Below are 57,266 nucleotides of genomic sequence, written 5' to 3' on the forward strand. Positions count from 1 at the left end.
CACCCTGTCCCTGTGCGGCGCGAGCTCGTGGGACGACGTCGACGGCTCGCTCCTGGCCTGACCAGACACGACGCGACCCCCGGACGGCAGGTGCCGACCGGGGGTCGTGGTCTCGCGTGCGCTCAGCCCGCGTGGGCGGCCGTCAGATGATCGGCACGCCCTCGCGTTTGGCCTCGGCGGCCTCCTTGACGAAGCCCCGCACGATGACGGCCAGCGTGCCCGCCACGATCACGGGCCAGATGAGCACATAGATCGTCAGCAAGATCGGTGACATGAGTAGTCGCCCTCCTTCTCAGACCCGAACGAGGTCGTCGTCGTCGTTGTCGTCGTCATCACGCCGCGTGGCGCGACCCGCGGTGACCACCGCGTCGTCGCCCGCCTCCGCCTCGGCTTCCGCCTCGAGGATCTCGGCGACCTCCTCGGTGTCGTAGTCGGCGGTGCGGCGGGCGATCTTGGCGAAGTCGAACTCCATATCGCTCCGCACCGACATGCCCCAACACACCAGCGTGCTCACCGCGTACGCCACCAGCGAGGCGGTCAGCGTGTCGTAGTCGCGCAGGAAGCCGAACACGAACGGCGCACTGGCCACGGCGGCGACGGCGCCCACCACCAACGCCGGCCGCAGGCCGATGAACCCGAAGACCATCAGGCCCAGCACCACGCCGATACCGATCACGGCCAGCGCCTCGGTGAGAATCGGCAGGACGCCGGTGTCCGGGACCAGGCCGAAGCGCGTCGGCAGGAACGCCGCCAGCGCCACGATCACCGACACCGTGAACGCCGAGTTGGTGACCTTCTTCCAGTAGAAGCTCGCGATCACCGGGAACACCAGCGCGCCCCACAGGGCACCCACGAACACCAGCAGGTCGAGGATGTTGAACTTCATGTTGGCGAAGAACAGCGCGGCGACCGTCGCCAGGATCATCGTCACCCGGCCGATCGTCAGCATCATCCGCGGATTGGGGATCTGGCCCCGGCTGCGCATGCTCTGGCCGTACATGTCCGTCATCGCGATCGAGGACATGGCCGCCAGGTCCGAGTCCGCCGTCGAGGACAGCGACCCGATGATCATGATGAAGAACACCGCGACCAGCACGCCCGGCAGGTACTCGGCCGCGACCTGCGGCAGCAGGTTGTTGGGATCGCCCTCCACCGGCTGGATGCCCGCGTAAAGACCGAGCACACCGATCATGCCGATGCCGATGATCGTGGCGCCGTAACCGATCGTCGCCGTGATGAACGTCGGCTTGATGAGATCCTCACGCACCGCGAACAGCCGCTGCGCGATGGTCTGGTTACCGATCGCGTACGCCAGCACCGCCGCGATGTACGGCGCGCCCTGGTTGAGGAACGCGTCCGACGAGAAGAACGACTGCTGCTGCTGGGTGAGGTTCTGGGCGCCGGTCTCGAAGAGCTCCGTGCCGCCGAGGAAGAAGAACATCGCCGGCACGATCACGACCACGGCACCGAGCATGGCCAGCACCTGCGCGAAGTCCGTGAGCACCGAGGCGCGGAAACCCGACCACAGCGTGTACAGCAGCACACCGGCGGCGATGACGATCACGCCCTGGATGAAGCTGAACGGGCTCAGCATGGAGATCAGTGCGCCACCGGCGATGAAGTTCGACGTCAGCGAGATGACGGAACCGAGGATGTTGGATCCGGCCAGCATGAGCTGGGAGGACCGGCCGTGGCGAGCGAACATGACCTCCGCGAGCGTGTGCGCCTGCGGGGCGACCTTCCGGATACGGCGGCCGAAGGGGTAGATGAACAGGATCATCAGGGCACCCCAGAGCCCGTAGTGGATCGGGCCCGACACGCCGTAGAGGTAACCCGAGTTCACCGAGGCGTACATGGACGACGCCCAGATCCATGTGGCGGTCATCGACGCCGCCGAGATTCCGAAACCGATCTTGTGACCGGCTGTCATGTAACTGTCCGCGTTCTCGTCCTTGCGCGCGATGCGCATGGACATGACCATCGTTCCGCCATAAAACAGCAGCAGAAGTAACACGACAGCGGTCGCGCTCAATGCAGTAGTGCTGAGCAAACCCATCTGCCCCTTTCCCTCTTCTTTTGTTCAAGCAACGATCCGAGCATAGTGATGTGGCGCGGAATCTGAGAATCCACGTGACCGGATGCGTTGTCCGACCGTCCAAAACGACGCCCGATCGGTGCGGTTCGGCGACCCGAAATCGGGCTCCGGAATGGAGGATTCCCCTAACAGGATCCCGCCGCTTCCCGGGCGGAGGGAGGGGCGTTCTCAGATTCGTCGGCGGCGCGCTGACCAGTGCGAAGGCCGCCCGGGCGGGCGTGGCCGGCGCCGCCCGCTCCGACCCGCCCGGCGGTGTGCGCACAGCGCACACCGGGATGAGGGCGGGAGGCGCGGACGTGGAATGGGAGAAATCCCTTAGGCGGTGTCCTCCGGCCGGGGGTGCGGGCATCGGGCGGGCCCCACGCGCGTGCGCGCTCACACGTCGATCGAGTGGTCACTTTCGCGCGCCGCGGCGGAGAGCCAACTGGGGAAACGTGAACGAAATCGACCACACGGCGGCTAGGCAGGGCGGGGCGGGGGCGGAGCAGGCGGTGCGGCGAAGCGCGGGGGCGGGGCGGGGCGGCGCGGCAGCGCGGCGGGGTGGCGTCAGGCGGGCCAGGCCGCGCGCCAGTCGTCCGCGGTGGCGCCGGCGACCGGGCCCGGCAGCCGGGCCTCGGCGACGCGAACGAGGTCGGCGAAACGCCGGACGACCTGGCGGTATGCGACCTCGGCCGAACCGGACTCGTGGAACGCGCCGACCGGGTCCACCCGGACGGTGCGCATCTCGTCGGGCACCAGATCGTCGGGGATCCCGGCGGACCGGGCGCGGCCGAGGACCTTCTGCCCCAGGGCGAGCGCGGGCTGATCCCACGAGATCCCGTCGACCACCCCGCGGGGCGGTCGGCCGGCCCGTTCGGCGGCCTTGGCCTCCTGCCACACGCGGTCCTGCTCGGCGGCCTCGAGGTCCGCGGACTCGCCGGTGAACCAATACGGCGCCCGGCGTCGCAACTTGTCGAGCAGCGCGCCCGCGACATCCTGGACGTCGAACGGCCGCTCGGGGTGCTCGGCGGCGATCGCGGCGTGGAAGAGCACCTGGAGGAGCAGGTCGCCGAGCTCGGAGACGAGCTCGTCGCGGTCGTCGTCGGCCACGGCGTCGACGAGCTCCCACGACTCCTCGATGAGGTACGGCAGGAGCGAGGCGTGCGTCTGCTCGGACTCCCAGCGGCCGTCGCGGCGGATCCGGGCCATCACGGCGACGGCCTCGGCCAGCCGGTCGCCCCCCGCCCCGGCGCCGGCGGCGCCGTCGCCAGCGCCGACGCTGACCCCGTCGCCGTCGCCCGAGCTCATCGCGCCGGCGTGGTCTCGGGCTGGATCACCGGGTTCGAGCCCTCCGGGTGCCCGGCCATCGCGGTGAGGAAGTCGGCGGCGTACTGCAGCATCTCGTCGTCGCGGGCCTTCTCCCCACCCGCGCCGGCCCGCGCGCCGGCGGCCTTGGGCAGCGGCAGCAGCACCGTCTTCTGCGTGGCCCGGTACTGCGCGGCCGGGTACATGCGCTTGAGCCGCATCTGCTGCGAGTCCAGCAGCTCGAGCGGGCCCACGCGCAGGCGGGAACCGGCCAGGACGATCTCGCGCACCCGGTACTTCTGCGCCACGAGCCGCAGCCGCGCCACCGACACCACGCGCCGCGCCTCGGCGGGCAGCGGGCCGTAGCGGTCGAGCAGCTCCTCGACCACGGCGTCGATGTCCGCGGGCTCGCGCGCCTGCGAGAGCTTGCGGTACGCCTCCAGCCGCAGCCGGTCGCCGTCGACGTACTCCACGGGGATGTAGGCGTCGACGGGCAGCTCGATGCGGATCTCGCCCAGTTCCTCCTGGGTCTCGACCGTCTCGCCGTCGGCGATCGCACGGTACGCCTCGACCGCCTCGCCCACCAGACGGATGTAGAGGTCGAACCCGACGCCGGCGATGTGACCGGACTGCTCGGCGCCCAGCACGTTGCCCGCGCCGCGCAGCTCGAGGTCCTTCATCGCCACGGCCATACCGGCGCCGAGGTCGTTGTTCTGCGCGATCGTCGCGAGCCGGTCGTAGGCGGTCTCGGTGAGCGGCTTCTCCGGGTCGTAGAGGAAGTAGGCGTAACCGCGCTCGCGGGAGCGGCCCACGCGCCCGCGCAGCTGGTGCATCTGCGACAGGCCCAGCTGGTCGGAGCGGTCCACGATGAGGGTATTGGCGTTGGAGATGTCCAGGCCGGTCTCGACGATGGTCGTGCACACCAGAACGTCGTACTCGCGGTTCCAGAAGCCGCCGACGGTCTGCTCGAGCTGCTCCTCCCCCATCTGCCCGTGCGCCACCACCACGCGCGCCTCGGGGACCAGGTCGCGGATCTTGGCCGCGGTGGAGTCGATGGTCCGCACGCGGTTGTGGACGTAGAAGATCTGCCCCTCGCGCAGCAGCTCGCGCCGGATGGCGGCCGCGACGTGCTTGTCCGAATACGCGCCCACGTAGGTCAGGACGGGCAGCCGCTCCTCGGGCGGGGTCTGGATCTGGCTCATCTCGCGGATGCCGGCCAGCGACATCTCGAGCGTGCGCGGGATCGGGGTGGCGGACATGGTGAGCACGTCCACGTGGGTGCGCAGGGAGGTGATGTGCTCCTTGTGCTCCACGCCGAAGCGCTGCTCCTCGTCCACGATCACCAGACCGAGCTGCTTCCACCGCACACCGGTCGCGAGCAGGCGGTGGGTACCGATCACGATGTCCACGGTCCCGTCGGCCAAGCCCTTGAGGATCTCCTTGGCCTCGGCGTCCGAGGTGAAGCGGCTCAGTCCCTTGACGGTGACGGGGAAGCCGGTCATGCGCTCGGTGAAGGTGGCCAGGTGCTGCTGCGCGAGCAGCGTGGTGGGCACGAGCACCGCGACCTGCGTGCCGTCCTGCACGGCCTTGAACGCGGCGCGCACGGCGACCTCGGTCTTGCCGTAGCCGACGTCGCCCACCACCACGCGGTCCATGGGGGCGGACTTCTCCATGTCCCCCTTGACCTCCTCGATCGCGGTGAGCTGGTCGACGGTCTCGGTGAACGGGAACGCGTCCTCCATCTCCCGCTGCCAGGGGGTGTCCGGGCCGAAGGCGCGACCGGGCGCGGACTGCCGCTTGGCGTAGAGCTGCACGAGCTCGGTGGCGATCTCGCGGACCGCCTTGCGGGCCTTTCGCTTGGTGTTCTGCCAGTCGGCGCCGCCCATCTTGCTCAGCGTGGGGGCCTCGCCGCCCACGTAGCGGCTGAGCTGGCCGAGCGACTCCATCGGCACGTACAGCCGGTCCCCGGCGGCACCGCGCTTGCCGGGCGCGTACTCGATGACCAGGTACTCGCGCCGCGAGGAGCCGTCACCGCCGCGCACCTGCCGCTCGACCATCTCGACGAAGCGGCCGATGCCGTGCTGGTCGTGGACCACCAGGTCGCCGGCCTTGAGGGCCAGCGGGTCGACCTGGTTGCGCCGCTTGGAGTGGCGGGCCTTGGGGCGCGCCGTGGAACCGAGTCGGTTGCCGGTGAGGTCGGTCTCGGAGACGACGACGAGGTCGCCGGACGCCCCGTCGGCGCCGCCGGTGAGCGTGAACCCGGCGTGCAGGATCGCCTCGTAGACCGACACCAGGCCGGGGGCGGGCTCGGCGCCCGGTTGCGCGGCGGTGGAGGGGACCCCGGCCTCGGAGAGCCGTTCCAGGATGCGGGTGACGGTGCCGTGGCCGGGCACGACCATCGCGGCCCGGCCGCCGGAGCCGACGAGGGCGCGCAGGCGGACGAACATGGCCTCCATCTCGGAGTCCTTGCCGCGCGGGGCGGGCGGGTCGCCGGCCTCCACGGCCAGCAGCAGTCCGTCCTCGGGGTCGGTGAGGAATCCGGGCGGGACGAGTTGCCACCACGCGCGGCCGGCGGCGGTGGCCTCCTCGCGCACGGCGGAGAAGGTGCGGTAGCCCGACCCGGACAGGTCGAGGGTCTCACTGTCCACGGGGGCGTCGCCGCCCATGGTGGCGGCGGTCCACGAGGCCTCGAGGAACTCCCGGCCCGCGGAGGCGAGGTCGGCGGCGCGGCGGCGGACCTTGTCCGGGTCGCACACCACCACGCGGGTCGAGGAGGGCATGAGCATCGGCAGCGTGGTCATCTCGCCGGGGACGAGCACGGAGGTCAGGGCCTCCATGCCGTCCCGCGGGATGCCCTCGGCCAGCGAGTCCAGCAGCTCGGCGAGGGTGGGGTTGGCGCGGTGCTCGGCGGCCAGCTCGCCCGCGCGGGCGCGGACGTCGTCGTCGAGCAGCAGCTCGCGGCACGGGTACAGCACGACCTGCTCGACCTCGCCGTCGGGCAGCGAGCGCTGGTCGGCCACGGAGAACTCGCGGATCTCGGCGATCTCGTCGCCGTCGAACTCGATGCGCAGGGGGTGGTCGGCGGTGGTCGGGAAGACGTCCACGATGCCGCCGCGCACGGCCACGTCGCCGCGGCGGGCGACCATGTCCTCGCGGGTGTAGGCGAACTCGGCCAGGCGGGCCATCAGCTCGGAGGGGTCGACCTCGGCGCCGCGGGTCAGGCGCACCGGCTCGCGGCGGGCGGCCGCCGGGGAGATGGGCTGCACCACCGACCGCGCCGCCGCGACGATGATCCTCGGCGCCCGTCCCGCCATCACCGCGGACAGCACCTGCAGGCGTCGACCGATCGTGTCGGCCGCCGGCGAGAGCCGCTCGTGCGGCAACGTCTCCCAGCTCGGGAACTGCGCCACCTCGCCGTCGTACATCCCCGTCAGCTCGTCGGCGAGCTCCTCACACTCCCGCTCGGTCGCGGTGACCACGAGCAACGGTGCCTGCTGCGCGAGGGTCGCCACGAGGAACGGCCGCAGCGCCTCGGGCGCGCGGACCACCGCCGTGTCGCGGTCCAGGCCCTCGCGCAGGTCGGCCAGGGCCGGGGAGGCCAGGACCGCTCCGGCCAGACCGGACAGGGCGGCGGTCGTGGAGGTGGGTGCGGTGGCGGTGGTGGTCACGCGGTGGGGGTCCTTCAGGATCGGGGCGGGGTCGGGCGGGAGGGGTCACGGGTGGTCGAAAGCACACCTCACGGCCGCCGGTCCACCACTCTAACCGCGCCCCCGCCCCGGTAGCCTGTGCGTATGCGCGAGACCACAGACGCCGCCCCCGGCGAGCCCGCCGCCCCGGTGACCATCGCCCCCGGACGCCCGGACGACGCCACCGACGGCGGCGCGACCCTCATCGGCTCGCGCGTCTTCACCGACCGGTGGATCGGCGTGCTGCTGACGATCGGCTCGGCCATCGCGCTGGTCGCCTCGTTCCAGCTCAGCCTGGACAAGATCCGCCTGCTGGAGAACCCGGACTACACGCCGGCGTGCAACTTCTCCATCCTCATGAGCTGCAAGAGCGTCATCAATTCCGAGCAGGGGGCGGCGTTCGGCTTCCCCAACCCGTTCATCGGGCTCATCGGGTTCGGCATCGTGCTCGCGATCGGGGTGGCCGCCGCCTCGGGCGTGAAGTTCCCCCGCTGGTACTGGGTCGGCGCGCTGCTCGGCCTCACCTTCGCCGCCGGGTTCGTGCACTGGCTGGCCTACCAGTCCATCTTCTCCATCCAGGTCCTGTGCCCGTGGTGCCTGGTCGTGTGGGCCATGACCATCCCCCTGTTCTGGTACACGCTGCTGCACGTACTGGCCAAGCTCACCGCCGCCCGCTGGGTGCGCGGCCTGCAGCAGTGGCATCTGGTGCCCGTGGTCGTGTGGTTCCTCGCCGTCGCCGGTGTCATCCTGTGGGCGTTCTGGGACTTCTACTGGGCCGACTTCTTCGCCAACCTCTGACCCCGCCCCGGTGCGCCCCCCTCTGACGCCCCTGCGTCGCGTCACCGCCGTGGACGTGGTGGTCCCCGTCCACGACGAGCAGGACCTGCTGCCGGCCTGCCTCGACGCGCTCGACGAGTGCATCGCCGCCACGCCCGTGCCGGTGACCCTCACCGTGGTGCTGGACGCCTGCAGCGACGGCTCCGAGGCGGTCGCCGCGGGCCGTGCCCGGCTCGTGCGCAGCCACGCCCGCAGCGTCGGCATCGCCCGCGCGTGCGGGTTCGCGGCGGTGTCGCGCGCCTCGTCGTCGTCGCCCCGTCCCGCCGGTCCGGACCGCCGCGCCGCACCCGGCGCGCCCACGCCCGCCACCCTCCCCGGTCGGCGGTGGTACGCGACCACCGACGCCGACTCCCGTGTCCCCCGGACGTGGCTCACCGACCAGCTCGCCCTCGCGCACGCCGGCGCCGAGGTCGTGGCCGGCCTGGTTGAGGTCGCCGACTGGGCGGAGTGGTCCCCCGCCACCCGCCTCCGTTACCTCGAGGGCTACCACCCCGGGCCCGGTCACCGGCACATCCACGGCGCCAACCTCGGACTGTCCGCCGACACCTACGACCGACTAGGCGGCTTCGACTTCGTCCCCCGCGACGAGGACGTCCTGCTCATCCGTCGCGCGCAGTACGCCGGCCTGGCGGTGGCGTGGTCCACCGACGCCCCGGTCGTCACCTCGGCGCGGCGCACCGCCCGCGCGCCCGGTGGTTTCGCGTCCCACCTGGCCGAGCTGGAAGGCGACGCCCGTGACCCCGCCTGACGCCGGCTCCCACGGCGCCCCTCGCGCGCGCCTCGGCTCCGACACCGCCACGGCCCCCGACACCGCGTCCGCCGACCTGGCCCGCCGGTGGATCCGATCGGGCCGCGCCGAGCTGCCCCTGCCCGCCGGCGGCGACACCCGCGCCCGCTGGGCCGAACTCACCGCGATGTGCGCGACCGACGTCTCCGCCGGGCGCCTGGTGGAGGCGCACGCCGACGCCGACGCGATCCTCGCCGAGATCGAGGGCGGCCGCGTCCACCGCGACGAGATGTGGGGCGTGTGGGCCGCCGAACCCCCCACCCCCGTCCTCACCGCGCGGCGCACCGGTGGCGCCGACGACGACAACTGGGTGCTCGACGGGGTCAAGGCGTGGTGCTCCGGCGCCGACGTCTGCACGCACGCCCTGGTCACGGCGGTCGACGACGACGAGCCGCGCCTGTTCGCCGTGGACCTGCGGCACCCGGGTGTGGCCGCTCGGGCGGACGGCTGGGCGAACCCGGGGATGGCGGGCAGCCGCACCACCGCCGTGGAGTTCTCCGACGTGCCGGCCCGCGCCGTCGGCGACCACCGCTCCTACCTCGACCGGCCCGGGTTCTGGCACGGCGGGATCGGCGTCGCGGCGTGCTGGCTGGGCGCCGGCGTCGCGGTGGCCCGGCCCCTCGTCGCGCGCGGCACCCGTCCCGACGCCGACCCCCACACGATGGCGCACCTCGGGGCCGTCGACGTGGCGCTGGGCGGCGCGACCTGGGCGCTCGACGCGTCCGCCGCCGAGATCGACCGCGACGGCCCCGGCGCCGACCTCACCGCCGCGCGGCACCGGGCCGTGCGCGTGCGCGCGATCGTCGAGGCCGCCGCGGACGAGACGATCCGACGCGTCGGCCGCGCGCTCGGACCCGGGCCGCTCGCGATGGACCCGCGGCACGCCCGCGCCGTGGCCGACGCGCAGGTGTACATCCGGCAGTTCCACGCCGAGCGCGACCTCGCCGGCCTCGGCTCCACCGCCGGTGCCCACGGCGGGTGGGCGCGGTGAGCGGAGGGGTGGGCGACGGCTCGGGCCGCGTTGCGGCCGGGGGCGCGGCGGGCGGCCCGGCCGGCGGCGCGGCCGGCGGCGCGTCGGCCAACTGGTCCGGTATCGGTCTGGGCGACCGCGGGACCCCGCGCGCGCGGTGGGACGCCTGGTTCGCCGCTCGCCGTCCCGACCCGGTTCTCGGCGTCCCCGGGGGCGTCCGGCGGCTGGTCGTGGTGGCCCCGCACCCCGACGACGAGATCCTCGGCGTGGGCGTCACCGCCGCGCGGTTCGCCGCGGCGGGCGTGGACGTGGTGGTCGTGGCCGTCACCGACGGCGACGCCTCCCACCCCGACTCCCCCACCCTCACCCCGGAGCGACTGGCCGCCCTGCGGGTCGAGGAGAGCCGCCGGGCGTGCGCGGTGCTGGGCCTCCCCGAGCCCGTGCGCGTGGGCCTGCCCGACGGCGGCGTCCACGCCCACGAAGAACGGCTGACCGAGGCGATCGTGAGCGCGGTTCGTGGCGGCGGCTCCGGTGGGCGGGGACCCGGTGACGGCGCCGGTGAGCGGGGCCCCGGCCACGGCGCCGCGGACTGCCTGGTGCTGTGCACCTGGCGCGGGGACGGCCACCCCGATCACGAGGCCGCCGGCCGCGCGGCCGCCGCCGCGTGCGCGGCCACCGGCGCCCGGTTCGCGGAATATCCCGTGTGGACGTGGCACTGGGCCGAGCCCGGCGATCCCCGCGTCCCGTGGCACCGCCGGCGCCGTGTGGTCCTCACCGACACCGAGCTCGCGGCGAAGCGGGCGGCCATCGACGAGTTCGTCACCCAGGTGGCGCCCCTGTCCGACAGGCCCGGCGACGAGGCGATCCTGCCGGACTGGATTCTCGACCGGCTCGTCACGCCCGAGGAGACGGTGTTCTGGTGAGCACGCCGGGCGAGTACTTCGAGGCCATGTACGCCCACGACGCCGATCCGTGGGATTTCGCGGGCTCCTGGTACGAGTTGCGACGCTACGGGCTGCTCGTGGCCGCGCTGCCCGAACCGCGGTACCGGGTGGGCTTCGAGCCGGCCTGCTCGGTGGGCGTGCTCACCGAGATGCTCGCCGCGCGCTGCGACGAGCTGCACGCCGTGGACGTCGTCGACGCCGCCGCCGAGCAGGCGCGCCGGCGGATCGCCCGCGCCGGTCTCGAGCACGTCCACGTCCGGACCGCCGACGCGCTCGGCCCGTGGCCCCGCCCGACCTGCAACCTGCTGGTGCTCTCGGAGTTCCTCTACTACACGCCCGTCGAGGGGCTGGACGGTCTCATCTCGGACCTGTTGTCGCTGGTGGAGCCCGGCGGCGACGTCGTCGCCTGCCACTGGCTGGGGCACTCCGACGACCACGCCTGCCACGGCGAGGATGTCCACACCGCCCTCGCCCGCCGTACCGACCTCACCCGGTTGGCCCACCACCGCGAGGAGGGTTTCCTCCTGGAGGTGTATCGCCGGGCCTGACGGCAGGAGGCCCGGGCGGCCCTAGGGCTGACCCGGCCCCGGACGCATGTCACGGCCGGCCGAGTTCCCGCGCGGGTGGCTCGCCTCCGAGTACTTGGTCAGCACCTCGGGCTCCAGCGTCGGCGTGGGGTCGAGGTGCGAGAGCCCGTTGAAGCACAGGTTGACGATGTGGGCCGCCACCTCCTCCTTGGGCGGGGTGCGCACGTCCAGCCACCACTGCGCGGTGCCGGAGACCATGCCGACCAGCGCCTGGGCGTAGACGATCGTGGTGACGGGGTCGAACCCGCGGGCCGCGAACTCCTCCTCGAGGATGTACGTCACGCTGGACGTCGCGTCGTTGAGCAGCGTCGAGTAGGAACTGCCGCCGGCCGGGGACGACTCCCGCACCAGGATGCGGAATCCGTCCGTGCGCTCCTCGACGTACCGCAGCAGGGCCATGGCCGCCCGCTCGATCCGGCGACGCGAGCCCTCCCCCTGCAGGGCCTCCGTGATCTCGGCACCGAGGTAGGCCAGCTCGCGGTCGCAGACCACCGCGTACAACCCCTCCTTGCCGCCGAAGTGCTCGTACACCACCGGCTTGGACACGCCCGCCGCCGCGGCGATGTCCTCGACCGTCGCCGCGTCGTACCCGTTCTCGGCGAAGATCCTCCGCCCGACCTCGATCAGCTGCTGCCGCCGCTTGGCGGCCGACATCCTCGTCCGCGGTGCCGGCACCGGCACGGTGTCGCCCGTCATCGCCCACCTCTCCCTTTTGCTTACGAGCCTAAACGCTCCGGTCGAGGACCCCCGTTCGTGGCTCTCCCGGGGGCGGTCCGGCTCGAACGCGCGTACACTTGTTGATGCATCACGCAAACATGAAAGGGGCACACCATGGCTTCACGACAGCCCGGACACCAGGGGACGATCGGCACCATCGCCGAGCACGGCCTACCCGCCACCACCGACGTGGTGGTAATCGGCTCGGGCGGGGCCGGACTCACCGCCGCGCTCACCGCCGCCAGGGACGGCGCGCGGGTACTGGTCGTCGAGTCGCTCGAGATCGTCGGCGGCGCCACGGGCGTCTCGGCAGGAGCGGGCTGGTTCCCCGCCCACGGGTACTCGACCAGGGAACTCGGCGTGGAGGACTCCCTCGACGACGCCCGGACCTACATCTACGGCGACGGCCGTGACCAGACGCTCGACCACGACGTGATCGAGACCTTCCTGCAGGAGGGGCCGAAGGTCGCCCGCTACATCGAGGCCCACACCAAGTTCGGCTGGATCCCCGTGATCTGGCCCGACTACCACTCGGAGATCCCCGGCGCCTCCGTCGGCCGCGCCCTGTTCCCCGGGCCGTACAACGCCGACGGTCTCGGCGAGGCCGCACAGTACGTCCGCCCGGCCCTGACCTCGGGCATGGCCAAGAACCCCATGCCGTTCTGGGCGCTGGCCGGACTCAAGACCGACGCCTCGTGGATGGCCGGCCCCGCCCTCGTCGGCGCGCTGCTCGAGGCCGCCCTCGTCGCCGGCGTCGAGGTCCGCGTCCAGGCCCCGGCCGAGCGACTGGTCATCGAGGACGGCGCCGTGACCGGCCTGGTCGTCCGCGACGCCACCGCCGTCGACGTCACCGCGGAACACACGGTGCGCGCCACCAACGGCGTCATCATCGCCTCCGGTGGCTTCGAGACCTCCGACGAGCTGGCCACCGAATACCTCGACGGGCCGCTCGGCGTGCACGTCTCCCCCAAGGGGCACCACGGCATCGCCGTCCAGCTGGCCGAGGAGGTCGGCGCCGAACTGACCACCATGGACGCCGCCTGGTGGATGCCCGGCGTCCAGATCCCCGGCGAAACCCTAGACGGCGTCCCGTTCGCGCGGCTCCTGCTGGGCGAACGCTCGCTGCCCCACTCGATCATCGTCAACAAGGCGGGCAGGCGCTTCGCCAACGAGGCCCTGTCCTACGACCAGTTCGGCCGCGCCATGCGGGCGGCCGACGAGGAGGCCGGCGGCTCCAACGACCCGGCCTACTTCGTGTTCGACCAGAACTTCTGGGACAAGTACGGCCTGTTCGGCGCGGTCCCCGGCGGCGAGGTCCCCGAGTACATCCACCAGGCCGGCTCCCTGTCCGCGCTGGCGAGGAAGATCGGCGTGGACGAGGTCGGCCTGCTCAAGACCGTCGACGAGTTCAACCCGGAGGCCGCCGCCGGCCGCGATCCGTGGTTCGGCCGCGGCGTGGCCCTCTTCGACCGCTACTTCGGCGACTACAAGCCCTTCCTCGGGCGTTTCTCCTCCGGTTCGCTCTTCCCCGCGGCCACCATGAAGGCCCAGCTCTCACTCGCGTCGGCGATCGCCCCGATCGTCAACCGCGCCGCGAAGAAGGTCGCCCAGCGCAACGACGCCGAGGCGGTCCGCAAGGCACTGGTCGGACCGCTTGCCAGGTTCATGCGGCCGGTGCTGAAGTCGCCACGCTCGTCCACCCTCGGGCCGATCGAGAAGGGGCCGTTCTACGCGGTCGAGGTCCACGCCTCCGCGCTGGGCACGGTCGGCGGTCCCGTCACCGACGCCAGGGGCCGCGTGATCTCCACCTCCGGCCAGGTCGTCCCGGGCCTGTACTCGGCGGGCAACGCCGGCGGCGCCCCCACCAAGGGCTTCTACGCCGGGGCGGGCGGCACCATCTCGCTCGGCCTGGTCTTCGGTCACCTCGCCGGCCGGGAGGCCGCGGCGACGCCGCTGGCCCGCGGGACGGCCGCCGAGCCCGCCTCGGAGTGAGCGCGAGCGGCTCCAGACGCCGCACGTGATGACGGGCCGGGCCCGCCGGTGCGCAGGTACGCATCGGCGGGCCCGCGCTCATATGCCAGACTGGTAGCGGCCCTCAGGGGCCGTTCCCCCGTGGTGTAATTGGCAACACTCCTGATTTTGGTTCAGGCATTTCAGGTTCGAGTCCTGGCGGGGGAGCCCACATCGCCGCGCCGGCCGGTCAGAAGATCCCGCCGAAGATCCCCACCGCCAGCACCAGCAGCAGGATCGCCACGATCGCCAGCACCGTCAGTGCGGGCTGCCGGGAGCGGCGGGGAGTGCCCTCCACCTCCGCGTCGGGCCGGAAGTCCGGGTCGTCGCCGGGCCGGCCGGGGCCGTTCGTCCCCGTCATGTGAACCGCTCCTCCTCCATCCGCGCGTACGTCTCCAGCAGTGACAGTGCGTGCTCGCCGGCCGCGCCCTCGGCCCGCAGGCCCGTGCGCATCGACTCGAGCATCTCGCGGCCGTGCGGGAACGGCGGCAGCAGCGGGACGTCCGGGTCGGTGATCGCGTCGATCACCGTGGGTCGGTCCGCCGAGAACGCCTCCTCCAGCGCGGGCACCAGCTGGTCGGGGTCCTCCACCCGGATCCCGCGCAGGCCGAGCAGTTCGGCGTAGGCGGCCATGTCGAACTCCGGCACCTCCTGCGAGCGGGCGAACCGCGGCTGCGACTCGCTCTCCCGCTGCTCCCAGCTCACCTCCGCGAGGTCGCGGTTGCTGAGCACCACGATCACCATTGTCGGGTCCTCCCAGGCGGGCCACGCCTCGGCGACGGTGATCAGCTCGTTGATCCCCAGCATCTGTATGGCGCCGTCACCGGCGAGCACGGCGACGGGCTTGTTGGGCGCGGTGGCCTTGGCGGCGATCGCGTACGGGATGCCGCAGCCCATCGACGCCAGGGTCGACGACAGGTGCGCGGGGACGGACGTGGGCAGGTCCATCTGCCGCACGTAGTGGTAGACCGAACTGCCCACGTCAACGGCGAGGCGCGCGTCGTGGGGCATGTGATCGGCCAGACGCCGCGCGACCAGCTCCGGGTTCAGCCCCCGGGCGGGCACCTCGGAACGCATCCGCGCGATCTCGCGCCACTGCCGCACCCACTCCTCGACGCTGGCGCGCCATGCGGACCGGTCCTTCTCCGCCACCCGCGCGATGAGCTCACGGAGCGCGTGGGTGGCGTCCCCGACCATGCCCACCTCGATCGGATACCGGTTCGCCAGGTGCACCGGGTCCAGGTCGATCTGCACGGCCCGCGCCTGCCCGGGCTCCGGGTAGAACTCCGTCCACGGATCGTTGGAGCCGATGATCACGAGGGTGTCGCAGTTCTGGAGGATGCGCGCGCTCGCCGTCGTCCCCAGATGCCCCATGGTCCCACCCACCAACGGCGACGACTCGTCGACGTACGGCTTGCCCAACAGGCTCATCGTCACGCCCGCCCCCAGGCGCTCGGCCAGCTCCATGACCTCGGCCCGCGCCCCGGCCGCGCCGCGCCCCACGAGGAACGCGATGCGCTCCCCCGCGTCGAGGACGTCCACGGCCCGCGCCACGTCGTCGTCACGCGGGACGGTCACCCCGTGCGTCCACTCGGGCGCGGTGACCACCACCCCGTGCTCCTGGTCCAGCTCCTCACCCAACTCCGGGGCGGGCGCGTTCTGCACGTCGTGGGGAAGGATCACCACCACGGGCGTGCGATGCGTGAGCGCGGACCGGAACGCCCGGTCCAGCACCAACGGCACCTGCTCGGCCGCGGCGACCGTCTGCAGGTACGGCCCGGCCACGTCGGAGAACACCTCGCCCAGGTTGATCTCCTGCTGGTAGCCGGAGCCGAGCACGCTGGTGTGCTGCTGCGCGACCAGCGCCACCACCGGGACGCTGTCCAGCTTGGCGTCGTACAGCCCGTTGATGAGGTGCATCGCGCCGGGGCCCTGCGTGGACGTCACCACGCCGACCGCGCCCGAGTACTTGGCGTCGGCCACGGCCATGAACGCCGCCGACTCCTCGTGCCGCGCCCGCCCGAAGACCGGCGCGATCTCGGAGCGGCGCAACGCGCCGAGCAGGGGGTTGTTACCGTCCCCGGCGTATCCGTAGATCCGCTCCACGTCCCAGGCCACCAGGCGTTCGACGACGAGGTCCGCCACCGTCCTGTCCGTGGTCATACGCGTACCTCCCCGCTCGTCGGATCCCTGATTCGCCCCCACCGTAGGACCCGCCTCCGACACGCTCCACCGGTCGTCGCGACGATCCCGCGGACCGGTTGTCCGGCGGGTCGGGCGGGCCTAGGGTCCGCGCCATGGACACCGACCTCACCGCCCTCGCCCTGGTGTGCTCGCTCAAGGCCTCCCCCGCCGAGTCGAGCAGTGAGCTCATCGCCCGGCAGGTCCTCGACGAGCTGGCCGGTCACGGCGTGACCGGCGAAACGGTGCGCGTCGCAGACTACGACGTGCGTCCGGGGGTCGACGACGACATGGGCGGCGGGGATGAATGGCCCGCCATCCTCGAGAAGATCCGAGGTGTCGACATCCTCGTCCTCTCCACGCCGACGTGGCTCGGCAACCCGTCCAGCATCGCGCAGCGGGTGCTCGAGCGTCTCGACGCGCAACTGTCGGCCACCGATGACGAGGGGCGGCCGGCGATGTTCGGCAAGGTCGCCGTGGTCGCGGTGGTGGGCAACGAGGACGGCGCGCACAAGATCGTCGCCGACATGTTCCAGGGACTCAACGACATCGGGTTCACGATCCCGGCCCAGGGCTGCACCTACTGGAACAACGAGGCCATGAACCCGGTGGACTACAAGGACCTCGACTCCACCCCCGAGGCCGTGGCGTCGACCATCAAGGTCCTCTCCGCCAACGCCGTCCACCTGGCGCGGTTCCTCACCGGCTCGCAGTACCCGCCGGTCGGCTAGCGAGCGCGTCCGGGCGACGCACTCAGCCCTTCGCGCCCCGCTCCACCGCGCTGCGGACGGTGTAGCGCAGGAACGCCGGGAACGCGACCGCGCAGATCACCACGCCGATCACCACCAGCACGCCGCCGCCGGCCGCCGCGACCGCGGTGCCAACCGATGCGGCGGCGACGCCGTGGGCGACATCGCCGATGCGCGGACCACCGGCCACCACGACGATGAACACACCCTGCAGCCGCCCACGCATCTCGTCGGTGGCCGAGTCGAGGAGGATCGCCTGGCGGAAGGCCGCCGACACCATGTCCACCGCCCCGCCGAACGCCAGCGCGGCCAGTGCGAGCCACAGCCAGATCGCCGACCCGCCCGGCGACGCGGCGGCCACGACCAGACCGAACGCGACCATCGCCAGACCCCACAGCGCCACGCACACCAACACCGCCAGCCCCTGGCGGCGCACGCGCGGGATCCAGCCGGAGAACACCCCGCCCACCACGGCGCCGACGCTCATCGCGGCGAACAACAGGCCCAGCGCGGTTCCGCCGGAGACCGGGTCGCCGAACGTCTCGGTGGCGATCTGCGGGAACAGGGCCCGCGGCATGCCGAAGACCATGGCGATGATGTCCACCAGGAACGAGGCCAACAGGATGCGGCGGGTGGCCAGGTAGACGAACCCGTCGAGGACCGACCGCAGCCCCACCGACCGCCGCTCACCCGACACGGGTTGCGGTGCCAACCGGTACACCGCCCAAAGGGTGGCCAGCAGCGCGATCGAGTCCAGCAGGTACAGGGTCTCCAGCCCGAGCACCGGGATGAGGATGCCCGCCGAGACGGGCCCGACGATCGCGCCGAACTGCATCACCGTCATGTTCAGCGCGGAGGCGGACGCGAGCTGGTCGGACGGCACGAGCCTGGGGATGATCGCCGACCGGGTGGGCTGGTTGACCGCGAAGAACGCCTGCTGCACGGCCAGCAGCCCCATGACGAGCCACACGTTCTGGTTGCCGGCCGCGGCCTGGAGCCAGAACAGTACGGCGGTGACGATGAGCCCGGTGGTGGTCACCATGAGCAACCTGCGCCGGTCCAGCGCGTCGGCCAGCGCCCCGCCCCACAGGCCGAACACGATCAGCGGGACGAGGGCGAACACGCCCGTCAGGCCGACATACGCTGAGCTGCGGGTGATCTCGAAGACCTGCTGCGGGACGGCGACGATGGACAGCTGCGCGCCGATGACCGTGACGATGTTGGCGAGCCACAGTCGGCGGAAATCCGGCGCGCGCAGTGGCCGGGTATCCGCCAGTTGGCGCCTGAGGACTGACACGCCGGGCACGGTACTCGGCCCCGAGGCGGTCCGGATCGTCGGAGTCACCCTCTATCCTCGGACGCGAACGTCCACAACACCGACGGCAATTGCGCAGATGTTGCGCAGCCACCTATCCCCCACACGGCGCTGCCACGCCCGAGGAGACTTGATGACGACACCGCACACCGATCGCGCGCAGACCGCGGTCATCATCCTGGCCGCCGGCTCCGGCACCAGGATGAAGAGCGCCACCCCCAAGATGCTGCACCGCGTGTGCGGGCGGACCATGCTCGGCCACGCGTTGCACGCGGCGGCGGGCCTGGAGCCCGACGCGATCGTCGTGGTGGTGGGCCACCAGCGCGAGCAGGTCTCGGCCGCGGTGTCCGAACTCTCGGCCGACCTCGGGGTGCCGGTGTCGACGGCGGTCCAGGAGGAACAGAAGGGCACCGGCGACGCCGTCGCGGCGGGGATGTCCGGACTGCCCGCCGATTTCTCCGGCACCGTCCTGGTGACCACGTCCGACATCCCGCTGCTCGACGCCGAGACGCTGCGAGAGGTGGTGAGCCGTCACGACATGCGCCCACGGGCGGCGGTCACCGTCCTCACGTCGACGGCACCGGACCCCACGGGGTACGGCCGCATCGTGAGGAACGACGACGGCGAGGTGCTCAGGATCGTCGAGCACAAGGACGCCTCGGAGGACGAGCGGGCGATCGACGAGGTGAACTCGGGCATCTACGCGTTCGACGCGCAGGTCCTGCGGGACAAGCTCGGGCAGCTGAGCACGGACAACTCCCAGGGCGAGCTGTACCTCACCGATGTCATCCAGCTGGCCCGGCGGGCCAACGGACTCATCCGCGGGCACCGCGTCGAGGACACGGATCTCGTGGCGGGCGTCAACGACCGCGTGCAGCTGGCCGCGCTGGCCGGCGAGATGAACCGCCGCCTGTGCGAGTCCGCCATGCGTGCCGGTGCGACGATCGTCGACCCCTCGAGCACCTGGCTCGACGTGGGCGTGGAGATCGGCCGGGACGTGACGATCCTGCCCGGCACGCACCTGCAGGGCGCGACGGTCGTCGCCGACGGCGCGACCATCGGCCCGGACACCACGCTGCAGGACACGGTCGTGGGCGAGGGCGCGACGGTCGTGCGTTCACATGCGGTGAGCGCCACAGTCGGGGCTGGCGCGGAGGTGGGCCCGTTCGCGTACCTGCGGCCCGAGGCCGACCTGGGCGCCAACACCAAGATCGGCACGTTCGTCGAGGTCAAGAAGTCGACGATCGGTGCTCACACCAAGGTCCCGCACCTCACCTATGTCGGCGACGCTCAGATCGGCGAGCACACCAACATCGGGGCGTCGAGCGTGTTCGTCAATTACGACGGCGTGAACAAGAACCGTACAGTGATCGGCGATCACTGCCGTACCGGTTCGGACACCATGTTCGTGGCCCCCGTGACCGTCGGGGACGGGGCCTATTCCGGCGCGGGTACGGTGATCAAGGACGACGTCCCGCCCGGTGCCCTCGCGGTGTCGGGAGGGCGGCAGAGGAACATCGACGACTGGGTGATCAGGAACCGGCCGGATTCCGGCTCGGCAGAGGCCGCCCGTCGTGCCCGGAACGACTCCCAGAAGGACGGACTCACGCAGTGAGCGAGTGGATCGACAACCAGAAGAACCTGATGTTTTTCGCGGGTCGCGCGCACCCCGAACTCTCCGATCAGGTCGCCGCGGAGCTGGGGGTCGAGGTCACCCCGCAGACTGCCCGGGACTTCGCCAACGGCGAGATCTTCGTCCGCTTCGAACAGTCGGTCCGCGGCTGCGACGCGTTCGTGCTCCAGAGCGCCCCGGCTCCGCTGAACAAGTGGATCATGGAGCAGCTCATCATGATCGACGCGCTCAAGCGGGGTTCCGCCAAGCGGATCACGGCGGTTCTGCCGTTCTACCCGTACGCGCGTCAGGACAAGAAGCACCGCGGCCGAGAGCCGATCTCGGCCCGCCTCATCGCCGACCTGCTCAAGGCCGCCGGCGCCGACCGCATCATCACGGTCGACCTGCACACCGACCAGATCCAGGGCTTCTTCGACGGCCCCGTGGACCACATGCACGCCCAGGGGCAGCTGTCGGACTACGTGCGCCAGCACTACGGCACCGACAACATCGTGGTGGTCTCCCCCGACGCCGGTCGCGTCAAGGTGGGCGAGAAGTGGGCCGACGCGCTCGACGGCGCCCCGCTGGCGTTCGTGCACAAGACCCGCGACCCGAACGTCCCCAACCAGGTGAAGTCCAACCGCGTCGTCGGTGACGTCGAGGGCAAGACCTGCGTCCTCATGGACGACATGATCGACACCGGCGGCACCATCGCCGGCGCCGTGAAGGTGCTCAAGGACGCCGGTGCCGGCGACGTCATCATCGCCACCACGCACGGCATCTTCTCCGATCCCGCCGCCGAGCGTCTCGCGTCGTGCGGGGCCAAGGAGGTCATCACCACCGACACGCTGCCGATCCCGCCGGAGAAGCGGTTCGAGAACCTCACCGTGCTGTCCATCGCGCCGCTGCTGGCGCGGACCATCCACGAGGTCTTCGAGAACGGCTCGGTCACCAGCCTGTTCAACGGGTCGGCGTAGGTCCTCCCCATGGACGCGACGATCTACCACAACCCCCGCTGCTCCAAGTCGCGGCAGGCCCTCGAGCTGCTGCGCGAGCGGGGTGTGGAGCCGACGATCATCAAGTATCTCGACACCCCGCCCACGGTGGAGGAGCTGCGCACGCTCATCTCCGACGCCGGGATCACGGTGCGGCAGGCCGTCCGCGTCAAGGAGGCGGAGTTCACCGAGCTCGGTCTCATCGACGCCTCCGATGACGAACTGCTCGCCGCGATGGTCGCCCACCCGCGGCTGATCGAGCGCCCCTTCGTCGTCACCGGCAAGGGCACGCGCCTCGCGCGTCCCACCGCGGAGGTCGAGGACATCCTCTGAGACCGTCTGTCGGCGTCGCGCCGACACCCGCGCACACCCGGACCCGCTGTCCCTTCCTCGAGGGCGGCGGGTCCCGTGCGTTCGGGCCCGCGGGTTCGCGCCGGCGTGGCGTGGCCCGCACGCCCGCGCCCGCGTGGCGTGGCCCGCGCCCGATTTGAGGCCGCGCACCGGGCGCCGCTAGGCTTGTCGCGTCATCTCGGCGAGGGAGGATCCCCAGGGGTCGCTCCGTTATCGACGCGATCACCTCTGGTCTCGGCCTCGGGTGCGCTTCGCGCCGGGCCCGAAATACCCACACAGAGGTCATCGCATGTCTGAGAACAAGATCGCCGCCGCCGTCCGGACCGAGTTCGGCAAGGGCGCCTCCCGTCGCGCCCGCCGCGAGGGCCAGGTCCCCGCGGTGCTGTACGGCCACCACACCGAGCCCCGCCACCTGCTGCTGGGTGCGCTCGAGTTCGCCGCCATCCTGCGCCACAACGGCACCAACGCCCTGCTGACCCTCGACATCGAGGGCGAGGAGCAGCTCGCACTGCCCAAGCAGATCGACATCCACCCGCTGACCCGCGTCATCGAGCACACCGACCTGCTCGTCGTGAAGAAGGGCGAGAAGGTCGTCGTGGAGATCGCCGTGCTCGTCACCGGCGAGGCCGCCCCCGGCACCCTGGTCACCACCGACGCCGACGTCATCGAGGTCGAGGTCGAGGCCACCAACATCCCCGAGGACCTCGAGGTCTCCGTCGAGGGCGTCGAGGCCGGCACCCAGATCACCGCCGCCGACGTGCAGCTGCCCTCCGGCGCGACCCTGATCTCTGACCCCGAGACGCTGCTCGTCAATGTCATCGAGGCCCCGTCGAGCGCCGACCTCGAGGCCGACGAGGAGTCCGCTCCCCAGGGCGAGGCCGCCGAGGACGCCGCGAAGGCCGCCGAGGAGGGCTGATCCCCCACCGCCGTGCAGTAACGGCGAACAGGTCACGGGCCCGGGACGACCACTGTGTCGTCCCGGGCCCGTTCCCTATTTCCTGCTCGCGCAGCCGCTCCCCCCCGATGGCGTCTCGCTCCCGCCGATGGCGTCTCGCTTCCACGCCCGCACGCCACATCCCATCCTCGCTCCCCGGCATGGCGTCCCGCCTGCCCGCCGGTGCGCGCGAGACGCCATCGACGCACGCGGCTGTAAAGGGGCCAGCCGCGGAGGGCTCTGCTAGCGGCCGAATGGCCGGCGGGCGGGCCGCGGGGGCGACTGCGAGGGGCGGGCCGCGGGGCAGCTGCGAGAGGCCGGGCGCGGCTGCGAGGGGCCGCGGAGGCTGGCTGAGCGCGGCTGCGGGGGGGGCCGGCGGGCTCGCGGACTAGCCGCGGAGGAGCCCCACCGCCAGGACGAACATCATCACCGCGATCGCCCCGTCGAGCACCCGCCACGCCCCGGGCCTGGAGAACAGCCCGCGCAGAGCCTTACCGCCGAAGCCGATGAGCGAGAACCACACCGCGCCGGCGAGGAACGCCCCCGCGGCGAAAACCCATCGCAGCTCCGCCCCGTGCTGGTTGGCGAGCGTGCCGAGGAACACCACGCAGTCCAGGTAGGCGTGCGGGTTGAGCCAGGTGAACGCCGCGCACGCCGCGACCGCCCCCATCGTCGACGGGACCCGTCCGCCACCGGCGGCCTGCAGCCCCTCCCCCGGACGGAGGGCCCGGGCGGCGGCGAACGTGCCGTAGGTGACCAGGAACGCCACGCCGACCCACTTCAACACCGTGATCGCGGCCGGTGCGGTCTCGATGAGTGCGCCGACCCCCGCCACCCCGAGCAGGATGAGCGCGGCCTCAGAGAGCACGCAGAACACGACGATCGGCACCATCGACACGTCGCCCCGGATTGATCGTTGCAGGACGTACGCGTTCTGCGCGCCGATGGCGGCGATGAGTCCGAGGCCGATGCCGGCGCCCGCGAAGAGAGTGGATGTCGTGGTCACACCACCAATCTAGGCAGACGTCCATCAGTAGTGCGACTACAGATTCTGCTCTAGCATCAGTAATACTTATGAACGCTCTGCAGCTGGACCAGCTCCGCACCCTCGTCGCCGTGGTGGACCTCGGCTCGTTCGAGGCCGCCGCCGCGCACCTGCACATCACGCAGTCCGCGGTGTCCCAGCGGATCCGCGCGCTCGAGGAGTCCGCGGGCCGGATCCTCGTCCGCCGCGAACGCCCCATCACCGCCACCGAGTCCGGCGAGACCGTCCTGCGCACCGCCCGGCAGATGCTCCACCTGGAACAGTCGCTCGCCGGGGAGCTCGACGACCTCGGGTCCGGGCAGGGCCCGGTCGTGCTGGCGGTGGCGTGCAACTCGGACTCACTGTCGACCTGGTTCCTCGACGCCATGACCGACGTCCACGACGGCGGCCGGGTCGTCTTTGACATCCGCCGCGAGGACGAGTCCCTGTCCAGTGAGCTGCTGCGTCGCGGCGAGGTGATGGCGGCGGTGACCAGCCAGTCGCGGCCGGTGCAGGGATGCCGCGCGCTCGCGCTGGGCTCTATGCGTTACCTGGCCTGCGCCAGCCCGGGGTTCGTCTCCCGGCACCTGCGCGAGGGCACGACCACCGCCGCGCTCGGCCGGGCGCCCATCGTGGACTTCGACCGCAGCGACGGCCATCAGAACCACCACTACCGCAGGCTGGCCCGCCGCGAGCCGACCGGGCCACGGCACTTCATCCCCAGTTCGCACGACCACGTCCGCGCGATCGTCGCCGGGCTGGGCTGGGGGCTCATCCCCGAACAACTGGCCACGCCGTGGCTGGTCTCCGGGGAGATCGTGGAGGTCTCGCCGGACCGCCCGCTGGACGTTCCGCTGTACTGGCAGCACTGGAAGCTCCAGTCCCCCGATCTCGACGCGCTCACCGGGGCCGTGCTCGCCACCGCCCGCACCGAGCTGCGGATATGAGCCCACCCCCGGCGTCTGGGATCATGGGCCCGTGACTACCGCCGACCAGCCGACCGGCCCCACGCTCGTGGTGGGCCTGGCCAACCCCGGACCCGACTACGAGGGCACCCGCCACAACATCGGCTGGGACGTCCTGCAGGAACTCGCCTCGCGGGCTCTGCCCATGCCGGCGAGTTTCTCCACCCACAAGAAGACCAACTGCGAGATCGCCCAGACCCGCCTGGCCGACCGGCCCGTGGTGCTCGCGCGCCCCCGCAGCTACATGAACCTGTCCGGCGGACCGGTCGCGGCAGTGGCCAAGTACTTCTCCGTCAAGCCCACCGACGTGATCGTGGTCCACGACGAGATCGACATCGACTTCGGCCAGGTCCGCCTCAAGCGCGGGGGCGGCGAGGGCGGCCACAACGGCCTGCGCTCGGTGTCCGGCTCGCTCGGCACGCGGGATTACATCCGGGTCCGTGCCGGGGTCGGCCGCCCGCCGGGCCGGATGGCGGTCGCCGACTTCGTCCTCAAGCGCTTCTCCAAGCTCGAGCAGCCGGACGTGCCGTTCCTCGTCCAGGACGCCGCGGACGCCGTCGAACTCCTCCTCAAGCACGGGTTGGAGACGGCCCAGAACCAGGTCCACTCGGCGTGAGCCGGACCCGGCGGTTCGAGCGTCGGGCCCTGCTCGGCACGGGGGCCGACCTCTTCGAGCGCGCGAGCCGCGGACTCCTCGACTGGGAGATGCACCGTCGGGCCGGCCTCGTCGTCGTCGCCGACGGCCCCGCCACCCCGGGCCGGACGGTGACCCTCCGGCCCCGGACGGGCCCCGCGGCGTGGCTGCGGCTCACCGCACCGTGCGAGGTCACCGACGTCACCGACCTCCCCGACGCGCGGGGCTTCACCTACCGCGCACTGCCGGGCCATCCCGAACGCGGGTGGGAACGGTTCCTCGTGTGGCGCGACCCGGGCACCGACGCCGTGGGGCTCACCATCGCCGCGGAATCCGCGCACGCAACGCTGCTGGCCAGGCTCGGCGCGCCCGTCGCCCGCGCCGAGCAGGACCGACTCACGCGCCGCTACCTGGCCGCACTCCGGCCACCCGCGGCGAGCTGACGCACCCGGGATCGCCGGCCACCCCACGAGCGCGGGCCCTCAGAGGTCGTAGAGCTCGCGCAGCCGGTCGAGCAACGTCACGAGCGTGCCCTCCCGCAGCGCCTCGGCGACCACCCCGCCCTCGAACCTCTCGGACCGCACGACCCACGTGATGAGCGCCCGCGTCAGCTCCTCGTCCGCGGTCTCCGCCAGCCCGGCGAGGTCGGTCAGGCCCCCGTGCGACAGGCCCCGCCGCGCGAGCTCTTCGAGGTGGTCGCGCCTCGTGAGCACTCCCCCGTCGAACGCCGCCATCACCGCGCGGGCGTCATCCTCGACCCCGGGATAGCGCAGCAGCGTGCGATGGCTCGCCCACGCGCCCCGGACCTGTCCGTCCTCCCGCAGCCCGCGCAACCGCTCGACCGCGGGGAGCAGCTGGCGGAGCGCCCCCCTGCGCTCCTCCGCCGCCCCCCGACCGCTCGCGGTGTCCGGTTGTCGACCGTCCCCCGCTCCCCCTGCATCCATCTCGTCCCCCCCTGATCGTCCCGCGACGTCGACCCCGCCGCCCCCGCGCACCGTAGGGACGGACTCCGACACCGGCGCGGGCGCCGCACCCGGTCCGCATTAACGTCCCCTTATAGACCGGGTATCGCCATAGTGGGCCCCCGCGTGAGCACCGTCAACCCCGCCTCGCAGAAGCGGTGCCCGACACCGCAGGTCACCGCGGCCGACGCCGCGCCGGCCGCGCAGGGCCTGACCTCGGCATTCGCGCGCCACCCCGGGTGCGGGGCGATGTCGCCGGATTCGGTGCCGGGGAAGTGGCGGACGTACCCTGGGTGACGACGACGAGGGCCGTCGACTGCCAGGAGGAGTGCGCGTGACCGAGACCGCCGAGGACACCGGAACGGGCGGGCACGCCCCGGGTTCGGACAGCACCCTGGACGTCGCCTCCGAGGTCGCGCGCCGCAGGACGTTCGCCGTGATCGCCCATCCGGACGCCGGCAAGTCCACACTGACCGAGGCCCTCGCCCTCCATGCGCGCGTCATCAACGAGGCCGGGGCGGTCCACGGCAAGTCGGGGCGCCGCTCCACCGTCTCGGACTGGATGGAGATGGAGAAGGCCCGCGGTATCTCCGTCAGCTCCACGGCCCTGCAGTTCACGTACGCGCCCGAGGACTCGGACCCCGACGACGAGCCGTACGTCATCAACCTCGTCGACACCCCGGGCCACGCCGACTTCTCCGAGGACACCTACCGCGTCCTCACGGCCGTCGACGCGGCGGTCATGCTCATCGACGCCGCCAAGGGGCTCGAGCCGCAGACCCTCAAGCTGTTCCGGGTGTGCAAGCACAACGGCCTGCCGATCATCACGGTGATCAACAAGTGGGACCGGCCCGGCCGGGCTCCGCTCGAGCTGCTGGACGAGATCACCGAACAGATCGGCCTCGTCCCCACCCCGCTGTACATGCCGGTCGGTATCGCGGGCGACTACCGGGGCCTGCTGCGACGCGGCGAGGGCGGCGCGCCGGAGGAGTACGTCCACTTCACCCGCACCGCCGGCGGGTCGACGATCGCGCCCGAGGAGCACTACGACCCCGAGACCGCCGCCGCCCGCGAGGGGGACGTGTGGGAGACCGCGGTCGAGGAGTCCGAACTGCTCTCGGCGATGGGTCAGGACCACGACCAGGAGCTGTACCTCGCCGGCGAGACCAGCCCCGTGATCTTCGCCTCCGCCATGCTCAACTTCGGTGTGCACCAGATCCTCGACGCGCTCGTCGAGCTCGCCCCGCCGCCGCCGGCGTGGCCGACCGTCTCGGGTGAGCCGCGCGAGACCTCCGACCCGTTCTCGGCGATGATCTTCAAGGTCCAGGCCGGAATGGACGCCGCGCACCGGGATCGCCTGGCGTTCATGCGGGTGGTCTCGGGCGAGTTCGAGCGCGGCATGGTGGTCCAGCACGCCCAGACCGGCAAGCCGTTCACCACCAAGTACGCACTCACCGTGTTCGGGCGTGACCGCTCGACCGTGGAGACCGCCTACCCGGGCGACGTGGTGGGCCTGGTCAACGCCACCGGGCTCGCCCCCGGCGACACCCTCTACACCGGTAAGAAGGTCGAGTTCCCGCCGATCCCGCAGTTCGCCCCCGAGTTCTTCGCGGTGGTGCGCGCGCAGTCGCTGGGCAAGTACAAGCAGTTCCGCAAGGCCATCGATCAGCTGGCCGCCGAGGGGGTCGTGCAGATCCTGCGCAACGACGCCCGCGGCGACGCCAACCCGGTCATGGCCGCGGTCGGCCCCATGCAGTTCGAGGTGGTCACAGCCCGCATGAAGGCCGAGTTCAACGTCGAGGTGATGGTCGACAACCTCCCGTACTCGATCGCGCGTCGCACCGACGCCGAGTCCGCCGCCGAACTCGGCCGCCAGCGCGGCGTGGAGGTGTTCACCCGCACCGACGGCGAGCTCCTGGCGCTCTTCGGCGACAAGTGGCGCCTGCAGTACATCACCAAGGAGATGGACCACCTCACCATCGAGCCGCTGGTCGCCGACACCGACTGACCCGCCGACCGGGCGGTTGGCGGCGACGGGCGGTCCGCGGGCAAGCTGGACACCATGACCAGTGACTCCCGTGTCTCCCTCCGCGTCTTCGTCGAACCCCAGCAGGGCGCGACGTACGCCGACCAGCTCGCGGTCGCCCGCGCCGCCGAGGACCTCGGCTACGAGGCCTTCTTCCGCTCCGACCACTACCTCAAGATGGGCGACGTCAGCGGGCTGCCCGGCCCCACCGACGCCTGGCTCACCCTCGCCGGTCTGGCCCGCGAGACCTCGACCATCCGGCTCGGCACCCTGCTGACCTCGGTGACGTTCCGCCACCTCGGCCCCCTGGCCATCTCCCTCGCGCAGGTCGACGTGATGTCCGGCGGACGCCTCGACGTGGGCCTCGGCGCCGGGTGGTACGAGGACGAACACACCGCGTACGGCATCCCGTTCCCACCGCTCGGCGAGCGGTTCGATTTGCTCGAGGACACCCTCGGCGCGCTCGAGCAGCTGTGGTCCGCACCCGCCGGCGAGTCGCTGACCGTGCGGGGCAAGCGGGTCGATCTCGTCGACTCCCCCGGCCTGCCCAAGCCCGTGCAGTCGCCGCCGCCCGTGATCGTCGGCGGCCACGGCAAGAAGCGCACCCCCGCCCTCGCCGCCCGGTTCGCCGACGAGTTCAACGTCCCCTTCGCCGACGTCGACACCGTCGCCACCCAGTACCGCCGCGTCGACGAGGCGTGTGCCGCCCGCGGTCGCGCGCCCCAGGAGATCATCCGCTCGGCCGCCCTCGTGCTGTGCTGCGGACGCGACGAGGCCGAGATCTCCCGCCGCGCGGATGCCATTGGGCGCGAGGTCGACGAGCTGCGGACCAACGGCGCGGCCGGCACCCCGGCCGAGGTCGTCGAAAAGATCGGCCGGTACTCCGAGATCGGGGCCCGCCGCATCTACCTGCAGGTGCTCGACATGTCCGACCTCGACCACCTCGAGCTCGTCGCCTCCGAGGTCGCCCGCCAGCTCTGACGCGGCCCCGCCCCGCCGCCCGGGAACTCCCCCACCCGCCCGGGCGGCGGGGCTAGGGTCGGGCCATGACGGCGCAGACGCTCGGTCCCGCACGTTCCGCCCATCCCGGCATCGCCTCACGGTGGGCGCCGGCGGGGCTCGTCGTCGCCCTCGTCGTCGTCCTCGTCGCCGCCGTCACCACCGCTCACGGCGCGGGGACCAGCAGGGCGCAGGCCCCCACCACGGTCACGACCGGCGGGCCCGCCCCGGGCGGCGCCGCGCCGATCAGCGGGATGGTCGACGCGCACGCGCACATCACCGCCTCCCAGGCCTTCGGCGGCGCCCTCCGGTGCGGCGAGCCGTTCGCCCCCGGCGGCCTCGCCGAGGCCCTGGCCGACTGCCCCACGCACTCCGGCACCGGACACTTCGCGCTCCTCGAGGCCGTCCTCGGCGGCACCGACCTGCCCGGCGGCCCCCAGGGGTTCCCGACCCTCGCCCAGTGGCCGTCGCACGATTCGCAACTGCACGAGCAGGCCCACTACACCGGTATAGAGCGGGCGTGGCGGGGCGGGCTGCGCGTGCTCAACAACCACCTCGTCGCCAACCGCGTGCTGTGCGAGGCGCTCGTCGGACTCGGCGTGCCCGCGCGGACCTCGTGCGACGAGATGGAACAACTACGCCACCAGGTCGACTACCTGGGCCGCATGGAGGCGCACATCGACGCCGAACACGGCGGGCCCGGGCGGGGCTGGTTCCGGATCGCCCGCTCCCCCGAGGAGGTCCGGAACATCGCCGCGCAGGGCAAGCTCGCCGTCACCCTCGGCGTCGAGGCGTCGGAACCGTTCGGGTGCCGGATCGTCGACGACGCGCCCCTGTGCACCACCGCCGACATCGACCGCGGCCTCGACGAGTTCGCCTCCTGGGGCGTGTCGACCGTGTTCCCGGTGCACAAGTTCGACAACGCCCTCGGCGGTGCGCGCATGGACGAGGAGCTCGCCGGGCTCGCGGTGAACATCGGCAACAAGCTCGGCACCCAGCGCTTCTGGGAGGCCGAACCCTGCGCCGGGCCCGACGCCGACCACGCCCAACCGCTCGCCAGCACCCCCGTCGCCGACGGTCTCGCGGCCGCCTCCTCCGGGGCCCCGGCCGGCGCGGCCCTGCCCGTCTACCCCGAGCGACCACTGTGCAACGTGCGCGGCCTGACCGCCCTCGGCGAGCACGCCATCCGCGGGATGATGGCACGTGGCATGGTCATCAACATCGACCACATGGGCGTCAAGACCGCGCACCGCGCTCTCGACATGGCCGCCGAGGCCGGCTACACCGGGCTGGTCGTGGACCACGCCTGGGCCACCCAGGGCAACACCCGGCGGGTCCACGAGCAGGGCGGATTCGTCGCCGCGTTCGCCTGGCCCGCCGACGCCACCGAGAACTTCGACGTGGGATTCCTCGAACAGTGGCGCACCAACACCGCCGGCGCCACCCGACCGTTCGACGGCTACGGGTTCGGCTCCGACGTCAACGGGCTCGCGCCCCTGGCCGAACCCCGGCCCAGCGCCGCGGACGACCCGCTGGTCTACCCCTTCACCGCGCCCAGCGGCGAGGTCATGGACCGCTGGCGCGTCGCCGATCGCGTCTACGACCTCAACGTCGACGGCGTCGCGCAGTACGGCCTCTACGCCGACTGGGCCGCGGACGTCCTGCACCGCGCCGGCCCCGACCGCGCCGAGCTCGAACGCCAGCTCATGGGCGGCGCCGAGGCGTGGACGGCCAACTGGGAACGGGCACGCGACCGCGCCTGAGACCCGCCACGCGACCCCGGCTGCGTTGTTCCCGCGATCCCGCCCTCCGGACGACTAACCTGGGGCAATGACCCCGAACCCGGCCCCGCGACGCCAGACCCGACCGCGCCTCGCCGCCGCAGCGGCGATCGGAGCGGCGGTGGCCGTGGCCGTCTCCGCGTGCGGCGTCCCGCTACCGGATCCGGAGCCCGGGCAGAGCCCCGCCGCGTACTCCGGGCTCGAGGTCTCGGAGGACCGCGTCGAGTACGCGATCGGGAAGGTCACCGACATCGTCGAGGAGGAACTCGAGGCCTCGGGCGTGCCGGGCGCGGCGGTGGCGGTGGTCCGGGGCGGCGAGGTCGCGCTGGCCGAGGGCTTCGGGGTCCGCAGCACCGAGACCGGTGAATCGGTCGACGCGCGGACGGTCTTCCCGCTGGCCTCGATCTCCAAGCCGGTCAGCGCGACGGTCGTGGCCGCCGAGAGCGCCGGCGGCCGCGTCGGCTGGGACACCCCGGTCCGCGAGTTCCTGCCGTGGTTCGCGCTCTCCGACCCCCGCATCTCGGACGTCGTGACGGTGGGCGACATGTTCGCCCACCGCTCGGGGCTGCCCGAGCACGCCGGCGACGACCTCGAGGACCTGGGCTACGAGCGGCCCGCGATCCTGCACGGGCTCCGTCACCTCCCGCTCGAGCCGTTCCGCGCCTCGTACGCGTACACCAACTTCGGGCTCACCGCCGGGGCGGAGGCCGTGGCCGCCTCGGCCCGCACCCCGTGGGCGGAACTGGCCCGCGCCCGCGTCTTCGACCCCCTCGGCATGTCGGACACCTCGTTCAGCCACGAGGAGCTGCTCGACCGCGGCAACCGGGCGGTCGGCCACGTGCGGGCCCCCGCCGCCGAGTCCGGGGAGTCGTCCGGCGCGTGGATCCCCGCCGACCCCGCGCGCGACCCGGACGCCCAGGCCCCCGCGGGTGGCCTGAGCTCGTCGGTGACCGACATGGCGCGGTGGATGTCGATGGTGCTCGACGACGGCAAGGGGCCCGGTGGTGCCCAGGTGGTCCCCTCCGACGCCCTCCGACAGGCGTTGACCCCGCAGTCCGTGTCCGCGCCCCCGCAGTCCGCCGCCGACCGCACCGGGTCCTACGGCTACGGGTTCAACATCGGCACGAGTTCCTCGGGCCGCGTCCAGTGGAGCCACTCGGGAGCGTTCGCCCTCGGCGCGGGTACGGCGATGTTGATGATGCCGTCGCTGGACCTGGGCATCATCACCCTCACCAACGCCGCGCCCGAGGGAGTCGCCGAGACGATCAACGCGCGGTTCGCGGACTACGCCCAGTACGGGGACCCGGCGCTCGAGTGGCGTCAGTTGTACACGGAGGCGTTCGGCCCGCTGCTCGACCCGGTGGGCGACCTCGTCTCCACGCGCCAGCCCTCCGCGCCGACGCCCCCGCGGCCCGCCGAGGAGCTGCTCGGCGTGTACCGCAACGACTACTTCGGCGAGATCGAGGTGCGGCGCGCCGCGGGCGACGACGCCTCGGACGCCGACGCCTCGGACAGCGACCTCGCGCTGGCCGTGGGCCCGGGGCCGCTGGTGTGGCCGCTCGAGCCCTGGGACGGGGACACCTTCGCCGTGAGCCCGGTGGGTGAGAACTGGCCGCGCGGCTCGCGCGGGAGCGTGACCTTCGAGGGCGACGCCGTCACCGTCGAGCTGCTCGACGCCAACGGACTCGGCACGTTCACCCGCGTCGACCCGGGCGACGGGGACGACTGACCCGCGTCGGCCGGCCCGCGCGGCCGGGCGGGGAGCCGTCAGCAGCCCGTGCCGCCGGGCGGCGAGCCGTCAGCGGCCCGTGCCGCCAGGCGGGGAGCCGTCAGCGGCCCGAGCCGCCAGGCGGGGAGCCGTCCGCGGCCCGTGCCGCCAGGCGGGGAGCCGTCAGCGGCCCGCCGCGTCCAGCTTCTCCGCGCGCCGACGGCCCCGGCGGGAGTCCGCCTCCGGTGTGGTGAGGAAGGTCGCGAACCACGCCATCCGCGGATCGGCGTCCACGAGGAACGCCTTGGCCATGAGGGTGAGCGGGACCGCGAGGATCGCGCCCAGGGGCCCGGCGACCGCCGCCCAGAACACCAACGACAAGAAGGTGACGGTGGGCGTGAGCCCGACCGCGTCGCCGGTGAACTTGGGCTGGACGAAGCTCTGCATGACGAGGTTGATGACGCAGTAGATCACCACGACCCAGATCGCGTCGCCCGGCCCGCCGGTGAGCAGCGCGAACAGGGCCGGCGGGACGAGACCCAACACGAAGCCGATGTTGGGGATGTAGTTGGTGACGAACGCCAGCACGCCCCACACCAGGGCGAGCGGCACGCCGAGGATCCACAGGGCCACCGCGTCCATCACCGCGACGATGAGACCGAAGACGGTCGAGACGATCCAGTACGACTTCACCCCGTCGGTGAAGGATCCCAACGCATCCGCGAGCCGTGGACGCTGGCGGGCGATCGCCGGACGGCGGCGGAAGACGCCGGGGATGTCGAACACGAGGAAGGTCAGCGCGATGATCAGCACCGTGAGCTGCCCGCCGGCCGCGGAGAGCTGACCGGCGACGTTCTGCACCGTGCCGATGATGGTCCCGGGATCCAGGACGCCCTGCAGACTCGAGGCGACCTGGTCCTGGCTCACGCCGAGACCGCCGAGGAGCTCGAGACTCTGATCGTAGAGCTCCACGAACTTGTCCTGGTACTGCGGGATCTCCTCGGCGGCCACCCACAGCGCCCACACCAACGACCCGATCAGGGCGAGGAGCACGACGTACAGCACGAGCAGGACGACGATCGTCCCCGCCCAGCGCGGCAGTCCCGACCGGTCGAGGAGACGCTGCAGGGGCTGCGCCGCGATCACCAGGTTCAACGCGAGGAACGCCGGCATGAGGATGTGCGCGTGCTCCGAGATCCCCCACAGGACCACGAGCGCGGCGGCGAGGGACACCACGGTGACGCCCGCGATGCCCCACCCCTTGGGCTCCTCGTGTGGTGCTGACGTCGCGGGGCCGTCACCGGTGCTGGCCATGGTCCTCCTCGTGGGCGGCGCCCTGCGCGCCGGACGCCGCCCAGAGTAGTCCCGTCAGTTGCCGGTCAGCGCCGCCCGGATGCCGTCGACGTCCACCGCGTCGAGGTCGGCGGGATCCCAGCTGGGGTTGCGGTCCTTGTCGATCACCACGGCGCGCACGCCCTCGACGAAATCCGGGCGGGCGGTGATCCACCCACCCAGTGCCAGCTCGTTGTCGAGGCACTCGCGCAGGTCCTGTGCCTCGGCTCCCGCGCGCAGCAGCTCGATGGTCGCCACGATCGAGGTCGGGCAGTGGGAGCGCAGCATCCCGAGCGTCTCGGTGGCCCAGTCGTCCTGCTCCCCGGCCTCCAGGGCCGCGATCATCTCCTGCGCGGTCCCGCGGGAGAAGACGTCCTCGATGCGGTCGATCCTCGCCTCGACGGCGGACTCCCCCGCCGCCTCGCGCTCGAGACCGAACCTCCGGAGCGCCTCCGACAACCCGTTCGCGCCGATCGCGTCGACGAAGGCGTTGCGCTCGTCGTCGTCGATCAGGTGCGTCGCCAGGCCCGTGTACAGGGCGTCGGCGGAGTTCATCCGCACCCCCGTCGTACCCAGGTAGATCGCCACGGCCAGCCCCCGGGTCCCGCCGCCGCACAGGCGGGGCAGGAAGTGGCTCGCGCCGACGTCGGGGATGAACCCGATCGCGGTCTCCGGCATGGCCATCATGACCTTCTTGGTCACCACGCGGTGCGAACCGTTGATCGAGACACCGAGGCCGCCGCCCATCGCGACACCGTGGATGACGGCGACCGTCGGCACGCGATGGGTGTGGTACGCCAGGTCCATCGCGTACTCCTCCGAGAAGAACTCCCGGTTGGCCGCGTGGTCGCCGGACGCCGCCGCGTCGCGCAGGGCGCGGATGTCGCCGCCCGCGCAGAACGCCTTCTCCGACGAGCTCGTGGTGACCACGGCCTCGACACCCTCGTCCTTCGCGGCGTCGTCGAGCGCCGCGTGCAGTGCCCTGCACATGGGCAGATCCAGCGAGTTCAGGGCCTTGGGGCGGTCCAGGACGATGTGCTGCATCCGGCCTTCACGCCGGGTGATGACGAATTCACTCATGCCCCCAGTGTGTCAGGCCCCGCGCGGAGCGGAGCACAGATACTAGGAACTCCTACCTCGATGCCCCCGCCCGCACCACCGGCCTCACCGCCCCAGCAGCCGCGACGCCACGTCGGGCACGTACTTGAACTCCTCACGCGGCGGGCGCTCGTACCCGGTGTTCGGCGGGCGCTCGGGGATCTCCAGCTCCGGAGGTTCGAGCTGCTCCCACGGCACCGTCGACAACAGATGCGAGATGACGTTGATCCGCGACCGCTTCTTGTCCTCCGACTCGACCGTGAACCACGGCGCCTCGGGGATGTCCGTGTGGATGAACATCTCGTCCTTCGCGCGACTGTAGTCCTCCCAGCGCGTGAGGGACTCCAGGTCCATCGGCGAGAGCTTCCAGCGGCGCATCGGGTCCTCGTGCCGCGAGCGGAACCGGCGCTCCTGCTCCTCGTCCGACACCGAGAACCAGTACTTGCGCAACATGATGCCGTCCTCGACGAGCAGCCGCTCGAAGATCGGCGCCTGGTGCAGGAACCGGCGGTACTCGTCGGTCGTGCAGAAACCCATCACCCGCTCGACGCCCGCCCGGTTGTACCAGGACCGGTCGAAGATCACGATCTCCCCGGCCGCGGGCAGGTGCTCGATATACCGCTGGAAGTACCACTGCGTGCGCTGCACCTCCGTCGGCGCGGGCAACGCCACCACCCGCGCGTGCCGGGGGTTGAGGTACTGGGTGATGCGCTTGATCGCCGACCCCTTGCCCGCGGCGTCACGCCCCTCGAACACCACCACCAGCCGGTTCCCGGTCGCGCGCAGCCACGCCTGCATCTCGACCAGCTCGGCCTGCAGCCGCTCGAGTTCCGCCTCGTAGGCCTTGCCCGGCAGCTTCTCGAGCCCGCTCGGCAGCCGGTCCTTCTTCTTGGGCCCGGCCTTGGTGCCGGCACCACCCTCGGCCCCGGCCTTCGCGCCGCTCTTCGACCCGCTCTTCTTCCCGCCCATGGCGCGATCCTACGGACGCCCGCCCCGCCGCGGCCGGGATCGACCGGCCCGACGAAGACCTTGACGCTGTCCGGACGGAGTGTCTAGTTTCTCGCAGGGACGTGGCGACCGTCACCTCCGACGCCAAGAGAACGAGGCCTCATGCCGCACCTCTCCCGCCGAGGATTCCTCGGTGGCCTCGCCGCCACCGGTCTCGCCGCCCTCGCCGCCGACCCCGCCGCGGCCGCGCAGCCCACCGGCTCCGCAGGCCCCGCCGCAGCGGCCCCCGCCACCGGGCGGATCCCCCACGAGGTGCAGGACCACCGGTGCATCGTGGTCGGCAGCGGATTCGGCGGTGCCATCTCGGCGCTCAGGCTCGCGGAGGCGGGCGTCGACGTCGTCGTCGTCGAACGGGGGCGACGGTGGACCACCGGACCCGACGCCACCACCTTCCCCAGCGCCACCTCCCCCGACGAGCGCGCCCTGTGGTTCCGCTCCGCGCCCGAGGTCTTCGGCCGCCCCGTCGACCTCCCCCGCTACACCGGCCTGCTCGAGGCCTCCGTCGGCGAGAACATGACGTCCGTGTGCGCCACCGGCGTCGGCGGCGGGTCCCTCATCTACCAGGGCATGGCGCTGCAGCCCACCGAGGAGCTGTTCCACACGTGGTTCCCCGGCGGGGTCGACTGGGCCGAGATGGACCGCGAGTACTACCCGCGCGTGTCCCGCATGCTGCGCCTGGCCGAGGCCCCCGACGAGCTCGTCGCCTCGCACACCTACGCCGCGTCCCGCGTCTTCGCGCAGCGCGTCCGCGACGCCGGTCTGCCCCTGCGCAAGATCCCCATGCCCATCGACTGGGACTACGCGCTCGCCGAACTGCGCGGCGAGATGCGCCCGGCCTACACCAACGGCGACAGCTCGCTCGGGGTGAACAACGGCGGCAAGCACTCCGTCGACGTCACCTACCTCGCCCGCGCCGAGGCCACCGGCCGCGTCGACGTCCGCCCCCTGCACGACGTCCGCGCGATGCGGTGCCTGCCCGACGGCCGCTGGGAGATCGACGTCGAAGAGCTCGACACCTCCGGCCGCCTCCTGCGCACCCTCGCCATGCGCGCGCCCGCCCTCATCCTGGCCGCCGGCTCCGTCGGCACCTCCACCCTGCTCACCCGCGCCGCCGCGACCGACGCCGTCACCGACCTTCCCGAGACCGTCGGTGCCGGCTGGGGCACCAACGCCGACCGCATCTACATGTGGACCGACCCCACCGCCGGCTTCGGCGCCGTCCAGGGCGGGCCCGTGGTCTACGGCAGCCTCAACTGGGACGACCCCACCGCCGCCCACACCCTCATCCAGGCCTCGCTCCCGCCGTTCGGCCCGCACCTGCACAGCACCGTTCTCGTCGGCTACGGCGTCAGCGCCGACCGCGGGCAGGTCGTCTACGACCCCGCGCAGGATCGCGGCGTCATCCGCTGGCCCGCGCACGGTGACACCGGCATCCTCCACGGTCACATCGACCCCACCGCGCGGCGCATCGTCGGCCCCACCGGCCACCTCACCGACACCAACCGCATGCTCAACTCGACCTGGCACCCCCTCGGCGGCGCCGCGATGGGCCAGACCTGCGATCTCGACGGGCGCGTGCTCGGCCAGCGCGGGCTCTACGTCCTCGACGGCGCGCTCATCCCCGGCACGACCGCCGCGTGCAACCCGTCCCTGACGATCGCCGCCGTCGCCGAACGCGCTCTGGAGCGAATCGTGCGACGCGACATCGGCGTTGTCTTCTAAGGTAAGGAAATGCGGTCCCGCGACTCCGTCCTCGAGGCCACCCGAGAAGTGATCGGGCGGGCCGGGTTCGGCGGTGTCACGATCGCGGCGGTCGCCAAACAGGCCAACGTCAGCCGCCAGACCATCTACTCGATCTTCGGCACCCGCGAGGAACTCGTCTCCCAGGCCGTCACCGAGCGGCTCACCATGCTCACCGGCGCGTTCGCCGACCTGCTCGCGGACTCCGCCACGCCCCTCGAGCTGGTCGTGGGCATCGCGGTCGAGGGCCGCAACCGCATCCTCGGCGACCCACTGCTGCGGGTGCTCGCCCTGGGCGGCGGCGCCAACCCGATGTTCGACCCCGGCGCGGCCTCCCGCACGCACGAGTACTGCATGGCCCTCCTCGCCCCCGCCGCCGAGCGGTTCCCCGAGCTGGCCGGGCGGCTGGACCTCGTCGCCGACATCGGCATGCACGTCGGATGGTCCGTCCTGTGCCTCGACTCGCCAGACACCCGCTCCGACGACGACCTCCGCGCCTTCCTCACCACCTGGCTGGGGCCGCTGATGGCGACGTTCGAGGCGTCCGGGCCGGGCGGGGTGGGGGCGGCGAGTGGCGCGGTGGCCCCCGCCCCGGGCGCCCCCGGGCTCGTCCCGGCCCCCGGCGCCGAGCGCTCCCCCTCGCCCGATCTCCCGGGGCCGCGCGAGACGTGACCGACGTGTTGGTCCTGTGGGACCTCGACCTCACCCTCCTCGACCCGGCCGGCTTCGGCGCCCGCATGATCGCCCCGACGCTCGCCGACCTCCTCGGCCGCGAGCCTGTCCTGGGCGCGTCGTTCGCGGGCCGCACCGACCGCGCGATCCTCACCGATCTGCTCGAGTTGAACGGGGCGACCGGGCCCGACGACGACGAGCTCGTCACCTCCCTCATGGACGCCGTGGCCCGGCGATGCGAAACCTTCGGGGACGATCTCCTGGCCGGTGGTGGCGGTCCCCTGCCCGGCGCGCACGAGGCCGTCGCCGCTCTGGCCGCGGACCCGCGGGTGCACCAGGGGATCGTCACGGGCAACATGCGTCGGACCGCCCTGCTCAAGCTTCGGCTCTGCGGGTTCGACGGGCTGCCCGACCCGGACCTCGGCGCGTTCGGGGATCACCACGCCGATCGCGCCCACCTCGTGCGCGAGGCCCTCGTCGCAGCCGCCCGCCGCGGGCTCGATGTGCCGCCCTCCCGCGCGGTGGTGGTGGGCGATCACGTGCACGACGTACGCGGGGCGCTCGACGCGGGCGCGGCCTGTGTGGCGGTCGCGACGGGCCGGGTCACGGCCGACGAACTCGCGGCCGCCGGGGCCCACTGCGTGCTGCCGGACCTCACCGACACCGACGCGCTCCGCGCGGCGATCCACTCCGCCGCCGGCTGACCGCTGACCGCTGCTCAGACCCGCCACCGACCGCCGCGCGCCGGCCGCCCGCGCCGAACCGCCCGGACAACCCGTCGCTCCCCCACCCACCGCGCGCCGGTCCGCGCAGTCGTCGGGCGATGCACCGCGCGCCTCCGAGCTGCCGCCAGCGGCCAGTGATCTGGCAGCACTCACGGCGGTTTTGGCAGCAGCCACGCAGGAGGATCGGCCCGATCCCCGCCCTGACTGCTGCCAATCCGAGCCGCAGCCCATACGGACCTCTTCATACTCAGCCCACGGATCGACCCCGTGCGAGAGCGCTTCCGATCTGGCGGAGCACCGTTGCGGGGGTCTTGAGCATCTGCGCCGTCACACGAATGACCTGCCATCCGAGTTCCGCCAGCTCGGCGTTCACGCGGGCGTCGTACTCCCAGGTGGGCCCGCGGCGGTGAAGCTGCCCGTCGTAGAAGATGGCCACCCGCTCCTCCGGGTACGCGAAGTCCGCGATCGTCAGGTGCGCCCCGTACTCGTTCGAGATCGGGAGTTGGGATACGGGTGCGGGCAGGTGCGACCTCTCGATGATCAGCCGGAGCCTGGTCTCCTGCGGTGAATCCGCCAAGTGGTCGCACGAGCGGAGCAGAGCACGGACGCGCCGGAGCCCGTGCAGGCCGCTCAGCCCCGCCGCGAATGCACGGACCTCGTCCACCTCGGTGCGCGATCGATTGCAGACGGCATCGATCTTCGCGATCGCCGTGTCGTCGTCGTCTTCCCATCTCGCCAGGTCGACCGCCGTGCGTACAACGCTGGTCACAGAGATACCCGAGCGAACGACCACCTGCTCAGGCGGTAACGGTGCGCGCACCCTTCGGCTGCGAATGCCCGGCGGGTCGTGCGTGGGCGAGCGGGTGTAGAGCTCCACCTCCCGCAACAGCGAGCGGGGCGAGAACCACCGCTCACCGTGAAGCCGCGCCGCGGCCAACCCGCAGACCAACGCCCCCGAGGGCGCCCACAACGCCGCCGCCACGACGAGGGCGTCAGGGTCAGGGGCCGCTGCCGCGTTGACGTAAACGTCCGGGAAGACGCGTCGGTGGGAGGCACGCAGGTCGTGGCGTGACACCCGGCCCGCGGCGAGAGCTTCGCTGCCGAGGAACGGCCCGCCTGCGATTTTCTTGTCCACGAGAACGATCATCGGTTCCGGCCCCGCCGCGGCCGGCTGGAGACGGGGTCCCTGGGGAAGAAGTGGACGAGTATCCACAGCACGGGCCGCCGGGCATCGCCCAACGCGTCGGGCAACGATTTTGGAAGCACTGAGGGCGGTGCCGCGGCGGAAATCGCTACCTCAGTGCTGCCAAGACGTGCGCAGTTGCTGCCAAACCGGCTGGCCCGGGGTTCAGCCCTCGAGCTGCTCGCCCAGCTCCATCCACCGCTCCTCGAGAGCGTCCTTCTCGGCAGAGACGCTCTTGAGCTCCCGGTCGAGCGCGGCCAGCTTCTCGGTGTCCATCGCGCCCTCGGACACCGCCGCCATCTCGCGGTGCAGCTCGGCCTCGCGGGAGTCGAGCTTGGCCATCTGGCGTTCGATCTTGGACATCTCCTTGGTCAGCGCGCGCTCCTCGGCGGAGCTCAGGCCCGAGCCCGCCGCGCCGCCCGAGGTCACGCCGGCGCCTGCGCCGCCGCTCCCGGCACCGGCGCCTGCGCCGCCACCCGCGCCGCCGGCCGAACCCGCGCCACCCGCGGCGCCGCTGCCCGCAGCGCCGACCGAGCCCGCGCCACCCGCGGCACCGGCGGCGCCGCTGCCCGCAGCGCCGGCCGAGCCCTCGCCGCCCGCCGCCTGGACGCGCGAGACCTTGCCCGAGTCCCCCGCCGCCCCCGCAGCTCGGCGGCGCTCGAGGTACTCGTCGATCCCGCGCGGCAGATTGGTGAGCCGGCCGTCGCCGAACAGTGCCCACACGGAGTCACAGATGCGTTCGACGAGGTAGCGGTCGTGGGAGATGACGACCATCGTGCCCGGCCAGCCGTCGAGCAGGTCCTCGAGCTGGCGGAGGGTGTCGATGTCGAGGTCGTTGGTGGGCTCGTCGAGCAGCAGTACGTTGGGCTCGGCCATGAGCACGCGCGTGAGCTGCAGACGCCGCCGCTCGCCGCCGGACAGGTCGCCGACGGGGGTGCGCTGGCGGGCGGGCGAGAAGCCGAGCCGCTCGGCGAGCTGGGACGCGGTGAGCTCGTCCTTTCCGAACGCCACGCGAGTGGCGACGTCCTCGATCGCCGCGAGGACGCGCTGGTCGAGCGGCAGGTCGTCGAGCTCCTGCTTCAGCCACCCGATGCGGACGGTCTTGCCCTCCTTGCGCCGGCCGGACGCGAGCGGGGCCTCCCCTGCCAGCGCGCGCAGCAGGGTGGTCTTACCGGAGCCGTTGACCCCGACGAGGCCGACCCGCTCCCCGGGCGCGAGCCGCCACGTGAGGTCGTCGACGAGAGTGCGGCCGTCGGGCGCGTCGAGGCGGGCGTCCTCGAGCTCCACCACGACCTTGCCGAGCCGCCGCGCCGCGAAGCTCGACAGCTGTAGCGAGTCGCGGGGCGGGGGGACGTCCTTGATGAGGGCCTCGGCGGCCTCGATGCGGTAGCGCGGCTTGGAGGTGCGGGCGGGCGCGCCCCGACGGAGCCAGGCGAGCTCCTTGCGCATGAGGTTCTGCCGCCGTGACTCGGTGGCGGAGGCCTGCCGGTCGCGTTCGGCGCGCGCGAAGACCCAGTCGTTGTACCCGCCCTCGTACTGTTCGACGCGGCCGTCGACGACCTCCCAGGTCCGGGTGGCGACGGTGTCGAGGAACCACCGGTCGTGTGTGACGACGACGAGCGCACTGGACCTGCGCACGAGGTGATCGGCCAACCACTGGACCCCCTCCACGTCCAGATGGTTGGTGGGCTCGTCGAGGACCAGCAGGTCCAGGTCCTGCACGAGGGCCGCGGCGAGCGACACCCGACGCCGTTCACCGCCGGAGAGGTCCGCGACGGGAGTGTCGAGGCCGAGGTCGTGGATGCCGATCCCGTCGAGCACCGCGCGGACGCGGGCGTCCCCGGCCCACTCGTGGACGGCCAGTCCGAGCCCGCCGACGACGGCCTCCCCCACGGTGTCGGCGGCGAGTTCGGTGCGCTGGGTGACCACGGCCATCCGCAGGTCGGACACCCGCGAGACCCGGCCGGAGTCGGGTTCTGCGACGCCGGTGAGGATCTCCAGCAGGGTGGTCTTGCCGCCGCCGTTGAGGCCGACGACGCCGATGCGGTCGCCGGCGTTGACGCCCAGGGAGACGTTGTCGAGGACCTGGCGGACGCCGAAGGAGATCGATCCCTGTTCGAGGTTGATGAGGTTGGTGGGGGCCATCTCTACTTTCCTGTGAGGTCGACGCCGGTGCCGGGGTCGCCGGCTCGGGTGTCGCTGATGATGTGGGCTCCGCCGACCGGGCCGCGGGTCGCGAGCACCTCGCGGGCGACGCCGGACTCGCTGATCTCCGCGGCCACGGCGATCGCGTGGTCGCGGTCGGAGCAGAAGAACAGGCAGGTGGGTCCGGAGCCGGAGACCATGCCGTGTAGGGCGCCGGCCTCCTGACCGGCCCGCAGGGTCTTGCGCAGGGCCGGGCGCAACGACAGGGCGGCGGGTTCCAGGTCGTTGACCAACAGGTCCGCGACAGCCGCGGGGTCGGAACCCGCGAGGGCCTCGACGAGCGGCTCGACGCCGCCCGCGCGGGGAAGCTCGCGCGAACCGCCGCCCGCGTGCGGGAGCTCGCCGGAGCCACCGCCCGCGCCCGCCGGCGACCGCTCCGCGCGCAGACGGTCCAGCTCGGCGAACACCGTCGGGGTCGACAGCCCGCCGTCGGCCACGGCCACCACCACGTGCTGCTCGGTGCGGGCGTGCAGCAGCGTCGCGAGTGTCTCGCCGCGTCCGGTGCCCATCGCCGTGCCGCCGCGCACACAGAACGGGACGTCGCTGCCCAGTCGGGCGGCCCGCTCCTCCAGCGCCGCGCGGCCGAGTCCCAGACCGAGCAACCGGTCCGTGGCCACGAGTGCGGCCGCCGCGTCCGCGCTGCCGCCGGCCATCCCGCCGGCCACGGGCACGCCCTTGTGGATCCGTATCGCGATCCGGGCGTCCGACCCGGCCTCCTCGCGGAGCAGGTCGACCGCCCGGGCGGCGAGATTGGTCCGGTCCGTCGGCACCTGCGGGGCCCCCGGCCCGGTGACGATGATGTCGTCGTCGCCCCCGGACCCCACGCCGCCGAGCACGCCGGACCCCGCGCCACCGCGCACGCCGGACCCCACGCCGCCGCGCACGCCGGACCCCGCGCCGCCGCGCGCGTCACCGCCGTCGACGAACGCCACGGTGACCCGCTCCCACATGTCCACGGCGCGGTAAACGGTGAGCAGGTCGTGGTAGCCGTCCGCGCGGGCGTCACCGACGCCCAGGTGCAGGTTGATCTTGGCGGGGGCGACGGCGGTCACGGCGCGCGGGCCGTCGGGGGTGAACACGTCGCGGGGCATGACCCCCAGCCTACGGCTCGCGGTGTCCCGGCCCGATCCCCAGCCGCTCCGCCGCGCCGGCGACGCGCACGAAGTCGGCGGTGGTGAGCTGCTCGCCGCGGGCGCGAGGGTCGACGTCGGCGGCGACGAGCGCCTCCTCCGCCCGCGCGCCGGACCCGGCCCACCCGGACAGGGCGGCGCGCAGGGTCTTGCGGCGCTGCGCGAACGCGGCGTCGACCACGGCGAACACCCGCCGGCGGTGATCGGCGCCCAGGTCCCACGGCGCCTCGGGGTACGCGTCGATGCGGACGAGCCCGGACTCGACGTTGGGCACGGGCCAGAAGACGTTGCGGCCCACGACTCCGGTGCGGCGGACGGTGCCGAAGAACCCGGCCTTGACGCTCGGCACGCCGTAGACGCGGGAGCCGGGCGCGGCGGCCAGCCGGTCGGCCACCTCGAGCTGCACCATCACCAGGGCGGTGCGCAGGGTGGGCACCTCGGCGAGCATGTGCAGCAGCACCGGCACCGACACGTTGTACGGCAGGTTGGCCACCAGCGCGGTCGGCGGTGGGTCGCCCAGCTCGGCGGAGCGCACCGCGAGGGCGTCGGCGCCCACCACGGCGAGGTTGCCGGCCAGAGACGGCGCGCGCTCGGCCACGGTGCGTGGCAGCCGCGCGGCCAGGACGGGGTCGATCTCCACCGCCACCACGCGCCCGGCGGCGTCGAGCAGCGGCAGGGTCAGCGACCCGAGCCCGGGGCCCACCTCGATGACGGTGTCGTCGCGGCCGACGCCGGAGGCGGTGACGATCTTGCGGACCGTGTTGGCGTCGTGGACGAAGTTCTGCCCGAGGGTCTTGGTGGGCGTGACGTCCAGTTCGGCGGCGAGTGCGCGCACCTCCTGCGGGCCGAGTGGCTCGGCCTGCCCGCGGAAGGTCGCGTCCGGGCCGGTCAGCGCAGTCCCAGCTTCGCGGTGCAGGCGGGCCAGGCGCCCCAGCCCTGCGAGGCCTGGACCTTCTCGGCGATCGCGATCTGCTGCTCGCGGGTGGCGAGGTGGGCGCTCGGCGCGTACTGGCCGCCGCCGTGGCCGATCCACGTCTGCGGGTGGAACTGCAGGCCGCCGGAGAAGCCGTTGCCGGTGTTGATCGCCCAGTTGCCGCCGGACTCGCACGCGGCGATGGAGTCCCAGACGCCGCCGCGGGAGGACTCGGGCACGGCCGGTCGCGGCTTGGTGCCGACGCGGACGACGGCGGGGCGGGCCTCGGTGAGGACGGTCTCCGCGCTGCGCTCGCGCTGGGTCTCGACGCCGTTGACGCGGGTGACGGTGTAGTGGACCTCGCGCTCGCCGGGCGTGCCGGGCTCGGTGACGGTGCGCTCGCCCTCGTAGGCCTCGGGGTCGTCGACGGTCTCCTCGGGGGCGTCGTACGGCTCGACGGCCGTCTCGGTGGCCACGGCCACGCGCGTGATGGTGACGGTGGCGCCGGGGTCGGCGGGGGCGTCGACGGGCGGGGTGACGGTGTCCTGCGGCCCGAGGGTGATGCCGGCGCGGGAGAGGAACTCGCCGACGGTGTCGCCGGGCGAGGCGAACGGGGTGGCGGGGCCGCCGTGGTCGGACAGCAGCAGCTCGCGCGGGGTGACGACGGAGACGGTGGCGCCGTCCAGCGGGACGTCCGTGTCGATGCGGGGGCTGACGTAGCTGCGGGGCGGGATGTCGCCGCGCTCGGCGACGAGGTCGGCGACGGTGGTGGCGGTGGTCCACACCTGTTCGCTGCGGCCGTCGACCTCGAGGGTGACGGGGCGGGCGCGCAGGAGCGTGACGGTGTCGCCGTCGCCGAGGCGGTCGTCGGGGGCGATCACGACGTCACGCTCGTCGACGCTGTAGCCGGCCTCCTCGAGGGCGGCGTGGACGTCGGAGCTGAAGGTGACGAGCTCGACGGGCGCGCCGTCGACCTCGAGGGTGTAGGTGGTGCGCTGGTCGAGCGCGGCGACGCCGCCCACGACGAGGGTGCCGAGCATCCCGGCCACGGACAGCCGCAGCATGGTGGAGCGGGAGCCGTGGAGGCGGTGGATGGGCTCGAGCAGGCCCCGGGTCGCGGTGGGCCGGTCTCCTGTGGGGGTGTCGGTCCGTGCGTCGTCAACCACTGGTCAGATCTCTCCTCGCATCGCGCGTGAACGCCCGTACGGCCGTCCGCGTTTCATCACGGTAGCGTAACGAGGCGATGGAGCGGGGGCAACGCGCCACCCCTGACATGCACTGATGTGACGACGACGACGAGGTGTTCAGGTCACGTTTCGTTACACAATCCCCGCGAGCCCCGTTCGTACCTCGAGTCACACGGGCCCCGCCGAACAGCCCCACCGGCATCCGGCCAGCCCCCTCCGGGATCCGCTACCCGGAATCCACATCCGCTACCCCTGTCGGACTAGCGGATCCCGGCGCAGGGTAGCGGATTCGGGGGCGGGTGCGGCGTCGGGGATCAGACGGTGAGGCCGAACACGGCGCCGGCGGTGTCGGCCACCTCGGCGACGAACTCCTCCGGCGACTGCCCGCGCACCTCGGCGATCGCCCGGGCCGTGTACCCCACGAGCCCGGGTTCGTTGCGGGCCCCGCGGAACGGCTCGGGCGCCATGTAGGGCGCGTCGGTCTCCACCAGCAGCTGGCCGGCGGGGGCGAGGCGGGCGGCCTCGCGGAGGTGCTCGTTGGCCTTGAACGTCACGTTGCCGGTGAACGAGAGCACGTAGCCGCGCGCCAGCGCCTCCTCCGCGACGTCCAGCGGAGAGGAGAAGCAGTGCAGCATGACGTGCGGGATCCCCGAGTCGGGCCCGGCGACCTCGCCGAGGACACGCAGGAGGTCGGCGTCGGCCTCACGATTGTGGATCATCAGGCACTTGCCGAGCTCGGCGGCGAGCCCGGCGTGCCAGCGCAGGGACTCCTCCTGCTCCGCCGGGTCGGCACACCCGTCCATCTTCCCGACCCAGTAGTGGTCGAGGCCGGTCTCCCCCACCGCGACGACGCGGGGGTGGGCGGCGAGCTCGCGCAGTCGCGCGCGCACCTGCTCACCGCGCTCGGGGTCGGTGACCTCACGGGCGCGGGTGGGGTGCACGGCGACCGCGGCGTAGACGCGCTCGTCGGCCTCGGCGGCAGCGACCACGGCCTCGGATTCGGCGAGGTCGTCGCCCACCGTCACGATGGCGGCCACGCCGGCGAGCGCCGCCCGGTCGGCGGCCGCGCGCACCTCGTCGGCGGTGCGGTGCCCGCAGGAGTACAGGTGCGTGTGGGCGTCGACGAGCCCGGGCAGCGGCTCGGGCAGGACCGGGGTGGGACGGGACTTGCGCTTGCCCATGGGGAGCGTCAGGCCTCCCCGCCGGCGGTCGGGAGCTGGATGGGCGCCCACTCGGGCCCGGTCTCGGCCAGCTCCGGGTCCACCTTGGCGAACAGCGGGCTGGGCTTGGCCAGCGGCGTCCCCGGGGTGATCTCGGTGCGTCCCCAGCGCGCCTGCTCGGCGGCGTAGTCGCCCATGATCACCGGGTAGGTACGGCCGGCGGCCGGCAGGCCCTCGCCGACGAGCTCCACCGGCATGTCGTCGGTGACCTCGTGGACCTGCGGGGCGGCGGCCCACACGCCCTGCCCGCCGATCGCGCCGTGGATCTGCTGCGCGGCCGACGGCAGGTACGGGGTGAGCAGGGTGTTGGCGTCGGAGACCACCTGCAGGGCGGTGTGCAGGACGGTGCCGAGGCGTTCGCGCTGCTCGGGCTCCTTGGCCAGCTTCCACGGTTCGGTGGCGGCGATGTAGCGGTTGGCGGCGCCCACGATGCGCATGGCCTCGGTGACGCCGGCCTTGAACCGCGAGCGCTCGAGGTGCGCGCCGACGGTGGCGAACGCGGACTCGGCATCGCGCAGCAGGTCGGCGTCGACGTCGGTGAGGGTGCCGGGGCGCGGGATCTCACCGAAGTTCTTGTGCGCCATGGACACGGTGCGGTTGACGAGGTTGCCCCAGCCGCCCACGAGCTCCGCGTTGGTGCGGCGCACGTACTCGTCCCACGTGAAGTCGGTGTCCTGGTTCTCCGGCCCGGCCACGGCGATGAAGTACCGCAGCGCGTCGGGGCCGAACTCGGCCAGGAAGTCGCGCACGTAGATCACGACACCGCGGGAGGACGAGAACTTGGACCCGGACATGGTGAGGAACTCGCTCGAGACCACCTCGGTGGGCAGGTTCAGCGCACCCAGGGCGCCGGGCTCGCCGCCGCGGGCGCCCCGACCGTCGTAGCCGATGAGTTCGGCCGGCCAGATCTGGGAGTGGAAGGTGATGTTGTCCTTGCCCATGAAGTAGTGGGACACGGCCTCGGGGTCGGTCCACCACCTGCGCCACGCCTCGGGCTCGCCGGTGCGCCACGCCCACTCGATGGACGCGGACAGGTACCCCACCACGGCGTCGAACCACACGTAGAGCTTCTTGTCGCCGCGGTCCGCCCAGCCCTCGACGGGGATGGGGATACCCCAGTCGATGTCGCGGCTCATCGCGCGCGGACGCAGGTCCTCGAGCAGGTTGAGCGAGAACTTCAGGACGTTGGGCCGCCAATCCTTACGCCCCTTGAGCCAGTCCCCCAGCGAGTCGGCCAGCGCCGGCAGGTCGAGGAACCAGTGCTCGGTCTCGATGAACTTCGGCGTCTCGCCGTTGATCCGCGAACGCGGGTTCTTCAGGTCCGCCGGATCGAGCTGGTTACCGCAGTTGTCGCACTGGTCGCCGCGCGCGCCGTCGTCGCCGCAGATCGGGCAGCTGCCCTCGATGTAGCGGTCCGGCAGGGTGCGCCCCGTCGACGGGCTCACCGCGCCGGTGGTGGTCTTGGCGACCATGTAGCCGTTGCGGTGCAGCCCCCGGAACAGCTCCTGCACGACCGCGTAGTGGTTGCGCGTGGTCGTGCGGGTGAACAGGTCGTAGCTCAGCCCCAGCCCGGCGAGGTCGTCGACGATCACCCGGTTGTAGCGGTCGGCGAGCTCCTGGACGGGCACGCCCTCCTTCTCGGCCTGCACGAGCAGCGGGGTGCCGTGCTCGTCCGTGCCCGAGACCATGAGGACGTCGTTGCCGGCCATGCGCTGGTAGCGCGAGAAGACGTCCGACGGCACCCCGAACCCCGAGACGTGTCCGATGTGCCGGGGGCCGTTCGCGTACGGCCATGCGACCGCGGTGAGGACTGTCTTCGCCATGCCTACAGACTAGGTGGTCGTGGACCCGTGACCGGAGGTGGAGGTCCCCCCGGCCGCGGGAGCGGCGTCACCCGTGGCGCCGGCCGGCTCGTCCGTGGCGGTCGCCGCATCGGCGGGGGCCGCCGCGCCCGCGGCCCCGCGCGACGCCAGCCTGTACCGCCGTCGACGTTCGGACCTGGGCAGCAGATAGACCTTCTCGGTGATGAACTGGTCGCGCGACAGCGCCTTGATGATCGCGGCGCACAGCGCACCCAGGACCAGGACGAACGGCGACGCCGCGATGATCGTGAGGTTCTGCAGACTGTTGAGCGCGGTCTCCGGCTCGCCCACCCGCAGGCCGGGCAGCAGCATGAGGATCGCGACCGCCGCGGTAAGGCCGCCCCACAGCACGACGAGCCACCGCTTGGGCTCCTCCGCCCCGTTCTCGGACATGCCGGCCATGACGATCGAGGCCGAGTCGGCGCCGGTGATGAAGAAGATGCCGATGAGGACGATCGCAACGAACGACAGGAGGGTGGTGAACGGCAGCTCGCCGAACAGCGCGAACAGCTGCAGGGTCGAGTCGCCGTCCCCGTAGATGCTGCGGCCGCTCAGCTCGAGGTCCAGAGCCGCGCCGCCGAAGATCGAGAACCACAGGATGCTCAGGACGCTGGGCACGATCATCACGCCGATGACGAACTCGCGGATCGTGCGGCCGCGCGAGATGCGCGCGAGGAACATGCCGACGAAGGGCGACCACGAGATCCACCACGCCCAGTAGAAGACGGTCCAGCCGGACAGCCACTCGCCGGCGGTGCCGTCGACGCTCGCGCCGGTCCGGGAGGCCATGTCGAAGAAGGTGCCGATGTACCCGCCCAGCGAGGTGGGCACGAGATCGAGCATGAACACCGCGGAGCCGGAGGCCACCAGGACGAACAGGGCCAGCACCACGGCGAGGATCATGTTGACGTTGGACAGGAACTGGATGCCGCGGTCGATGCCGGACACGGCCGAGGCCACGAAGCACAGGCCCAGCACGATGATGATGCCCACGGCGACGGCCGCGCTCTCGGCGGAGACGGTGCCGGTCTCGGCCAGGCCCGCCCGGATCTGCAGGGCGCCCAGTCCCAGCGACGCCGCGGTGCCGAAGACCGTGGCGAAGATCGCCAGGACGTCGAGGACCTTGCCCTGCCACCCCAGCGCGCGCCTGGTGCCGATCAGCGGGACGAAGGCACTGGAGATGAGGTGCCGTCCACCGTAGCGGTACGCCGTCAGCGCCAGGGCGAGCCCGACCACCGCGTACACGGCCCACGCGTGGGCGGTCCAGTGGAAGGTGGTGGTGGCCATGGCGGTGGTCACGCCGGGGCGGGCCCCGGGCGGGGAGTCGATGTAGTGGCTCAGCGGCTCGGAGACGCCGTAGAACATCAGGCCGATGCCCATGCCGGCGGCGAACATCATGGAGATCCAGCTGCTGGTGCGGAACTGCGGCCGCTCGGTGTCACCACCCAGGCGTACGTTGCCGTACTTGCTCAGCGCGAGCCACAGGACGAACGCGACGAACACGGTCGCCGCGAGCACGAACAACCAGTCCACGCTGCGGGCGGTCCAGTCGAACGCCGCGGTGGACGCCGTCTGGAAGGAGTCGGTGAACCCCAACCCCCAGACGAGCACCGCGCCCACCAGGACGAGGGCGGGCACGAACACCCCTGCGCTCAGGCCCCGTGGGAACGCCGCGTCGCCGGCCACGGGGGGGCTCGGATGGCGAGGGCGAGGGAGTCTTCTCGTCGTTGGTGGTCACCCTGACAGGCCTAGCACGGATCGCACCCGGGGGGCGGTTAAACTCCGCTTCACCCCGGCCCCGGCTGGACCCCGCCGTAGGCGATCTGCCAGGTTGGACGGGTGCACACGTGGGCCGAGATGCCGCCGGATCCGCTCAGGGTCCTGCAGGCCTGCGCGCGCCGCGCCGAGCTCGAGGGCCTCGCACCGCCGGCTGCATTCCTCGGGGACTGGCTCGGCGCAGCCGCGGTGATCGTCCCCTCCGCATACCTGGCGCCCGTCGCACCCGCCGACGCGTTCGGGACCGATGCCCTCGTCGTCGTCGACCCCGGCGCCGCCACGCCCGCCGACGGCCACCCGGGCGCCCCGCGCGACCCCCGCACCGACCCCCGCCTCACGCTGGGGTTCCGCTCGTTCCCCGACGTCCCCGCCGGCGCCCGGCGCCTCCTGCCCGAGGCCGTGTCCGGGCGCGCCGACGGGGTCCTCCTCCTCGGACACGACGGCCGGTGGACCGCGCGGGGCACGGTCCCCGACCCCCGCGAACTCGCCGCGGGACCGAAGGACGGGGGCGACGACGACGAGGACGTCCGTCTCGACTGGTCCGCACCGGACCGCGCCGCCCACCACGCGGCCGTCACGGAGTGCCTCGAGGCGATCCGCGCCGGCGAGATCTACCAGGCCTGCCTGTCCACGCGACTGGACGGCCACGTGCGGGGCGAGCCGATCGCCCTGTTCAGCGCGCTGTGGCGGCGAACCCGCGCGCGCCGCGCGGCGTTCCTCGCGGGCGAGTGGGGCGCCGTGGTGTCGCTCTCGCCGGAGACGTACCTCGCCCGCCGCGGCCGCGACGTCCGCTCCGCGCCCATCAAGGGCACGCTGCCGCTGGACGCCGACCCCGCCCGCCTGCGCGCGTCCACCAAGGACGTCGCGGAGAACATCATGATCGTCGACCTCGTCCGCCACGACCTGGGGCGCACCGCCGACCTCGGCACCGTCACCGTGCCCGAACTGCTCGCCGTGCACCCCGCCCCCGGCGTGTGGCACCTGGTGTCGACGGTCGCCGCGCGCACGGGCGTGCCGCACGCCGAGCTCGTCGAGACGACGTTCCCGCCGGCCTCCGTCACCGGCACCCCGAAGCTGCGGGCGCGCGAGCTGATCTCCGGCTGGGAGCCGCGGGCGCGGGGGCTGCACTGCGGCGCGATCGGCCTGGTCTGCGGCGACCGACTGGATCTGTCGGTGGCCATCCGGACGCTGGAGATCGGACCCGACGGGCGCTGCGAGTTCGGGGTCGGCGGCGGCATCACGATCGATTCCGACCCCGACGCCGAATGGGACGAGTGCGTCCACAAGGCCGCGTTCACGTGGGGCGGCGGCCCCGCGCCCTGGGTCGGGTGAGCAGGGGCAGGGGCGTCGTGCGCGCCTCGCGGCGCGGGCTGCGCACTCCGCCAGCGCGACCGCCCTCAGATGCGCTGGCCGAGTGACCCGCGCTGCGGGAATGTACGCGTGAGGCGGGGTTGCGCTGGGCACATGGTCCCGTCTCCCAGCGCAGGACGCAGAGGCAGCGCGACCGAGCGGACTCGCGCTGCCCGTCTGACATAGCGTCGCCCGGGCGTGTAGGCCCGTCAGTCGCGCGCGTCGAGCACGGCCTGGTACAGCTCCCGCTTGGTCAGCGCCGAGCCCTCGGACACCGCCGCGCACGCGTCCTTGAGCCGCTCCCCCGCCTCGACCCGCTCCTCGACGATCTCCACGAGGTCCTCGAGCGTCGCGGCGGACCCGGACGCGTCGGCTCCCGCGACCACCACGACGATCTCGCCCAGTACGCCGGAGGCCGTCTGCTCCGCCAGCTCCCCGAGGGTGCCGCGCAGCACCTCCTCATAGGTCTTGGTCAGCTCGCGGCACACCGCCGCCCGCCGGTCGGCGCCCAGCACCTCCGCGGCCTCGGCGAGCGTGTCCGCCACCCGGTGCGGTGACTCGAAGAACACGCAGGTGCGCTCCTCCGCGGCCAGCCGGGCCAGCCACGTCCGCCGTCGCCCGGCCCGCCGCGGGGGGAACCCGTCGAAGCAGAAGCGGTCGACCGGCAGGCCGCTGAGCACGAGCGCGGTCGTCACCGCCGACGGGCCCGGCAGGCACGTCACCGGGAGCCCCTCCTCGATACACGCCACCACCAGCGAATACCCGGGATCCGACACCGCCGGCATGCCCGCGTCGGTCACCACGGCCACGGTGTCGCCCGCGCGGACCCGCTCGATCAGCTGCGGCACCCGGCCCGCCTCGTTGTGCTCGAAGAAGCTCATCACGCGGCCCCGGATGGTGACCTCCAGTGCCGTGGCGAGGGAACGCAGGCGACGGGTGTCCTCCGCGGCCACGACGTCGGCCGTGGCCAGCACGTCGCGCAGGCGGCCCGAGGCGTCACCCGGGTTCCCGATGGGGGTGGCCGCCAACACGACACGTCCGGATGTCATGCCGCCCACCCTATCGGCCGGGCGAGGCGTGTCCCCTGGCGGCGCGGGGGCCACACTATGCTCGGCTCGTGACCTCGACCCTCGGCGTGCGGTCCCCCGGACGTCCGCTGCCCGCTCCCGACACCGGCCCGGTCGACTCACCCCGCGACTGGATCGTCACCGGCGTGATCCTGGCCTTGGCGTTCGTCTCGCGCTTCTGGGGACTGGGCTCGGTCACCGACAAGGGCACCCCGGTCTTCGACGAGAAGCACTACGCACCGCAGTCGTACAACATCGCGCAACTGGGCATCGAGGAGAACCCGGCCTACGGTCTGGTGGTCCACCCACCGGTCGCCAAGCAGGTCCAGTCGATCGGCGGGATGCTCTTCGAGTACACCCCGATGGGCTGGCGGTTCACCGCCGCCCTCGCCGGGGTGCTGGTCGTGCTCATGGTCATGCGCATCACCCGGCGACTGACCCGCTCCACCCAGCTCGGGTTCGTCGCCGGGCTCCTGCTGTGCCTCGACGGGGTCACCTTCGTCACCTCCCGCATCGGGATGCTGGACATCTATCAGGTGCTCTTCGTGGTGGCCGCCGCCGGGGCGTTGCTGGTCGACCGCGACCAGATGCGCGCCCGCATGCACCGCGCCGCTCTCGAGGGCAGGCTGCACCTGTCCGAGCTCGGTCCACGCCTGGGCTTCCGCTGGTGGCGCTTCACCGCCGGCGTCATGCTCGGCCTGGCGCTCGGCGTGAAGTGGTCCGGCCTGTACTTCATCGCCTTCTTCGGGCTCCTGACCGTGGCCTGGGACTGGGCCCTGCGCAGCCGCTACGGGATCCACCGCCCGCTCGCCGGCGCCCTCCTCCGCGACGCCGTGCCGGCCTTCTTCACCCTGGTGATCTGGCCCGCCGTCCTCCACCTGTTCACCTGGCTCCCGTGGTTCGCCAACGAGAACTCCGTGTACCGCCACGCCGTCCCCGACAAGGTCGCCGACACCTGGCTTCCCGACGCCGTGCAGTCGTGGCTGTACTACCAGTCGTCGGTGCTGGACTTCCATTCGTCGCTGACCACGTCCGCCGGCAACCGGCACCCCTGGGAGTCCAAGCCGTGGACGTGGCCGATGAGCCTGCGGCCGATGCTCTACTACGTCGAGCAGGGCGAGGGCATCACCGGCTGCGGCGAGACCACGTGCGTCCGCGCGATCATGCTGCTCGGCACCCCCGCCATCTGGTGGTTGGCGATCCCCGTGCTGGCGTGGGCGTTCTGGCGCGCGGTGATCTGCCGGGACGGGCGCTACGCCTTCCCCCTGGTCGGCTACGCGGCCGGCTACCTGCCGTGGTTCTTCCAGCACGACCGGCAGATGTACTTCTTCTACGCCGCCGTCATGGTGCCGTTCTTCGTGATGATGATCGCTCTGGTGCTCGGCGAGGTCGCCGGGAGAGCCACCGATTCACGCCGACGGCAGATCGTCGGGCGAGGGATCGTCAGCCTGTACCTCGCGGTGGTCATCGTGAACTTCATCTATATGTTGCCGATCCTCACGGGTCTGCCGATCACCCCGACCGAGTGGAACCTGCAGCTCTGGCTGCCCTCCTGGCGCTGAGTTGCCCGAGCTGCCCCGGGCCGCCGTCCTGAGCTGTCGCTGTGCATCGCGACCGGGGCCTCGGTTCATGGTGACGGGCCCACCGCGCCGTCAGTACCGTCGCGGCAGTGAACGAGCTACCCATTCCCTTCGCCGATCTCCCGATGAGCGATGTGACCCAGCAGTGGCTGATCGAGAAGCCCGTCACGATCGCCGTCTATCTCGTCCTGGCCCTGGTGGTGCGCTGGCTGCTGCACCGCGGCATCGACCGGGTCACCGCTCCCTCCTCCGACGGTTCGGTCTCCGCGTGGCGGCGACGCCGCCAGGAGAAGGCCGACCGGCGTGACGAGCAGGTCGAACCCGCTCACGACGCCGACGGCCGCGAGGGCGGCGTCCGCGCGGACGAGAGCGGTGGCCTGACCGCCGCGCGGCTGAAGAAGAGCAGCCGCCGCGACGCCGAGCACGTCCGGGCCGAGCACCGCCGCGCGCAGCGACGGGCCCAGCGGATGGCGACCATCGGATCGGTCCTCAAGTCGGCCGTGTCGTTCGTCGTCCTGGTCTGGGTCGTCCTGCAGACGCTGGCCATCCTCGGCGTCAACGTCGCCCCGTTCATCGCCTCCGCCGGGATCGTGGGCGTCGCCCTGGGCTTCGGCGCCCAGACCCTCGTCCGTGATTTCCTGTCGGGGCTGTTCATGTTGTTCGAGGACCAGTACGGCGTCGGCGACTGGGTGGACCTCGGCGAGGCCGAGGGCACGGTCGAACACGTCGGCCTGCGCATCACGTCGCTGCGCGACCTGCACGGGACGCTCTGGTACTGCCGTAACGGCGACATCGCCCGGGTCGGCAACTACAGCCAGGACTTCGGCGTGGCGTTCCTCGAGATCCCCGTCTCCTACACCGCCGACGTGGACCGGGCGTGCACGGTGGCCATCGAGACCGCCAAGCAGGCCGCCGCCGAGGAGCCGATCGCCTCGAACCTCATCTCGGGACCGGAACTCCAGGGCGTCAACGCCCTCGACGCCGACTTCTGGTCGCTGCGGATGACCGCCGTGACGCAGGCGAACGCGCAGTGGGCCACCGAGCGCGAGCTGCGCCGCCGGATCCGCAACGCCTTCGACGAGGCCGGGATCGACGCGCCCTACCCCGACGGCCTGCCGGTCTCCGCGATGCGCGCGATGGCCACGGACTGAGGCGCCGTCCCGGCCGGTCGGAGCGCCCGGCCGGCCGAGTAGCACTGCTGCCCGGCCGGCCGGCCGCGTCAGCCGCCCAGGACCCTGTCGATGCTGAACCGGCCGGCGCCGACCGCGGCGACGAGCAACGCCCCCACCCCGAGCGCCACGACCAGTTCCCACCCGTTCTGCGTGACGAACGGGCCGTGGGTGGCGTGGACGAAGTACAGGGCGCCGGCCATGTCCACGCCCAGAAGGATCCCGGCCAGCGGGGTGAGCAGGCCGGCGATGAGGGCCGCCCCGGCGACGAGTTCGACCCCGGCCACGATCGCCGCGGTCACCTCCGGCTGCGGGATGCCGTAGCCGGCGAACTGCTCTCCCACCCTGGCCAGACCGAGGGTGAAGAACTTCTGCCACCCGTGCGCGACGAACACCACCCCGAGGCCCACCCGGGCCAGGAGGATCGCGGCGTCGCGGAGGGTCTCCATCCCCCTCACGGGAGGATGCCTTGTCCGACCTTGGTGATGCGCCGGTTGAGCACGCGCATCGCCGCGGCGTACAGCGGCGGGGCGAGCCTCTGGGCCGCGAAGCCCACGCGCACGTCGGGCGAGGTGTAGACGAGGTAGCGTCCCTTGCGCACCCCCGTAAGCATCCTCTCGGCGGCCTCGTCCGGGGTCACGGCGTGGCGCCGGAACTGATCGACCGTCCTCGCGACCTCGGGCCGTGAGCGGTCGACCCCCGCTATCTCGATCGTCTCCACCAGCGGGGTGTCGACGCCTCCGGGGCAGACGAGGTGCACCCCGATGTCATACGGCTCGAGGTCGAAGCGCAGGACCTCGGCGATCCCGCGGATGCCGAACTTGGCCGCGCTGTAGGCGGCATGCCACGGGAGACCGAGCAGGCCGGCAGCCGAGGAGACCAGCGCGAGGGCCGAGGGCTTCCCGGCGGCCATCATCGCCGGGACGAACGCCTCCACCACGTGGACCGTGCCCATGAGGTTGACCTCGACCATGGACCGCCACACCCGGTGTTCGAGGAGGTCGGGCCGCCCCCAGGCCGAGTTACCGGCCACGTGGAAGATCACGTCCGGCGCCCCGTGCGCGGCGACGACGCGCTCTCCGAAGTCGAGAACGGCGTCGTGATCGGTGATGTCGAGCGCCTCACTCGCCAGCACGGTCGCGCCCGCGTCCCGGCAGGCCTGCGCGGCCGAGGCCAATCCGTCCGCGGCCCGGTCGGTGAGGACGAGCCGTGCCCCTTCGCGGGCCAGCCGTATCGCCGTCGACCGACCGATCCCGCTGGCGGCGCCGGTCACCACGCAGACCGCGCCCCGGTAGTCCTTGATCCGTCGCCTCGCCATCTGCTCCCCCACTCCGGGCCCGCGTCGTCGGCAGCGGACCGCCTGATCTGTCACCGTAGCGGCCCGTGGGCGCCCACGCGGCGGTGTCGACCGGGCGAGTCCGCCCCACCGAGGTTTCCGCGCGGTTCTTCGGCGGCCGCTGAGCCCCGGCGGAGAATGGGGGCGCCCGGACCCCTCGGCCGCCCCGCTCGCCTCGTGAGCGCTGGCGGGCGTCACGGACGCCCTCGGTGCCTCCGCCCTTCTCCGTCACCTCGTCTCCCCGGACAGACCTCGCGGGGAGGAACCCGGCGCCACGACATCTATCCCGGAGATGCGAGATGGAAGATCTCGACGGCCCGGCCGACACCCGGATCATGGGCGTCGCACACAACGCCCTGAAGCGCGATCTCCGCCTGGCTCGGGACGTCCTGGCGGCCTCACCGACGCCTCGGGGCCGGCAGCGCCGAGCACTGGGCGAGCACGTGCTCTGGATGCTCGACTTCCTCCACGAGCACCACAGCGGGGAAGACACCTTCCTCTGGCCGTTGATGCGGGAACGGAACCCTGCCGCGGCGGATCTACTCGACTCGATGGAGGCC

At 72.5% G+C, this 57,266-nt stretch carries 50 protein-coding genes and 1 tRNA gene (2 of these 51 cut by a window edge); 27 read left to right on the plus strand and 24 right to left on the minus strand.

The features are described 5' to 3' along the window. A protein-coding gene (locus tag RWK90_RS03625; RefSeq protein ID WP_314034851.1) for an alpha-hydroxy-acid oxidizing protein crosses the window boundary here: on the plus strand, nucleotides 1-61 show its final stretch. The gene continues 1,337 nt to the left of window position 1, outside the view; only the last 61 of its 1,398 coding nucleotides appear in the window; its start codon lies beyond the left edge, outside the window; it ends in the stop codon at nucleotides 59-61. Nucleotides 62-142: 81 nt separating this feature from the next. Here the strand turns inward: RWK90_RS03625 and RWK90_RS03630 are convergent, their stop codons facing one another. From RWK90_RS03630 to mfd, 4 genes are all read right to left on the minus strand, one after another. Beyond that, complete coding sequence (locus RWK90_RS03630) at nucleotides 143-274, minus strand: putative transporter small subunit (RefSeq protein WP_314034853.1); 132 nt, start codon at nucleotides 272-274, stop codon at nucleotides 143-145. A gap of 18 nt (nucleotides 275-292) precedes the next feature. Next, a complete protein-coding gene (locus RWK90_RS03635) occupies nucleotides 293-2,056 on the minus strand; it encodes a sodium:solute symporter family protein (protein WP_314034855.1) in 1,764 nt (587 codons plus the stop codon). Nucleotides 2,057-2,641: 585 nt separating this feature from the next. Next, complete coding sequence (locus RWK90_RS03640) at nucleotides 2,642-3,382, minus strand: MazG nucleotide pyrophosphohydrolase domain-containing protein (RefSeq protein WP_314034857.1); 741 nt, start codon at nucleotides 3,380-3,382, stop codon at nucleotides 2,642-2,644. Next, complete coding sequence (gene mfd / locus RWK90_RS03645) at nucleotides 3,379-7,047, minus strand: transcription-repair coupling factor (RefSeq protein ID WP_314034859.1); 3,669 nt, start codon at nucleotides 7,045-7,047, stop codon at nucleotides 3,379-3,381. The genes RWK90_RS03640 and mfd overlap by 4 nt, the downstream gene beginning before the upstream one ends. A gap of 123 nt (nucleotides 7,048-7,170) precedes the next feature. Between mfd and RWK90_RS03650 the strand changes: the two genes are divergently transcribed. The 5 genes from RWK90_RS03650 to RWK90_RS03670 all read left to right on the plus strand — a co-directional run bounded on the left by RWK90_RS03650 (nucleotide 7,171) and on the right by RWK90_RS03670 (nucleotide 11,151). After that, the gene (locus RWK90_RS03650) at nucleotides 7,171-7,863 is read left to right on the plus strand and encodes a vitamin K epoxide reductase family protein (protein WP_314034860.1); all 693 of its coding nucleotides are present in this window, start codon (nucleotides 7,171-7,173) and stop codon (nucleotides 7,861-7,863) included. 10 nt (nucleotides 7,864-7,873) lie between these two features. Continuing rightward, complete coding sequence (locus RWK90_RS03655) at nucleotides 7,874-8,650, plus strand: glycosyl transferase family 2 (protein WP_314034862.1); 777 nt, start codon at nucleotides 7,874-7,876, stop codon at nucleotides 8,648-8,650. Between the two features lie 76 nt (nucleotides 8,651-8,726). Beyond that, a complete protein-coding gene (locus RWK90_RS03660) occupies nucleotides 8,727-9,680 on the plus strand; it encodes an acyl-CoA dehydrogenase family protein (protein WP_314035906.1) in 954 nt (317 codons plus the stop codon). Nucleotides 9,681-9,781: 101 nt separating this feature from the next. Beyond that, entirely contained in the window at nucleotides 9,782-10,582 is an 801-nt protein-coding gene (locus RWK90_RS03665) for a PIG-L deacetylase family protein (protein ID WP_396230271.1), read from the plus strand. Then, the gene (locus RWK90_RS03670; protein WP_314034867.1) at nucleotides 10,579-11,151 is read left to right on the plus strand and encodes an SAM-dependent methyltransferase; all 573 of its coding nucleotides are present in this window, start codon (nucleotides 10,579-10,581) and stop codon (nucleotides 11,149-11,151) included. The genes RWK90_RS03665 and RWK90_RS03670 overlap by 4 nt, the downstream gene beginning before the upstream one ends. A 21-nt stretch (nucleotides 11,152-11,172) precedes the next feature. Here the strand turns inward: RWK90_RS03670 and RWK90_RS03675 are convergent, their stop codons facing one another. After that, entirely contained in the window at nucleotides 11,173-11,886 is a 714-nt protein-coding gene (locus RWK90_RS03675; protein ID WP_314034869.1) for a TetR/AcrR family transcriptional regulator, read from the minus strand. A gap of 135 nt (nucleotides 11,887-12,021) precedes the next feature. Between RWK90_RS03675 and RWK90_RS03680 the strand changes: the two genes are divergently transcribed. Beyond that, entirely contained in the window at nucleotides 12,022-13,899 is a 1,878-nt protein-coding gene (locus tag RWK90_RS03680) for an FAD-dependent oxidoreductase (RefSeq protein WP_314034871.1), read from the plus strand. Nucleotides 13,900-14,013: 114 nt separating this feature from the next. Beyond that, nucleotides 14,014-14,085: transfer RNA gene (locus tag RWK90_RS03685), tRNA-Gln, on the plus strand. 22 nt (nucleotides 14,086-14,107) lie between these two features. On the opposite strand, the gene RWK90_RS03690 is transcribed toward RWK90_RS03685, so the two are convergent. Together RWK90_RS03690 and RWK90_RS03695 are read right to left on the minus strand one after the other, a co-directional pair. After that, nucleotides 14,108-14,278, minus strand: a complete 171-nt coding sequence (locus RWK90_RS03690; protein WP_314034873.1) for a hypothetical protein — start codon at nucleotides 14,276-14,278, stop codon at nucleotides 14,108-14,110. Further along, nucleotides 14,275-16,080 carry a thiamine pyrophosphate-requiring protein gene (locus tag RWK90_RS03695; RefSeq protein ID WP_314034874.1) on the minus strand — a complete coding sequence of 602 codons (1,806 nt, stop codon included), beginning with the start codon at nucleotides 16,078-16,080 and terminating at the stop codon, nucleotides 14,275-14,277. The genes RWK90_RS03690 and RWK90_RS03695 overlap by 4 nt, the downstream gene beginning before the upstream one ends. Nucleotides 16,081-16,214: 134 nt before the next feature. Here RWK90_RS03695 and RWK90_RS03700 point away from each other — a divergent pair, with 134 nt between their 5' ends. Next, nucleotides 16,215-16,829 carry an NAD(P)H-dependent oxidoreductase gene (locus RWK90_RS03700; protein ID WP_314034876.1) on the plus strand — a complete coding sequence of 205 codons (615 nt, stop codon included), beginning with the start codon at nucleotides 16,215-16,217 and terminating at the stop codon, nucleotides 16,827-16,829. Between the two features lie 22 nt (nucleotides 16,830-16,851). On the opposite strand, the gene RWK90_RS03705 is transcribed toward RWK90_RS03700, so the two are convergent. Next, nucleotides 16,852-18,144 carry an MFS transporter gene (locus tag RWK90_RS03705; protein ID WP_314034878.1) on the minus strand — a complete coding sequence of 431 codons (1,293 nt, stop codon included), beginning with the start codon at nucleotides 18,142-18,144 and terminating at the stop codon, nucleotides 16,852-16,854. A gap of 151 nt (nucleotides 18,145-18,295) precedes the next feature. Between RWK90_RS03705 and glmU the strand changes: the two genes are divergently transcribed. The 4 genes from glmU (at nucleotide 18,296) to RWK90_RS03725 (ending at nucleotide 22,036) form a co-directional block, all read left to right on the plus strand. After that, the gene (gene glmU / locus RWK90_RS03710; protein WP_314034880.1) at nucleotides 18,296-19,777 is read left to right on the plus strand and encodes a bifunctional UDP-N-acetylglucosamine diphosphorylase/glucosamine-1-phosphate N-acetyltransferase GlmU; all 1,482 of its coding nucleotides are present in this window, start codon (nucleotides 18,296-18,298) and stop codon (nucleotides 19,775-19,777) included. Next, nucleotides 19,774-20,751 (plus strand): ribose-phosphate diphosphokinase, encoded by a 978-nt coding sequence (locus tag RWK90_RS03715; protein ID WP_007630089.1) that lies wholly within the window; start codon nucleotides 19,774-19,776, stop codon nucleotides 20,749-20,751. The genes glmU and RWK90_RS03715 overlap by 4 nt, the downstream gene beginning before the upstream one ends. A 9-nt stretch (nucleotides 20,752-20,760) precedes the next feature. Next, nucleotides 20,761-21,102, plus strand: coding sequence for an arsenate reductase (glutaredoxin) (gene arsC / locus RWK90_RS03720; protein WP_314034884.1), 342 nt, complete (start codon nucleotides 20,761-20,763; stop codon nucleotides 21,100-21,102). 307 nt (nucleotides 21,103-21,409) lie between these two features. Continuing rightward, on the plus strand, nucleotides 21,410-22,036 hold the full coding sequence (locus tag RWK90_RS03725; protein WP_314034886.1) for a 50S ribosomal protein L25/general stress protein Ctc: 627 nt from the start codon (nucleotides 21,410-21,412) through the stop codon (nucleotides 22,034-22,036). 406 nt (nucleotides 22,037-22,442) lie between these two features. Here the strand turns inward: RWK90_RS03725 and RWK90_RS03730 are convergent, their stop codons facing one another. Next, on the minus strand, nucleotides 22,443-23,060 hold the full coding sequence (locus RWK90_RS03730) for a LysE family transporter (protein WP_314034887.1): 618 nt from the start codon (nucleotides 23,058-23,060) through the stop codon (nucleotides 22,443-22,445). Between the two features lie 68 nt (nucleotides 23,061-23,128). On the opposite strand from RWK90_RS03730, the gene RWK90_RS03735 reads away from it, so the two are divergent. Genes RWK90_RS03735 through RWK90_RS03745 form a run of 3 tightly spaced genes read left to right on the plus strand, consistent with a single transcriptional unit; the run spans nucleotide 23,129 to nucleotide 25,120 of the window. Further along, nucleotides 23,129-24,025, plus strand: coding sequence for a LysR family transcriptional regulator ArgP (locus tag RWK90_RS03735; RefSeq protein ID WP_314034889.1), 897 nt, complete (start codon nucleotides 23,129-23,131; stop codon nucleotides 24,023-24,025). A 31-nt stretch (nucleotides 24,026-24,056) separates the two neighbouring features. After that, nucleotides 24,057-24,659, plus strand: coding sequence for an aminoacyl-tRNA hydrolase (gene pth, locus RWK90_RS03740; RefSeq protein WP_314034891.1), 603 nt, complete (start codon nucleotides 24,057-24,059; stop codon nucleotides 24,657-24,659). Continuing rightward, complete coding sequence (locus tag RWK90_RS03745; protein ID WP_314034893.1) at nucleotides 24,656-25,120, plus strand: DUF1990 domain-containing protein; 465 nt, start codon at nucleotides 24,656-24,658, stop codon at nucleotides 25,118-25,120. The genes pth and RWK90_RS03745 overlap by 4 nt, the downstream gene beginning before the upstream one ends. Nucleotides 25,121-25,159: 39 nt before the next feature. On the opposite strand, the gene RWK90_RS03750 is transcribed toward RWK90_RS03745, so the two are convergent. Beyond that, a complete protein-coding gene (locus RWK90_RS03750; RefSeq protein ID WP_314034895.1) occupies nucleotides 25,160-25,621 on the minus strand; it encodes a DUF6508 domain-containing protein in 462 nt (153 codons plus the stop codon). A gap of 412 nt (nucleotides 25,622-26,033) precedes the next feature. Here RWK90_RS03750 and RWK90_RS03755 point away from each other — a divergent pair, with 412 nt between their 5' ends. The 4 genes from RWK90_RS03755 (at nucleotide 26,034) to RWK90_RS03770 (ending at nucleotide 32,174) form a co-directional block, all read left to right on the plus strand. Beyond that, entirely contained in the window at nucleotides 26,034-27,647 is a 1,614-nt protein-coding gene (locus tag RWK90_RS03755) for a peptide chain release factor 3 (RefSeq protein ID WP_314035908.1), read from the plus strand. Between the two features lie 54 nt (nucleotides 27,648-27,701). Next, entirely contained in the window at nucleotides 27,702-28,646 is a 945-nt protein-coding gene (locus RWK90_RS03760; protein WP_314034897.1) for an LLM class F420-dependent oxidoreductase, read from the plus strand. A gap of 65 nt (nucleotides 28,647-28,711) precedes the next feature. Next, on the plus strand, nucleotides 28,712-30,427 hold the full coding sequence (locus tag RWK90_RS03765; RefSeq protein WP_314034899.1) for a hypothetical protein: 1,716 nt from the start codon (nucleotides 28,712-28,714) through the stop codon (nucleotides 30,425-30,427). A 67-nt stretch (nucleotides 30,428-30,494) separates the two neighbouring features. Then, complete coding sequence (locus RWK90_RS03770) at nucleotides 30,495-32,174, plus strand: serine hydrolase domain-containing protein (protein WP_314034900.1); 1,680 nt, start codon at nucleotides 30,495-30,497, stop codon at nucleotides 32,172-32,174. A 162-nt stretch (nucleotides 32,175-32,336) separates the two neighbouring features. Here the strand turns inward: RWK90_RS03770 and RWK90_RS03775 are convergent, their stop codons facing one another. The 3 genes from RWK90_RS03775 to ppk2 form a co-directional block, all read right to left on the minus strand. After that, entirely contained in the window at nucleotides 32,337-33,467 is a 1,131-nt protein-coding gene (locus tag RWK90_RS03775; RefSeq protein WP_314034902.1) for an AI-2E family transporter, read from the minus strand. Between the two features lie 54 nt (nucleotides 33,468-33,521). Continuing rightward, a complete protein-coding gene (locus RWK90_RS03780; RefSeq protein WP_314034904.1) occupies nucleotides 33,522-34,565 on the minus strand; it encodes an enoyl-CoA hydratase/isomerase family protein in 1,044 nt (347 codons plus the stop codon). Between the two features lie 84 nt (nucleotides 34,566-34,649). Next, entirely contained in the window at nucleotides 34,650-35,552 is a 903-nt protein-coding gene (gene ppk2, locus RWK90_RS03785) for a polyphosphate kinase 2 (protein ID WP_314034906.1), read from the minus strand. A 141-nt stretch (nucleotides 35,553-35,693) separates the two neighbouring features. Between ppk2 and RWK90_RS03790 the strand changes: the two genes are divergently transcribed. Genes RWK90_RS03790 through RWK90_RS03800 form a run of 3 tightly spaced genes read left to right on the plus strand, consistent with a single transcriptional unit; the run spans nucleotide 35,694 to nucleotide 38,707 of the window. Then, complete coding sequence (locus RWK90_RS03790; protein WP_314034908.1) at nucleotides 35,694-37,313, plus strand: GMC oxidoreductase; 1,620 nt, start codon at nucleotides 35,694-35,696, stop codon at nucleotides 37,311-37,313. Nucleotides 37,314-37,322: 9 nt separating this feature from the next. Next, a complete protein-coding gene (locus RWK90_RS03795; protein ID WP_314034910.1) occupies nucleotides 37,323-38,003 on the plus strand; it encodes a TetR/AcrR family transcriptional regulator in 681 nt (226 codons plus the stop codon). After that, on the plus strand, nucleotides 38,000-38,707 hold the full coding sequence (locus RWK90_RS03800) for an HAD hydrolase-like protein (RefSeq protein ID WP_314034914.1): 708 nt from the start codon (nucleotides 38,000-38,002) through the stop codon (nucleotides 38,705-38,707). Before RWK90_RS03795 ends, RWK90_RS03800 begins: the two co-directional genes overlap by 4 nt. Before the next feature lie 268 nt (nucleotides 38,708-38,975). Here RWK90_RS03800 and RWK90_RS03805 read toward each other — a convergent pair whose 3' ends face one another. The 8 genes from RWK90_RS03805 to RWK90_RS03840 form a co-directional block, all read right to left on the minus strand. Continuing rightward, the gene (locus RWK90_RS03805; RefSeq protein ID WP_314034916.1) at nucleotides 38,976-39,875 is read right to left on the minus strand and encodes a DUF559 domain-containing protein; all 900 of its coding nucleotides are present in this window, start codon (nucleotides 39,873-39,875) and stop codon (nucleotides 38,976-38,978) included. Between the two features lie 201 nt (nucleotides 39,876-40,076). Next, nucleotides 40,077-42,056 carry an ABC-F family ATP-binding cassette domain-containing protein gene (locus RWK90_RS03810; protein WP_314034918.1) on the minus strand — a complete coding sequence of 660 codons (1,980 nt, stop codon included), beginning with the start codon at nucleotides 42,054-42,056 and terminating at the stop codon, nucleotides 40,077-40,079. A 2-nt stretch (nucleotides 42,057-42,058) separates the two neighbouring features. Further along, nucleotides 42,059-43,207 carry a 4-(cytidine 5'-diphospho)-2-C-methyl-D-erythritol kinase gene (locus RWK90_RS03815; protein ID WP_314034920.1) on the minus strand — a complete coding sequence of 383 codons (1,149 nt, stop codon included), beginning with the start codon at nucleotides 43,205-43,207 and terminating at the stop codon, nucleotides 42,059-42,061. Nucleotides 43,208-43,217: 10 nt separating this feature from the next. Further along, the gene (gene rsmA / locus RWK90_RS03820; protein ID WP_314035910.1) at nucleotides 43,218-44,138 is read right to left on the minus strand and encodes a 16S rRNA (adenine(1518)-N(6)/adenine(1519)-N(6))-dimethyltransferase RsmA; all 921 of its coding nucleotides are present in this window, start codon (nucleotides 44,136-44,138) and stop codon (nucleotides 43,218-43,220) included. After that, nucleotides 44,135-45,325, minus strand: coding sequence for a transglycosylase family protein (locus tag RWK90_RS03825; protein ID WP_314034922.1), 1,191 nt, complete (start codon nucleotides 45,323-45,325; stop codon nucleotides 44,135-44,137). The genes rsmA and RWK90_RS03825 overlap by 4 nt, the downstream gene beginning before the upstream one ends. 335 nt (nucleotides 45,326-45,660) lie before the next feature. Next, nucleotides 45,661-46,527 carry a TatD family hydrolase gene (locus RWK90_RS03830; protein ID WP_314034924.1) on the minus strand — a complete coding sequence of 289 codons (867 nt, stop codon included), beginning with the start codon at nucleotides 46,525-46,527 and terminating at the stop codon, nucleotides 45,661-45,663. Between the two features lie 8 nt (nucleotides 46,528-46,535). Then, the gene (gene metG / locus RWK90_RS03835) at nucleotides 46,536-48,389 is read right to left on the minus strand and encodes a methionine--tRNA ligase (RefSeq protein WP_314034926.1); all 1,854 of its coding nucleotides are present in this window, start codon (nucleotides 48,387-48,389) and stop codon (nucleotides 46,536-46,538) included. A gap of 9 nt (nucleotides 48,390-48,398) precedes the next feature. Further along, complete coding sequence (locus RWK90_RS03840; RefSeq protein ID WP_314034928.1) at nucleotides 48,399-50,066, minus strand: BCCT family transporter; 1,668 nt, start codon at nucleotides 50,064-50,066, stop codon at nucleotides 48,399-48,401. 201 nt (nucleotides 50,067-50,267) lie between these two features. Here RWK90_RS03840 and RWK90_RS03845 point away from each other — a divergent pair, with 201 nt between their 5' ends. Next, a complete protein-coding gene (locus tag RWK90_RS03845) occupies nucleotides 50,268-51,536 on the plus strand; it encodes an aminodeoxychorismate synthase component I (protein WP_314034930.1) in 1,269 nt (422 codons plus the stop codon). Between the two features lie 227 nt (nucleotides 51,537-51,763). Here the strand turns inward: RWK90_RS03845 and rsmI are convergent, their stop codons facing one another. Beyond that, a complete protein-coding gene (gene rsmI / locus RWK90_RS03850) occupies nucleotides 51,764-52,603 on the minus strand; it encodes a 16S rRNA (cytidine(1402)-2'-O)-methyltransferase (protein ID WP_314034932.1) in 840 nt (279 codons plus the stop codon). Here rsmI and RWK90_RS03855 point away from each other — a divergent pair. Both RWK90_RS03855 and RWK90_RS03860 read left to right on the plus strand, forming a co-directional pair. After that, a complete protein-coding gene (locus tag RWK90_RS03855; RefSeq protein ID WP_396230264.1) occupies nucleotides 52,597-54,183 on the plus strand; it encodes a dolichyl-phosphate-mannose--protein mannosyltransferase in 1,587 nt (528 codons plus the stop codon). The genes rsmI and RWK90_RS03855 overlap by 7 nt on opposite strands. Before the next feature lie 143 nt (nucleotides 54,184-54,326). Further along, complete coding sequence (locus tag RWK90_RS03860; protein ID WP_314035912.1) at nucleotides 54,327-55,352, plus strand: mechanosensitive ion channel family protein; 1,026 nt, start codon at nucleotides 54,327-54,329, stop codon at nucleotides 55,350-55,352. Nucleotides 55,353-55,420: 68 nt separating this feature from the next. On the opposite strand, the gene RWK90_RS03865 is transcribed toward RWK90_RS03860, so the two are convergent. Further along, nucleotides 55,421-55,819 carry a DoxX family protein gene (locus RWK90_RS03865; protein WP_314034936.1) on the minus strand — a complete coding sequence of 133 codons (399 nt, stop codon included), beginning with the start codon at nucleotides 55,817-55,819 and terminating at the stop codon, nucleotides 55,421-55,423. A 5-nt stretch (nucleotides 55,820-55,824) separates the two neighbouring features. Beyond that, complete coding sequence (locus RWK90_RS03870; RefSeq protein ID WP_314034938.1) at nucleotides 55,825-56,688, minus strand: SDR family oxidoreductase; 864 nt, start codon at nucleotides 56,686-56,688, stop codon at nucleotides 55,825-55,827. Between the two features lie 317 nt (nucleotides 56,689-57,005). On the opposite strand from RWK90_RS03870, the gene RWK90_RS03875 reads away from it, so the two are divergent. Beyond that, a protein-coding gene (locus tag RWK90_RS03875; protein WP_314034940.1) for a hemerythrin domain-containing protein crosses the window boundary here: on the plus strand, nucleotides 57,006-57,266 show its 5' portion. The gene runs 117 nt beyond the window's last position; the window shows 261 of its 378 coding nt (coding positions 1-261); the start codon lies at nucleotides 57,006-57,008; the stop codon falls past the right edge of the window.

Origin of the sequence: Dietzia sp. CH92 (genome assembly GCF_032248695.1) — a bacterium.
In the GTDB taxonomy this organism is placed as follows: Bacteria; Actinomycetota; Actinomycetes; order Mycobacteriales; family Mycobacteriaceae; genus Dietzia.

Bases quoted from the DNA above. Each gene is read 5' to 3' on its own strand.
- RWK90_RS03680 (WP_314034871.1), top strand. From the start codon at position 12,022: ATGGCTTCACGACAGCCCGGACACCAGGGGACGATCGGCACCATCGCC.
- RWK90_RS03635 (WP_314034855.1), bottom strand. From the start codon at position 2,056: ATGGGTTTGCTCAGCACTACTGCATTGAGCGCGACCGCTGTCGTGTTA.
- RWK90_RS03775 (WP_314034902.1), bottom strand. From the start codon at position 33,467: ATGGCCAGCACCGGTGACGGCCCCGCGACGTCAGCACCACACGAGGAG.
- RWK90_RS03815 (WP_314034920.1), bottom strand. From the start codon at position 43,207: ATGCCCCGCGACGTGTTCACCCCCGACGGCCCGCGCGCCGTGACCGCC.
- RWK90_RS03830 (WP_314034924.1), bottom strand. From the start codon at position 46,527: ATGGGCAAGCGCAAGTCCCGTCCCACCCCGGTCCTGCCCGAGCCGCTG.
- rsmI (WP_314034932.1), bottom strand. From the start codon at position 52,603: ATGACATCCGGACGTGTCGTGTTGGCGGCCACCCCCATCGGGAACCCG.
- ppk2 (WP_314034906.1), bottom strand. From the start codon at position 35,552: ATGGGCGGGAAGAAGAGCGGGTCGAAGAGCGGCGCGAAGGCCGGGGCC.
- RWK90_RS03650 (WP_314034860.1), top strand. From the start codon at position 7,171: ATGCGCGAGACCACAGACGCCGCCCCCGGCGAGCCCGCCGCCCCGGTG.
- RWK90_RS03810 (WP_314034918.1), bottom strand. From the start codon at position 42,056: ATGGCCCCCACCAACCTCATCAACCTCGAACAGGGATCGATCTCCTTC.
- RWK90_RS03805 (WP_314034916.1), bottom strand. From the start codon at position 39,875: ATGATCGTTCTCGTGGACAAGAAAATCGCAGGCGGGCCGTTCCTCGGC.
- RWK90_RS03765 (WP_314034899.1), top strand. From the start codon at position 28,712: ATGACGGCGCAGACGCTCGGTCCCGCACGTTCCGCCCATCCCGGCATC.
- RWK90_RS03640 (WP_314034857.1), bottom strand. From the start codon at position 3,382: ATGAGCTCGGGCGACGGCGACGGGGTCAGCGTCGGCGCTGGCGACGGC.
- RWK90_RS03760 (WP_314034897.1), top strand. From the start codon at position 27,702: ATGACCAGTGACTCCCGTGTCTCCCTCCGCGTCTTCGTCGAACCCCAG.
- RWK90_RS03770 (WP_314034900.1), top strand. From the start codon at position 30,495: ATGACCCCGAACCCGGCCCCGCGACGCCAGACCCGACCGCGCCTCGCC.
- arsC (WP_314034884.1), top strand. From the start codon at position 20,761: ATGGACGCGACGATCTACCACAACCCCCGCTGCTCCAAGTCGCGGCAG.
- glmU (WP_314034880.1), top strand. From the start codon at position 18,296: ATGACGACACCGCACACCGATCGCGCGCAGACCGCGGTCATCATCCTG.
- RWK90_RS03780 (WP_314034904.1), bottom strand. From the start codon at position 34,565: ATGAGTGAATTCGTCATCACCCGGCGTGAAGGCCGGATGCAGCACATC.
- RWK90_RS03865 (WP_314034936.1), bottom strand. From the start codon at position 55,819: ATGGAGACCCTCCGCGACGCCGCGATCCTCCTGGCCCGGGTGGGCCTC.
- RWK90_RS03675 (WP_314034869.1), bottom strand. From the start codon at position 11,886: ATGACGGGCGACACCGTGCCGGTGCCGGCACCGCGGACGAGGATGTCG.
- RWK90_RS03855 (WP_396230264.1), top strand. From the start codon at position 52,597: ATGTCATGCCGCCCACCCTATCGGCCGGGCGAGGCGTGTCCCCTGGCG.
- RWK90_RS03695 (WP_314034874.1), bottom strand. From the start codon at position 16,080: ATGACCACGGACAGGACGGTGGCGGACCTCGTCGTCGAACGCCTGGTG.
- RWK90_RS03735 (WP_314034889.1), top strand. From the start codon at position 23,129: ATGAACGCTCTGCAGCTGGACCAGCTCCGCACCCTCGTCGCCGTGGTG.
- RWK90_RS03725 (WP_314034886.1), top strand. From the start codon at position 21,410: ATGTCTGAGAACAAGATCGCCGCCGCCGTCCGGACCGAGTTCGGCAAG.
- RWK90_RS03750 (WP_314034895.1), bottom strand. From the start codon at position 25,621: ATGGATGCAGGGGGAGCGGGGGACGGTCGACAACCGGACACCGCGAGC.
- RWK90_RS03870 (WP_314034938.1), bottom strand. From the start codon at position 56,688: ATGGCGAGGCGACGGATCAAGGACTACCGGGGCGCGGTCTGCGTGGTG.
- RWK90_RS03790 (WP_314034908.1), top strand. From the start codon at position 35,694: ATGCCGCACCTCTCCCGCCGAGGATTCCTCGGTGGCCTCGCCGCCACC.
- RWK90_RS03795 (WP_314034910.1), top strand. From the start codon at position 37,323: ATGCGGTCCCGCGACTCCGTCCTCGAGGCCACCCGAGAAGTGATCGGG.
- RWK90_RS03630 (WP_314034853.1), bottom strand. From the start codon at position 274: ATGTCACCGATCTTGCTGACGATCTATGTGCTCATCTGGCCCGTGATC.
- RWK90_RS03860 (WP_314035912.1), top strand. From the start codon at position 54,327: ATGAGCGATGTGACCCAGCAGTGGCTGATCGAGAAGCCCGTCACGATC.
- RWK90_RS03690 (WP_314034873.1), bottom strand. From the start codon at position 14,278: ATGACGGGGACGAACGGCCCCGGCCGGCCCGGCGACGACCCGGACTTC.
- RWK90_RS03700 (WP_314034876.1), top strand. From the start codon at position 16,215: ATGGACACCGACCTCACCGCCCTCGCCCTGGTGTGCTCGCTCAAGGCC.
- metG (WP_314034926.1), bottom strand. From the start codon at position 48,389: ATGGCGAAGACAGTCCTCACCGCGGTCGCATGGCCGTACGCGAACGGC.